Source organism: Carnobacterium gallinarum DSM 4847 (genome assembly GCF_000744375.1).
In the GTDB taxonomy this organism is placed as follows: domain Bacteria; phylum Bacillota; class Bacilli; order Lactobacillales; family Carnobacteriaceae; genus Carnobacterium; species Carnobacterium gallinarum.
The window spans coordinates 2,941,243-2,998,913 of sequence record NZ_JQLU01000005.1; the positions used below are offsets into that span (position 1 = coordinate 2,941,243).

At 34.1% G+C, this 57,671-nt stretch carries 67 protein-coding genes, 1 tRNA gene and 1 pseudogene (2 of these 69 only partly in view); 58 read left to right on the forward strand and 11 right to left on the reverse strand.

Going from position 1 to position 57,671, the window contains the following annotated elements; genetic code table 11:
• Together BR43_RS18330 and BR43_RS18335 are read left to right on the forward strand one after the other, a co-directional pair.
• On the forward strand, positions 1–242 hold the 3' portion of the coding sequence (locus BR43_RS18330) for a BlaI/MecI/CopY family transcriptional regulator (protein WP_051934074.1). 139 nt of this gene lie to the left of the window's left edge; only the last 242 of its 381 coding nucleotides appear in the window; the start codon falls outside the window, past its left edge; its stop codon occupies positions 240–242.
• Positions 235–1,245, forward strand: coding sequence for a M56 family metallopeptidase (locus BR43_RS18335; protein WP_034564648.1), 1,011 nt, complete (start codon positions 235–237; stop codon positions 1,243–1,245). Before BR43_RS18330 ends, BR43_RS18335 begins: the two co-directional genes overlap by 8 nt.
• 85 nt (positions 1,246–1,330) lie before the next feature.
• Here the strand turns inward: BR43_RS18335 and BR43_RS18340 are convergent, their stop codons facing one another.
• Complete coding sequence (locus BR43_RS18340) at positions 1,331–1,837, reverse strand: LURP-one-related/scramblase family protein (RefSeq protein ID WP_034564649.1); 507 nt, start codon at positions 1,835–1,837, stop codon at positions 1,331–1,333.
• A gap of 275 nt (positions 1,838–2,112) precedes the next feature.
• A complete protein-coding gene (locus tag BR43_RS18345; RefSeq protein ID WP_034564651.1) occupies positions 2,113–2,382 on the reverse strand; it encodes a hypothetical protein in 270 nt (89 codons plus the stop codon).
• A gap of 329 nt (positions 2,383–2,711) precedes the next feature.
• On the opposite strand from BR43_RS18345, the gene BR43_RS18350 reads away from it, so the two are divergent.
• The 14 genes from BR43_RS18350 to BR43_RS18415 all read left to right on the forward strand — a co-directional run bounded on the left by BR43_RS18350 (position 2,712) and on the right by BR43_RS18415 (position 20,356).
• On the forward strand, positions 2,712–3,458 hold the full coding sequence (locus BR43_RS18350) for an undecaprenyl pyrophosphate synthase (protein ID WP_245617915.1): 747 nt from the start codon (positions 2,712–2,714) through the stop codon (positions 3,456–3,458).
• A gap of 18 nt (positions 3,459–3,476) precedes the next feature.
• The gene (locus BR43_RS18355) at positions 3,477–4,262 is read left to right on the forward strand and encodes a phosphatidate cytidylyltransferase (protein WP_034564657.1); all 786 of its coding nucleotides are present in this window, start codon (positions 3,477–3,479) and stop codon (positions 4,260–4,262) included.
• 55 nt (positions 4,263–4,317) lie between these two features.
• On the forward strand, positions 4,318–5,463 hold the full coding sequence (locus tag BR43_RS18360; RefSeq protein WP_211252939.1) for a 1-deoxy-D-xylulose-5-phosphate reductoisomerase: 1,146 nt from the start codon (positions 4,318–4,320) through the stop codon (positions 5,461–5,463).
• A gap of 13 nt (positions 5,464–5,476) precedes the next feature.
• Positions 5,477–6,748 carry an RIP metalloprotease RseP gene (rseP, locus tag BR43_RS18365; RefSeq protein ID WP_034564659.1) on the forward strand — a complete coding sequence of 424 codons (1,272 nt, stop codon included), beginning with the start codon at positions 5,477–5,479 and terminating at the stop codon, positions 6,746–6,748.
• A 127-nt stretch (positions 6,749–6,875) separates the two neighbouring features.
• Positions 6,876–8,582, forward strand: a complete 1,707-nt coding sequence (locus BR43_RS18370; RefSeq protein WP_034564661.1) for a proline--tRNA ligase — start codon at positions 6,876–6,878, stop codon at positions 8,580–8,582.
• Positions 8,583–8,700: 118 nt separating this feature from the next.
• Positions 8,701–13,050, forward strand: coding sequence for a PolC-type DNA polymerase III (locus tag BR43_RS18375; protein WP_034564663.1), 4,350 nt, complete (start codon positions 8,701–8,703; stop codon positions 13,048–13,050).
• 143 nt (positions 13,051–13,193) lie between these two features.
• Complete coding sequence (locus BR43_RS18380; RefSeq protein ID WP_034564665.1) at positions 13,194–13,904, forward strand: Bax inhibitor-1/YccA family protein; 711 nt, start codon at positions 13,194–13,196, stop codon at positions 13,902–13,904.
• 217 nt (positions 13,905–14,121) lie between these two features.
• Positions 14,122–14,595 carry a ribosome maturation factor RimP gene (gene rimP / locus BR43_RS18385; RefSeq protein WP_034564667.1) on the forward strand — a complete coding sequence of 158 codons (474 nt, stop codon included), beginning with the start codon at positions 14,122–14,124 and terminating at the stop codon, positions 14,593–14,595.
• A 44-nt stretch (positions 14,596–14,639) separates the two neighbouring features.
• Complete coding sequence (nusA, locus tag BR43_RS18390; protein ID WP_034564668.1) at positions 14,640–15,926, forward strand: transcription termination factor NusA; 1,287 nt, start codon at positions 14,640–14,642, stop codon at positions 15,924–15,926.
• Between the two features lie 16 nt (positions 15,927–15,942).
• The gene (rnpM, locus tag BR43_RS18395; protein ID WP_034564670.1) at positions 15,943–16,227 is read left to right on the forward strand and encodes an RNase P modulator RnpM; all 285 of its coding nucleotides are present in this window, start codon (positions 15,943–15,945) and stop codon (positions 16,225–16,227) included.
• On the forward strand, positions 16,224–16,529 hold the full coding sequence (locus tag BR43_RS18400) for a YlxQ-related RNA-binding protein (RefSeq protein WP_034564673.1): 306 nt from the start codon (positions 16,224–16,226) through the stop codon (positions 16,527–16,529). The genes rnpM and BR43_RS18400 overlap by 4 nt, the downstream gene beginning before the upstream one ends.
• Positions 16,530–16,544: 15 nt before the next feature.
• Complete coding sequence (gene infB, locus BR43_RS18405) at positions 16,545–18,965, forward strand: translation initiation factor IF-2 (RefSeq protein ID WP_034564676.1); 2,421 nt, start codon at positions 16,545–16,547, stop codon at positions 18,963–18,965.
• Positions 18,966–19,034: 69 nt separating this feature from the next.
• Positions 19,035–19,382: a 30S ribosome-binding factor RbfA gene (gene rbfA, locus BR43_RS18410; protein WP_034564678.1), complete on the forward strand. Its 348-nt coding sequence runs from the start codon at positions 19,035–19,037 to the stop codon at positions 19,380–19,382.
• A 377-nt stretch (positions 19,383–19,759) separates the two neighbouring features.
• Positions 19,760–20,356: a hypothetical protein gene (locus tag BR43_RS18415; RefSeq protein WP_034564679.1), complete on the forward strand. Its 597-nt coding sequence runs from the start codon at positions 19,760–19,762 to the stop codon at positions 20,354–20,356.
• Positions 20,357–20,424: 68 nt separating this feature from the next.
• Here the strand turns inward: BR43_RS18415 and BR43_RS18420 are convergent, their stop codons facing one another.
• Positions 20,425–21,333: a diacylglycerol/lipid kinase family protein gene (locus BR43_RS18420; protein WP_034564681.1), complete on the reverse strand. Its 909-nt coding sequence runs from the start codon at positions 21,331–21,333 to the stop codon at positions 20,425–20,427.
• 35 nt (positions 21,334–21,368) lie between these two features.
• Complete coding sequence (locus BR43_RS18425) at positions 21,369–22,211, reverse strand: DegV family protein (protein ID WP_034564684.1); 843 nt, start codon at positions 22,209–22,211, stop codon at positions 21,369–21,371.
• A 281-nt stretch (positions 22,212–22,492) separates the two neighbouring features.
• On the opposite strand from BR43_RS18425, the gene truB reads away from it, so the two are divergent.
• The 14 genes from truB (at position 22,493) to lepA (ending at position 38,150) form a co-directional block, all read left to right on the forward strand.
• Positions 22,493–23,413, forward strand: coding sequence for a tRNA pseudouridine(55) synthase TruB (gene truB, locus BR43_RS18430; protein ID WP_084679981.1), 921 nt, complete (start codon positions 22,493–22,495; stop codon positions 23,411–23,413).
• 13 nt (positions 23,414–23,426) lie between these two features.
• Positions 23,427–24,368, forward strand: coding sequence for a riboflavin biosynthesis protein RibF (gene ribF, locus BR43_RS18435; RefSeq protein ID WP_034564686.1), 942 nt, complete (start codon positions 23,427–23,429; stop codon positions 24,366–24,368).
• Between the two features lie 209 nt (positions 24,369–24,577).
• Positions 24,578–25,762, forward strand: coding sequence for a radical SAM family heme chaperone HemW (hemW, locus tag BR43_RS18440; RefSeq protein ID WP_034564688.1), 1,185 nt, complete (start codon positions 24,578–24,580; stop codon positions 25,760–25,762).
• Between the two features lie 21 nt (positions 25,763–25,783).
• The gene (locus BR43_RS18445; protein WP_034564690.1) at positions 25,784–26,260 is read left to right on the forward strand and encodes a nucleoside deaminase; all 477 of its coding nucleotides are present in this window, start codon (positions 25,784–25,786) and stop codon (positions 26,258–26,260) included.
• 213 nt (positions 26,261–26,473) lie between these two features.
• A complete protein-coding gene (locus BR43_RS18450) occupies positions 26,474–27,673 on the forward strand; it encodes an argininosuccinate synthase (RefSeq protein ID WP_034564692.1) in 1,200 nt (399 codons plus the stop codon).
• A 15-nt stretch (positions 27,674–27,688) separates the two neighbouring features.
• Entirely contained in the window at positions 27,689–29,056 is a 1,368-nt protein-coding gene (argH, locus tag BR43_RS18455) for an argininosuccinate lyase (protein ID WP_034564694.1), read from the forward strand.
• Positions 29,057–29,158: 102 nt separating this feature from the next.
• Positions 29,159–29,560: a YbgA family protein gene (locus BR43_RS18460; RefSeq protein ID WP_034564696.1), complete on the forward strand. Its 402-nt coding sequence runs from the start codon at positions 29,159–29,161 to the stop codon at positions 29,558–29,560.
• 33 nt (positions 29,561–29,593) lie between these two features.
• Positions 29,594–30,070 (forward strand): NUDIX hydrolase, encoded by a 477-nt coding sequence (locus tag BR43_RS18465; RefSeq protein ID WP_034564699.1) that lies wholly within the window; start codon positions 29,594–29,596, stop codon positions 30,068–30,070.
• A gap of 106 nt (positions 30,071–30,176) precedes the next feature.
• A complete protein-coding gene (locus tag BR43_RS18470; RefSeq protein ID WP_034564701.1) occupies positions 30,177–31,034 on the forward strand; it encodes a GRP family sugar transporter in 858 nt (285 codons plus the stop codon).
• A 186-nt stretch (positions 31,035–31,220) separates the two neighbouring features.
• Positions 31,221–32,258 (forward strand): heat-inducible transcriptional repressor HrcA, encoded by a 1,038-nt coding sequence (hrcA, locus tag BR43_RS18475; RefSeq protein ID WP_034564703.1) that lies wholly within the window; start codon positions 31,221–31,223, stop codon positions 32,256–32,258.
• An 18-nt stretch (positions 32,259–32,276) separates the two neighbouring features.
• Positions 32,277–32,822, forward strand: a complete 546-nt coding sequence (gene grpE / locus BR43_RS18480; protein WP_034564705.1) for a nucleotide exchange factor GrpE — start codon at positions 32,277–32,279, stop codon at positions 32,820–32,822.
• A gap of 94 nt (positions 32,823–32,916) precedes the next feature.
• Positions 32,917–34,743 (forward strand): molecular chaperone DnaK, encoded by a 1,827-nt coding sequence (gene dnaK / locus BR43_RS18485; protein ID WP_034564706.1) that lies wholly within the window; start codon positions 32,917–32,919, stop codon positions 34,741–34,743.
• A gap of 145 nt (positions 34,744–34,888) precedes the next feature.
• Positions 34,889–36,061 carry a molecular chaperone DnaJ gene (dnaJ, locus tag BR43_RS18490; protein ID WP_034564708.1) on the forward strand — a complete coding sequence of 391 codons (1,173 nt, stop codon included), beginning with the start codon at positions 34,889–34,891 and terminating at the stop codon, positions 36,059–36,061.
• 253 nt (positions 36,062–36,314) lie between these two features.
• Positions 36,315–38,150: a translation elongation factor 4 gene (lepA, locus tag BR43_RS18495; RefSeq protein ID WP_034564710.1), complete on the forward strand. Its 1,836-nt coding sequence runs from the start codon at positions 36,315–36,317 to the stop codon at positions 38,148–38,150.
• A 99-nt stretch (positions 38,151–38,249) separates the two neighbouring features.
• Here lepA and BR43_RS18500 read toward each other — a convergent pair whose 3' ends face one another.
• The 5 genes and pseudogenes from BR43_RS18500 to BR43_RS18520 all read right to left on the reverse strand — a co-directional run bounded on the left by BR43_RS18500 (position 38,250) and on the right by BR43_RS18520 (position 42,688).
• Entirely contained in the window at positions 38,250–39,407 is a 1,158-nt protein-coding gene (locus BR43_RS18500; protein ID WP_034564712.1) for a tyrosine-type recombinase/integrase, read from the reverse strand.
• Between the two features lie 143 nt (positions 39,408–39,550).
• Positions 39,551–39,886, reverse strand: a pseudogene (locus BR43_RS20770) (Ltp family lipoprotein); the annotation flags it as partial.
• A 779-nt stretch (positions 39,887–40,665) separates the two neighbouring features.
• Complete coding sequence (locus BR43_RS18510; RefSeq protein WP_034564714.1) at positions 40,666–41,736, reverse strand: type I restriction endonuclease; 1,071 nt, start codon at positions 41,734–41,736, stop codon at positions 40,666–40,668.
• Between the two features lie 117 nt (positions 41,737–41,853).
• Positions 41,854–42,318, reverse strand: a complete 465-nt coding sequence (locus BR43_RS18515; protein WP_051934035.1) for an ImmA/IrrE family metallo-endopeptidase — start codon at positions 42,316–42,318, stop codon at positions 41,854–41,856.
• A gap of 10 nt (positions 42,319–42,328) precedes the next feature.
• The gene (locus BR43_RS18520; RefSeq protein ID WP_034564717.1) at positions 42,329–42,688 is read right to left on the reverse strand and encodes a helix-turn-helix domain-containing protein; all 360 of its coding nucleotides are present in this window, start codon (positions 42,686–42,688) and stop codon (positions 42,329–42,331) included.
• A 157-nt stretch (positions 42,689–42,845) separates the two neighbouring features.
• Between BR43_RS18520 and BR43_RS18525 the strand changes: the two genes are divergently transcribed.
• Positions 42,846–43,055: a helix-turn-helix transcriptional regulator gene (locus tag BR43_RS18525; protein ID WP_034564719.1), complete on the forward strand. Its 210-nt coding sequence runs from the start codon at positions 42,846–42,848 to the stop codon at positions 43,053–43,055.
• Positions 43,056–43,151: 96 nt separating this feature from the next.
• The gene (locus tag BR43_RS20060; RefSeq protein ID WP_157464101.1) at positions 43,152–43,313 is read left to right on the forward strand and encodes a hypothetical protein; all 162 of its coding nucleotides are present in this window, start codon (positions 43,152–43,154) and stop codon (positions 43,311–43,313) included.
• Here the strand turns inward: BR43_RS20060 and BR43_RS18530 are convergent.
• A complete protein-coding gene (locus tag BR43_RS18530; RefSeq protein ID WP_034564722.1) occupies positions 43,291–43,497 on the reverse strand; it encodes a hypothetical protein in 207 nt (68 codons plus the stop codon). The genes BR43_RS20060 and BR43_RS18530 overlap by 23 nt on opposite strands.
• 75 nt (positions 43,498–43,572) lie before the next feature.
• On the opposite strand from BR43_RS18530, the gene BR43_RS18535 reads away from it, so the two are divergent.
• Together BR43_RS18535 and BR43_RS20250 are read left to right on the forward strand one after the other, a co-directional pair.
• Positions 43,573–43,830 (forward strand): hypothetical protein, encoded by a 258-nt coding sequence (locus BR43_RS18535; protein ID WP_034564724.1) that lies wholly within the window; start codon positions 43,573–43,575, stop codon positions 43,828–43,830.
• A gap of 40 nt (positions 43,831–43,870) precedes the next feature.
• Positions 43,871–44,023 (forward strand): hypothetical protein, encoded by a 153-nt coding sequence (locus BR43_RS20250; protein WP_162922006.1) that lies wholly within the window; start codon positions 43,871–43,873, stop codon positions 44,021–44,023.
• Here the strand turns inward: BR43_RS20250 and BR43_RS20065 are convergent, their stop codons facing one another.
• Positions 44,024–44,200 carry a hypothetical protein gene (locus BR43_RS20065; protein ID WP_155520293.1) on the reverse strand — a complete coding sequence of 59 codons (177 nt, stop codon included), beginning with the start codon at positions 44,198–44,200 and terminating at the stop codon, positions 44,024–44,026.
• Positions 44,201–44,258: 58 nt separating this feature from the next.
• Here BR43_RS20065 and BR43_RS18540 point away from each other — a divergent pair, with 58 nt between their 5' ends.
• From BR43_RS18540 to terL, 24 genes are all read left to right on the forward strand, one after another.
• The gene (locus BR43_RS18540; protein ID WP_034564726.1) at positions 44,259–44,447 is read left to right on the forward strand and encodes a helix-turn-helix domain-containing protein; all 189 of its coding nucleotides are present in this window, start codon (positions 44,259–44,261) and stop codon (positions 44,445–44,447) included.
• 458 nt (positions 44,448–44,905) lie between these two features.
• Positions 44,906–45,151 (forward strand): DUF2913 family protein, encoded by a 246-nt coding sequence (locus BR43_RS18545; protein WP_034564728.1) that lies wholly within the window; start codon positions 44,906–44,908, stop codon positions 45,149–45,151.
• Positions 45,148–45,672: a hypothetical protein gene (locus BR43_RS18550; RefSeq protein ID WP_034564730.1), complete on the forward strand. Its 525-nt coding sequence runs from the start codon at positions 45,148–45,150 to the stop codon at positions 45,670–45,672. Before BR43_RS18545 ends, BR43_RS18550 begins: the two co-directional genes overlap by 4 nt.
• Before the next feature lie 5 nt (positions 45,673–45,677).
• On the forward strand, positions 45,678–45,905 hold the full coding sequence (locus tag BR43_RS18555) for a MerR family transcriptional regulator (protein WP_034564732.1): 228 nt from the start codon (positions 45,678–45,680) through the stop codon (positions 45,903–45,905).
• Entirely contained in the window at positions 45,902–46,066 is a 165-nt protein-coding gene (locus BR43_RS20255; protein ID WP_169741078.1) for a hypothetical protein, read from the forward strand. The genes BR43_RS18555 and BR43_RS20255 overlap by 4 nt, the downstream gene beginning before the upstream one ends.
• 105 nt (positions 46,067–46,171) lie before the next feature.
• Positions 46,172–46,426 carry a hypothetical protein gene (locus BR43_RS18560; protein WP_034564734.1) on the forward strand — a complete coding sequence of 85 codons (255 nt, stop codon included), beginning with the start codon at positions 46,172–46,174 and terminating at the stop codon, positions 46,424–46,426.
• Positions 46,427–46,483: 57 nt separating this feature from the next.
• On the forward strand, positions 46,484–46,693 hold the full coding sequence (locus BR43_RS18565; protein ID WP_034564736.1) for a hypothetical protein: 210 nt from the start codon (positions 46,484–46,486) through the stop codon (positions 46,691–46,693).
• Entirely contained in the window at positions 46,693–48,720 is a 2,028-nt protein-coding gene (locus tag BR43_RS18570; protein WP_034564738.1) for an AAA family ATPase, read from the forward strand. The genes BR43_RS18565 and BR43_RS18570 overlap by 1 nt, the downstream gene beginning before the upstream one ends.
• Complete coding sequence (locus tag BR43_RS18575; RefSeq protein ID WP_034564741.1) at positions 48,720–49,862, forward strand: hypothetical protein; 1,143 nt, start codon at positions 48,720–48,722, stop codon at positions 49,860–49,862. The genes BR43_RS18570 and BR43_RS18575 overlap by 1 nt, the downstream gene beginning before the upstream one ends.
• Positions 49,850–50,545: an MBL fold metallo-hydrolase gene (locus tag BR43_RS18580; protein ID WP_034564743.1), complete on the forward strand. Its 696-nt coding sequence runs from the start codon at positions 49,850–49,852 to the stop codon at positions 50,543–50,545. The genes BR43_RS18575 and BR43_RS18580 overlap by 13 nt, the downstream gene beginning before the upstream one ends.
• 16 nt (positions 50,546–50,561) lie before the next feature.
• Positions 50,562–51,395 (forward strand): DnaD domain protein, encoded by an 834-nt coding sequence (locus tag BR43_RS18585; protein WP_034564745.1) that lies wholly within the window; start codon positions 50,562–50,564, stop codon positions 51,393–51,395.
• The gene (locus BR43_RS18590; RefSeq protein WP_034564747.1) at positions 51,367–51,651 is read left to right on the forward strand and encodes a hypothetical protein; all 285 of its coding nucleotides are present in this window, start codon (positions 51,367–51,369) and stop codon (positions 51,649–51,651) included. Before BR43_RS18585 ends, BR43_RS18590 begins: the two co-directional genes overlap by 29 nt.
• Positions 51,641–51,811, forward strand: a complete 171-nt coding sequence (locus BR43_RS20070; protein WP_157464103.1) for a hypothetical protein — start codon at positions 51,641–51,643, stop codon at positions 51,809–51,811. The genes BR43_RS18590 and BR43_RS20070 overlap by 11 nt, the downstream gene beginning before the upstream one ends.
• Positions 51,798–51,995 carry a DUF6877 family protein gene (locus BR43_RS18595; RefSeq protein WP_034564751.1) on the forward strand — a complete coding sequence of 66 codons (198 nt, stop codon included), beginning with the start codon at positions 51,798–51,800 and terminating at the stop codon, positions 51,993–51,995. Before BR43_RS20070 ends, BR43_RS18595 begins: the two co-directional genes overlap by 14 nt.
• Positions 51,996–52,217: 222 nt before the next feature.
• Positions 52,218–52,358 carry a hypothetical protein gene (locus tag BR43_RS20075; RefSeq protein WP_157464105.1) on the forward strand — a complete coding sequence of 47 codons (141 nt, stop codon included), beginning with the start codon at positions 52,218–52,220 and terminating at the stop codon, positions 52,356–52,358.
• Entirely contained in the window at positions 52,355–52,582 is a 228-nt protein-coding gene (locus BR43_RS18605; protein WP_034564755.1) for a hypothetical protein, read from the forward strand. Before BR43_RS20075 ends, BR43_RS18605 begins: the two co-directional genes overlap by 4 nt.
• On the forward strand, positions 52,575–53,030 hold the full coding sequence (gene ssb / locus BR43_RS18610) for a single-stranded DNA-binding protein (RefSeq protein ID WP_034564757.1): 456 nt from the start codon (positions 52,575–52,577) through the stop codon (positions 53,028–53,030). The genes BR43_RS18605 and ssb overlap by 8 nt, the downstream gene beginning before the upstream one ends.
• A gap of 329 nt (positions 53,031–53,359) precedes the next feature.
• A complete protein-coding gene (locus BR43_RS18620) occupies positions 53,360–53,542 on the forward strand; it encodes an XtrA/YqaO family protein (protein ID WP_034564760.1) in 183 nt (60 codons plus the stop codon).
• A 94-nt stretch (positions 53,543–53,636) separates the two neighbouring features.
• Entirely contained in the window at positions 53,637–54,230 is a 594-nt protein-coding gene (locus BR43_RS18625) for a sigma factor-like helix-turn-helix DNA-binding protein (protein WP_034564762.1), read from the forward strand.
• A gap of 106 nt (positions 54,231–54,336) precedes the next feature.
• A tRNA-Lys gene (locus BR43_RS18630) sits at positions 54,337–54,409 on the forward strand.
• A gap of 191 nt (positions 54,410–54,600) precedes the next feature.
• Positions 54,601–55,332: a spr1630 family ClpXP-sensitive toxin gene (locus BR43_RS18635; protein ID WP_034564764.1), complete on the forward strand. Its 732-nt coding sequence runs from the start codon at positions 54,601–54,603 to the stop codon at positions 55,330–55,332.
• Between the two features lie 19 nt (positions 55,333–55,351).
• Positions 55,352–56,506, forward strand: coding sequence for a spr1629 family repressor/antitoxin (locus tag BR43_RS18640; protein ID WP_034564766.1), 1,155 nt, complete (start codon positions 55,352–55,354; stop codon positions 56,504–56,506).
• 72 nt (positions 56,507–56,578) lie between these two features.
• Positions 56,579–57,313 carry a terminase small subunit gene (locus tag BR43_RS18645; RefSeq protein WP_034564769.1) on the forward strand — a complete coding sequence of 245 codons (735 nt, stop codon included), beginning with the start codon at positions 56,579–56,581 and terminating at the stop codon, positions 57,311–57,313.
• Positions 57,297–57,671 carry the 5' portion of a phage terminase large subunit gene (gene terL / locus BR43_RS18650; RefSeq protein ID WP_034565426.1) on the forward strand. It continues 1,053 nt past the right edge of the window, so only the first 375 of its 1,428 coding nucleotides appear in the window; it begins with the start codon at positions 57,297–57,299; its stop codon lies off the right edge, out of view. The genes BR43_RS18645 and terL overlap by 17 nt, the downstream gene beginning before the upstream one ends.

The following is a 57,671-nucleotide window of genomic DNA, read 5'->3' on the forward strand; positions in this document are numbered from 1 at the left end:
TATCACGCCTAGCTGAAAAAAAGATGTTACATGTTCAAAAAGTGGGACGACTAAATAAATACATCACATCGATATCGGAAGAATCATATTTGACACAGCAAACAGAAGATTTTTTGGGGAAAGTTTATGAGGGAGATGTATCTGGTTTAATTTCTACTCTTTTTCAAAATGAAATGATTTCTGAATCAGAAATTAATCAATTAAAAACATTTTGGAAAATGGAGAAAGATAAAAATGATTGAGCCTATTAAACAATTTTTATCTCTTTCTTTATCAGGAACAGCTATATTTTTAATAGTATGGATACTTAGAAGATTTACTAAGAAATATTTCAGTAAAAAATGGGTTTATTATAGTTGGTTATTAGTTGCTTTTCGATTAATTTTACCAGTTTCTTTTGGCTATAATATAATGAATCAAGTATTTCGTTATATAATTGGTGGAAGACACGTAAGGCCAAATGGACCAGTTATTATTGGAGATAATGTGATTATTGGAAATAATGTGATCGTGGGAAATTCTAACAATTTAGTTGAATATGTCATTTTTGTCGTGTGGGTAGTCGTTTCAGGAACTCTTATTATTCGTAAAATAACTAAATACCAAAGCTTTTCAAAATATATAAGTGCAGGGTGGAAATTAGTTGATGAACCTGAGAAATTAGATATCCTAGGACAAGTTTGTGAAGATTTGAATGTGAACAGATTAGTAGAACTACATACGAATCCCTTAATTAGTTCACCTGTTTTGATGGGGATTCTAAAACCGACTATTGTTTTGCCACATGTACAAATGAATGATGAAGCACTTTATTATATTCTGTTACATGAAATGACCCATTATAAACGTAAAGATCTACTTTATAAGTGGTTTATTCAACTAGTTATTTGTCTTCATTGGTTTAATCCCATTCTTTATTTATTTGGAAGAGAAATGAATAAAGATTGTGAATTTTCTTGTGATGAAGCGATTATTATACGACGAACAACATCAGAGCGTATGGATTATGGCGAAACATTGCTAACTACGTTCACTTCTGCTGGAAAATATAAAGAAACATCCATAATAGTTCCATTCTATGAAGATTTAACTGAAATTAAACAACGTTTAGTAGCAATTTTAACTCCATGTCAACCATCTAGAGGATTAAGAGCTTTGGAAATTATTTTAAGTTTGCTTTTAATTAGTTTAGTAGTCATTTTAGGCGTTTATAGACAGGAACCATTTCCGGGTTTTAATCTATAGAAATTTAGCTAAGTAGATGGACTCCCAAAGTGAAAAATAAATTTTGGGAGTCTATACATAATGTATCCGAATGGATTAGTGGAATTTACGAACGTTGTGTATAATAAATTCGATCTAAGGCAATCGCAGTTAATAAGAAACCAAGTTGATTTTGTTTGTTATCGATTTCAATATGATATTCATCGCCACCAATTGTTAATTTGCGTTTATCAATATCACACAGAACTTCTCCATTTAAAGTAAATTGGTGACTTCCAGATATGCCGTAACCAAAATGAACATCACCAATTGGAGAATCAATTTTAAAGTTATAGGTGAAAAAATTTAAAGAACGAGCCATAGAAATAATTTTTTGATCTCCCACTTTAATATGATATTTTTTATAATTATACGCTAAAAATTGAGTTAGTATACTCATAAGGTTCACATCAGTCGAGCATTTTGCTAAGCTGACACCATTTAAATCAGTAATTTCAAAGTTTTCACGTCCGAAGAAACTACCTTTCACTTTATAAAGTGGTTCACCATCACCTGTAAAAATGTCATAGACTGGTTTTAAAGCAATAAGTTTTTGTTTAATAATATATTTCATATCCATACTCCTTTTTAATCAAATTGTTTATAAGTAAAATTTGTTCGATTTTCTCCTTTATTTTTTTATGTTCAAACACATTCGTTATTCTACCACGCCTACACGATGTGTGTCAAATGCGAATAAAAAATAATAGATAGGATTGAGTTTTTTTATCAAAAATACACCGGTAGGGCTTTAAATTAGTGGGATTCCTTTTTATTTTAATCACAAAAAAATAAGTCGAATTGATGTATATTTTCATCAATTCGGCTTATTTATAAGTTTTTTTATGTTTATTTTCCTGTTGGTGCAATAAAGGATTTGTATTCAGCTAAAAAAGTTGTGTATTCTTCTTGATTAAAATGTTCATAATGAGTAGCTGTATGAAGAATTTTTTTAATCTCATAAACGGCTTTTTTCTGTTCATACCAAGATTTAAGTTTGTTTTCGCTACCTTTCAATTCCTCTAAAGTTGAATCAAGTTCTGTGACAATATGTGCAATTTCTTGAAGTGCTGCAACCTTCTTTGTTTCCTCATCTTGAATTTCTGGAAAATCATCCATCATAATCCCTTCTTTCTTTGTTATTTAATTGAAGTGTACTAAATAATAAATAGGATTTCAAATGATACCCCTTACATTTCAGGCTTTGAAATGAACCACTTTTTATTTTTTCTAAAAACTAAAGAGAAACTTAATCATCTATTCGGGTTTTATACATAAATCCTTAATAAATGACGCGTAAGATTATTCTAAATAAAAATAAAACGGAAAAAAGTAGAATTTTTTACAAAATAAATAGGAATGTGTATCACTTTTTGCTACAATAGATTAAGTTGAGTACAGAAATTGGAGGGAACTACTTGAAACATTTATTTAGACGAAAAGGAACATTGGTTGAACAAGCAAATGAGTTTCCTTTTCAAGCAAATGAAGTAATCCCCAATCATATTGCCATCATTATGGATGGGAATGGACGCTGGGCACAAAGAAAATTTCTACCTCGAGTTGCTGGGCACAAAGAGGGGATGAATACGGTAAAAAAAATCACGAAGCATGCCAGTAGATTGGGCGTTAAAGTTTTGACGTTATATGCGTTTTCAACTGAGAATTGGAAGCGACCAACAGATGAAGTTAGTTTTTTAATGCAATTGCCAGTAGACTTCTTTGATACTTTTGTACCAGATTTAATTAAAGAGAATGTAAAAGTGAATGTGATGGGATTTGTGGATCAATTGCCAGTACACACAAAAAAAGCAGTTGAAAAAGCAATAGAGGATACAAAAAATAACACTGGTATGATTTTGAATTTTGCTTTAAACTATGGTAGTCGTAGTGAAATGTTGGAAGCTACGAAATTGATTGCCAAAAAGGTTCAAGAAAATCAATTAACGGTTGATGAAATAACTGAGGAAACCTATTCAGAAGCGTTAATGACTCATACTTTAGGAAAGTATCAAGATCCGGACTTACTGATTCGTACAAGTGGTGAAGAACGCATTAGTAATTTTTTGCTATGGCAGATTGCATATAGTGAATTTTATTTTACTCAGATTCTTTGGCCTGATTTTGATGAGAGTGTTCTTGAAATGGCAATCGGAGTCTATCAAAGTCGCCATAGAAGATTTGGCGGTTTATAATTTAAGGAGGATATACGTGTGAAACAAAGAGTGATTACGGCAGTTATTGCCTTGATTTTCTTTATCCCAGTGGTTTATTATGGATCGTGGGTATTGGAAATTGTTGTAGCTGCAATGGGATTGATTGGATTATTTGAACTATTTAAGATGAAAGGCAATTCTATTTTTTCCATAGAAGGTTTGATTGCTAGTATTGGAACGTTACTATTGATTGCTCCTACAAAGTGGTTAGCCTTTTTACCAGAAAATTATTCACAGCTGTACTTATTTTATGTATGTGGAATCCTACTATTGATTTGTACTGTTTTTTCAAAAAATTCTTTTACTTTTGATGATGCAGGAGTAGCGATTTTAGGTTCTTTATATATAGGTTATGGTTTCCATTATTTTATTGAAACTCGCGCAGCCGGATTTAGTTTATTAATGTATATTTTATTTGTCGTTTGGGCAACAGATATTGGAGCGTACATGTTTGGTCGCAAGATTGGGAAAAATAAACTAGCACCAGCCATTAGTCCAAATAAAACAATAGAAGGTTCATTGGGTGGAATTGCCTCAGCTTTAGTAGTTGCAGCAGTTTACTTATACTTTTATCCTCAAGGCTATTCAATGGGAACAATGCTAGCTTTAACTGTATTATTCTCGATTTCTGGTCAATTAGGAGATTTAGTTGAATCTGCCTTCAAACGTCATTATGACGTTAAAGACTCAGGAACTATTTTGCCAGGGCATGGTGGCATTTTAGATCGTTTTGATAGTTTATTATTTGTTTTACCTATTTTACATTTAGCAGCACTTATTTAATCGTTGAAAGGAAGTGAAAAAGTAGTTGTCGTCATTTGATAGCTACTTTTATTGTATGGTGAAAAAAATAAGCTTGTTGGGTGCCACGGGTTCAGTTGGAGAGAATACAATTGCGGTTGTAATGGCTCATCCAGATAAATTTAAAATAAATTCACTTTCTTTTTATCAAAATGTGAAGAAAGGACGAGAATTAATTCGACTATTGCAGCCAAAAATGGTAGCAGTTGGTACTCAAGCATTAGCAAATGAATTGAGCTTAGAATTTCCAAATGTAATCTTTACATATGGAGTGGAAGGATTATCTGAAATAGTGGCTTTGCCAGAGATTGATATAGTTTTAACGGCTGTAAGTGGCAGCGTAGGGTTATTACCTACTTTGACTGCAATCGAGTTAGGTAAGACCATTGCACTTGCCAATAAGGAAACGTTAGTGATGGCAGGCTCAATTGTTACGGATTTGGCTCGACGTAAGAATGTACAACTATTGCCAGTTGATAGTGAACATTCGGCTATTTTTCAATGCCTACAAGGGGAACGACTAGCAGAAGTAGACCAGTTGATGATAACGGCTTCAGGCGGTAGTTTTAGAGAAAAAAGCCGTCTTGAATTGGAAAACGTTACATTATCAGATGCATTGAAACATCCAAATTGGTCAATGGGACAAAAAATTACAATTGATTCAGCGACGATGATGAACAAAGGTTTAGAAGTAATCGAAGCTCATTGGTTATTTGGTTTAGATTATGATAAAATTAAAGTTGTTTTACACAAAGAAAGTATTGTTCATTCAATGGTTCATTTTGTTGATGGTGCAGTAATGGCACAAATGGGAGCCAGTGATATGCGAGAGCCAATTCAATATGCTCTTTCTTATCCCCGTAGAATTCCCATGAAACAACCAAAACCCTTTGATTTAACAACGATTGGTGCACTTCATTTTGAAAAAATGGATTTTCAACGATTTCCCTTATTGGCATTAGCCTACGAATCAGGTAAAATGGGAGGAACAGCCCCAACAATGATGAATGCGGCTAATGAAATTGCTACTGCTGCTTTTATTGCGGGTGAAATACCGTTTTTGGCGATTGAAACCTACGTAGAAAAAGCAATTAAGATGGAAAATTATGTGAAGCATCCAGATTTAACAACCATTCTTACAGTAGACACAGAAACAAGAAATTTGGTCAAAAGTTGGCTATAAAGGAGCGAATTATATGGTAACAACTATTATTACATTTTTGATAGTTTTTAGCATTTTAGTTGTTGTTCATGAATATGGACACTTTTATTTTGCAAAACGATCTGGAATCCTTGTTCGTGAATTCGCGATTGGATTTGGTCCTAAAATTTTTTCATATCGGAAAAATGGGACAACGTATACATTAAGAATTCTACCTATTGGCGGTTATGTACGTATGGCTGGGTATGGGGAAGAAGAGACTGAGATTAAACCAGGAATGCCAATTGGGCTAGTTATTAATTCAGAGGGCATTGTAACAACAATTAATACCTCAAAGAAAACCCAATTAATGGAAGCCGTTCCGATGGAAGTTGTTTCGATTGATTTAGAAAAAGAATTATTCGTTGAAGGCTATTTAGCTGGCAACGAAGATGAATTAGTTCGTTATCCTGTTTTTCATGATGCAACAATTATTGAAGAGGATGGAACAGAAGTACAGATTGCACCGATTGATGTTCAATTTCAATCAGCAAGTTTGCCTAATCGTATGATGACGAATTTTGCTGGACCAATGAACAACTTTATTCTGGCAATTATTGCTTTTACAATTTTGGCTTTTATTCAAGGTGGAGTGCTTAGTTCAGATAATCGTGTTGGTGAAGTGGAAGCTGACGGTATTGCTAAAAAATCTGGAATAGTTACTGGGGATAGAATTTTATCTGTAGCAGGAAAGAAAACGGATAAATGGGCGGATGTAGTAGCTGCTATTCAAGCAAATCCTGATAAAAAAATTGATCTTGAAATTGAAAATGCCGATGGTGGCGTAGTGAAAGTTATTCCTGTAACTCCAAAATCAAATAAAATTGATAAAGAAAAAACTGTTGGAATGATTGGGGTTAGCCCTTATGTTGAAAAGTCGTTTTTAGCTAAAATCACATTTGGTTTTACACATACGTGGTCAGTAATGGTTCAGATTTTTGTTGGGCTAGGTTCGATTTTTACTAAAGGGTTTAAAGTTTTCTCTGGACCAGTTGGTATTTATGCCGCAACCGATCAAGTTGTTAAATTAGGACCAATGTACGTCTTTAACTTTTTAGCAGTGTTAAGTATTAATCTAGGAATTGTCAATTTATTGCCAATTCCAGCTTTAGATGGTGGAAAATTAGTTCTGAATTTTATTGAAGGGATTCGTGGGAAACCATTAGATCCAGATAAAGAAGGAATTATTACCATGATTGGCTTTGGTTTAATGATGTTATTAATGATTTTTGTTACGTGGAATGATTTACAAAAATTCTTCTTTTAAACAGTTTGTATAGTTTTTAGAAGAGTGTTGGGTTATCATAAAAGGATATATTTTACACGATTAACAAAAAATGCTGATTCAGTAATGGAAGAAGCTGTATTGTTTTTCGATTAAAGGAGAAAAAAGAATGAAACAGTCAAAATTATTTGTCCCTACATTAAGGGAAGTCCCAAACGATGCTGAGGTTATTAGTCATCAAATGCTATTAAGAGCAGGTTATATTCGTCAAATCTCTAGTGGAGTATACAGCTACTTGCCATTGGCAAATTTAGTTTTAGAGAAATTAAAAATTATTATCCGTGAAGAATTTGAAAAAATTGATGCGGTTGAAATGTTGATGCCTTCTTTGTTACCAAAAGAATTATGGGAAGAATCTGGTCGTTATGAAACTTATGGACCAAATTTAATGCGTTTAAAAGATCGTAGCAACCGTGATTTCTTATTAGGACCAACTCATGAAGAAGCTTTTACGACGTTAATTCGTGATGAAATCAATTCTTACAAACGTTTGCCTTTGTCATTGTATCAGATTCAAACAAAATTCCGTGATGAGAAACGTCCTCGTTTTGGTTTATTACGTGGTCGCGAATTTATTATGAACGATGCTTATTCTTTCCATGATAGCGATGAGAGCTTAGATGTAGGATATCGTCAGTTTGAACAAGCTTATAATCGTATCTTTGAACGTTGTGGTTTGGAGTTCCGTAGTATTATCGGTGATGGTGGTGCAATGGGAGGAAAAGATTCTAAGGAATTTATGGCGATTTCAGATATTGGTGAAGATACGATTTGTTATTCGGATGCCAGTGATTACGCAGCAAACTTAGAAATGGCAACAAATTTCTATATGCGTAAGAAATCTCATGAAATTGAAAAAGAATTAGAAAAAGTAGCAACGCCTGATGCTAAAACAGTTGAAGAAGTTGCAGCCTTTTTAGAAGTTGAAACAAGCCGTGTGATTAAAAGTATGCTCTTTGTTGCGGATGAAAAACCTGTTTTAGTTGTTATTCGTGGAGACCATGAAGTCAATGATGTAAAATTGAAAAACTTCTTAGGCGCAGATTTCTTAGAGTTAGCGACAGATGAAGAGTCGGCTAAATGGTTAGGTGCTGGATTTGGTTCACTAGGACCAATTGGAGTGAATGAAGAAGTTAGAATTATTGGGGATCGTTATGTTCAGGACTTGGCGAATGCTAATTGTGGAGCAAATGAAGATGGTTTCCATTATATTAATGTAAATCCAGATCGTGATTTTAAAGTTGAAAGTTATGAAGACTTACGATTTGTTTTAGAAGGAGAATTATCTCCAGATGGGCAAGGAGTCATTAAATTTACTAAAGGAATTGAAATCGGACATATCTTCAAATTAGGTACACGATACAGTGAATCTATGAATGCAACGATTTTAGATCAAAATGGTCGTTCAATTCCAGTGATTATGGGTTGTTATGGGATTGGTGTTAGTCGATTGCTTTCTGCAATTGTGGAACAACAAGCAGATGATCGTGGCATTAATTGGCCAAGAAATATTGCACCATATGAAGTACATTTAATTCCAGTAAACATGAAAGCTGAAGATCAAACAACATTATCTGATAGCCTTTATGCTGAATTGCAAGCAGCTGGTTTGTCTGTTTTAATGGATGATCGAAATGAACGTGTGGGTGTTAAATTTGCTGATTCAGATTTAATTGGATTACCTGTTCGGATTACAGTTGGGAAAAAAGCGATTGAAGGAATTGTGGAAATTAAGCTACGTAAAACTGGTGAAACAATCGAAGTGAAAAAAGAAGAATTAATTGATACCTTAAATATTTTATTAAACGCAAACTAGTCAAAATATGATACAATAAAATAGTTAAAGAAAAAGGCACCTTTTTAGGAAGTGTGCCTTTTTCCAACGTCAATCTTTAACATATAGTAGCAAGGCAATCCAAAGGAAGGGGTATCCTATGAGTTTAAGTCAAGAAGAACTATTTCAAAAATTATTGGAGCAAATTGATTTGCACCAGGAAATAGAGTACCGTCCTTATTTTGAAAAGGCTAGTATCCAAAAAGTAACTGTGCATAAGCAATCGAAGATATGGCATTTCCATTTCTTTTTTCAAGAAATCCTGCCATTTGAAATTTATCAAAACCTTTCAGAACGACTACAGATTGCATTCCGGTCAATTGCCAATGTTTCGTTTTCTATTGAGACGGAGAATCCGCAAGTAACTCTTGAAAAATTAGAACATTATTGGCCAGAAGCAGTGAAGCGTAGTGGGGTTTCTTCGCCTATCATCAATCAACTTTTTCGAGAACAATTGCCGGTTTTAAATCTAAAAAAAATTCAATTATATGTTGAGAATGAAGTTGTCAAAGGACATTTGACGAATCAATATTTACCACCTGTTGAAGCAGAATATCAACGTTTAGGTTTTCCAAAATTCCGAATTGAACCAGTGATTGATGAAGAAGCGAACCAAGCTAAACTAACTGAATTTAAAGCGAAACGCGAAGAGGCAGAGAATCTTTTAGCAGAACGTGCTGCAGATAACTTACAAAAAGCCGATGAAGAACGTAAACGTAACGGTGGCGACAATAAAGTAGCTAATTTACCTAAAGGCAAGCTAACATTAGGACGTGCGATTAATGATAAAGAAGAAATTAAACCAATGTCCGAGATTATTGAAGAAGAACGTCGTGTAACAATTGAAGGATATGTTTTTGATGTGGAAGTTCGTGTCTTACGTTCCGAGCGTCAAATACTGATCTTAAAAATTACCGATTATACTTCCTCGTTCTCAGTTAAAAAATTCTCTAACTCACCAGAAGATGAAGCTGTTTTTGCTGCATTGAAAAAAGGGATGTGGGTTCGAGCGAGAGGCTCTGTTCAAGAAGATAACTTTATGCGTGATTTAGTGATGAATGCGCAAGATATCAGCGAAGTCAGTCATGAAACTCGTAAAGATACTGCTGAAGAAGGCAAAAAACGGTCTGAATTGCATTTGCATAGTAATATGAGTCAAATGGATGCTACGAATAATATTTCAGATTTAGTAGCACAAGCTGGCAAATGGGGGCATCCGGCTATTGCAATTACCGATCATGGTGGAGCACAATCCTTTCCAGATGCGTATCATGCTGGGAAAAAACATGGAGTAAAGATTTTATATGGAATTGAAGCGAATATTGTTGATGATGGTGTTCCAATTGCTTATAATCCTGAGCATCGATTATTAAATGAAGCGACTTATGTAGTTTTTGATGTGGAAACAACTGGACTTTCTGCAGTTTACGATACAATTATTGAGTTAGCTGCAGTGAAAATGTACAAAGGCAATATTATTGATACCTTTGAACAATTTATTGATCCAGGACACCCATTATCCCAGACAACTATTAATCTGACTGGAATTACCGATGATATGGTGCGAGGTTCTAAATCAGAAGAAGAAGTTTTACGTCTATTTAAGGAATTCTCTGGCAACGATATTTTAGTTGCTCATAATGCTAGCTTTGATATGGGGTTCTTAAATACCAGCTACGGTAAATATGCTATTCCAGAAGCGGAAAATCCCGTGATTGATACATTGGAAATGTCACGTTTCTTACATCCACAATTAAAAAGTCATCGTCTAAACACGTTGGCAAAGCGTTATGGCGTTAATCTGGAACAACATCACCGAGCTATTTATGATTCGGAATCTACCGGTCAGTTATGCTGGATATTTATTAAAGAAGCGAAAGAAGAACATGATATGGAATATCATGATGATTTAAATAAGCATATTGGTGAAGGGGATTCTTACAAACGAGCGCGTCCATTTCATGCGACAATTCTGGCGACTAGTCAAGATGGTCTGAAAAATCTATTTAAATTAGTTTCGATGTCGATGGTCAATTATTTTTATCGTATTCCACGAATTCCACGATCAAAATTAAGTGAACTACGTGAAGGTTTAATAGTAGGTTCAGCCTGTAGTTCAGGCGAGATTTTTGAAGCCATGATGCAGAAGGGTTATGAAGAAGCAAAAAATCGAGCAAAATTTTATGATTATTTAGAAGTTATGCCAAAACCTGTTTATGCACCTCTAATTGAACGGGAATTAGTAAAAAATGTTAAAGATTTAGAAGAAATTATGCGAAATATTGTGCGGATGGGAAATGAACTAGACAAACCAGTTGTTGCAACCGGAAATGTTCATTACCTGAATCCAGAAGATTCGACTTATCGTAAGATTTTGATTCATTCTCAAGGTGGAGCGAATCCGCTGAATCGAAGTAGTTTACCAGAAGTTCATTTTAGAACGACTGATGAAATGTTGAAGGAATTTAGTTTTCTAGGTAAAGAAGTAGCTGAGCAAATTGTTGTCGAGAATGCACAAAAAGTAGTGGATATGGTAGATGATGATATTACGCCAGTCAAAACGGATTTGTATACACCTAAAATTGAAGGGTCAGAAGATGAAATCCGCAAGTTAAGTTACGATGAAGCACATCGCTTATACGGAGAAGAATTACCTGACATCGTTGAAAAAAGAATTGAAAAAGAACTGAAAAGTATTATCGGAAATGGATTCTCAGTTATTTATTTAATCTCGCAAAAATTGGTGCATAAAAGTGTTAATGATGGCTATTTAGTTGGTTCTCGTGGTTCCGTTGGTTCTAGCTTTGTTGCAACCATGACGGGGATTACCGAAGTAAATCCAATGCCACCACATTATCGTTGCCCAGAGTGTCAATACTCAGAATTCTTTGAAGATGGCTCTGTTGGTTCAGGGTATGATTTGCCCGAAAAGGCTTGTCCTAAGTGTGGCGCTCGCTTATTTAAAGATGGTCATGATATTCCTTTTGAAACGTTCTTAGGGTTCCATGGGGATAAAGTACCCGATATTGATTTAAACTTTTCTGGTGATTATCAATCAGAAGCTCATAATTATACTAAAGTTCTTTTTGGTGAAGAATATGTGTATCGTGCTGGAACTATTGGTACAGTAGCCGATCGAACTGCCTATGGTTTTGTGAAAGGTTATGAACGAGATTTAAATCTAAACTTCCGTGCAGCTGAAATTGATCGTTTAGCTAAAGGATCAACTGGTGTAAAACGGACAACTGGTCAGCATCCTGGGGGGATTATTGTTATTCCTGATTATATGGATGTCTATGATTTTACACCTATTCAATTCCCTGCAGATGCGCAAGACTCTGAATGGAAGACCACCCATTTTGATTTCCATTCGATTCACGATAATGTGCTAAAACTCGACATACTGGGACACGATGATCCCACTGTCATTCGGATGCTACAAGATTTATCTGGAATTGATCCTAAAACGATTCCTACAGATGATCCGGATGTCATGCAGATTTTTGGTGGAACAGATATTCTAGGTGTGACAGCTAAGCAAATTGAATCAAACACTGGAACATTAGGAATTCCTGAATTTGGGACTCGTTTTGTGCGTGGAATGTTAGAACAAACAAAACCAACGACCTTTGCTGAGCTACTACAAATTTCTGGATTATCTCATGGGACTGATGTTTGGTTAGGCAATGCCGAAGAGCTCATTCGCTTAAAAGATATACCGTTGTCACAAGTTATTGGTTGTCGGGATGATATCATGGTTTATTTGATTCATAATGGTCTAGATGATGGCTTGGCCTTTAAAATTATGGAAAGTGTGCGTAAAGGAAAAGGGATTCCTGATGATTGGCAAAAGTCAATGCGAGATGAAAAAATTCCTACATGGTATATTGATTCGTGTTTGAAAATTAAGTATATGTTCCCAAAAGCCCATGCGGCAGCCTATGTATTGATGGCATTACGGGTAGCATATTACAAAGTTCATTTCCCAATTCTGTACTATGCAGCCTATTTTTCTGTTCGGGCTAGTGATTTTGATTTAGTCGCTATGAGTCAAGGAAAAGAAGCAATTAAAGCAAAAATGAAAGAAATTAATGACAAAGGTTTAGATGCTTCAACTAAAGAAAAAAATCTATTGACAGTTTTAGAATTGTGTAATGAAATGGTTGAACGTGGTTTTGAATTTAAAATGATTGATTTATACAAATCTGATGCAAATGATTTTGTTATTGAAGGCAACTCTTTAATTGCACCATTTAGAGCGGTTCCTAGTTTAGGAGCCAACGTTGCGAATCAAATTTGTATCGCTCGTGAAGAGAAAAAATTCTTATCTAAGGAAGATTTGGCAACTCGCGGGAAAGTTTCTAAAACATTAATTGAATATATGACTGAAAATAATGTCTTAAAAGATTTACCTGATGAAAATCAATTATCTTTATTTGATATGATGTAAGTAAAGAAATTTAGGTTCCATTGTTGTTACTAATTGTAACAACAATGGGCTTTTTTATTTAATAATAGTCTTTATTTAAATTGGAATTGATGATATTATTTAAAGGTAAGAAAAATAAAAAGTATCTTAAGGAGGATATTTTAATGAATAATGAGTATCAAGTAGCCAGTCAAACAGGGCTAGGGAGATTTTTTGCAAAAGTATACGCTTGGGTTGCTGCAGGACTGTTTTTAAGCGCAGCCACTTCTTTTGTATTGTTGTATACTAATAGTTTTATTTCTCAATTTTTTTGGACATTAGTTTATAATACGAATGGATTAATTATTTGGGGATTTGTGATTTTAGAATTTATTTTAGTTTTTTCATTAAGAATAAAAAATGGAAAACTAAAAAGTACTCCTGTAACAATTAGTGGTTATATATTGTATTCAGTTGTTAGTGGAATCACATTGTCGGTTATCTTGTTAGCATATACAGATTCAAGCATTTTAAATGCATTTCTATCTACCGTAGTTACATTTGGTGGAATGAGTTTACTTGGCTTTGTGACAAAAAAAGATTTGTCAGGTATAGGTGGGGCTTTATTGAGTGCTTTGCTTGGATTAATTATTGCTTCAGTAGTTAATTTAGTTTTATTACAAAGTGAAACAGGTGACTTTATTTTATCAATTATTACCGTGATTATTTTTTCTGGTTTAACAGCTTATGATACACAAAAATGTAAAGTTTTGTATGCACATTATGGTGAAACAGAGATGGCCAATAGCATTGCAATCAATTGTGCGTTAGAATTATACTTAGATTTTATTAACATTTTCATTGCGTTGTTACGTATTTTTGGGAAACGTCGCTAAAAGCAAGAACTACTTAGTCAAATTCATAGAAGATACAAAAGTTTATTCTATAAATAAAAGCAACGATTAAAATCCAATAAGAACCGTGACTTTAGTTGCAAATACTATGAAAACATGCTATTATAGTTAGTGTATTTAGATATCCTGTAGAGAGTGAGCGGCGACGCTCACTCTTTTTCGGCAGTCGGGTGAAAAGTGTCTAAAGGAGGCGATGAGATTGAGTAATGTGGTTGATACGGTCAAGAATATTGTTCAACCAATCGTTGACGAATTCAATTTTGAATTAGTTGACGTGGAATTTGTAAAAGAAGGTAAAAACTGGTTTTTAAGAACCTATATTGATAAACCAGGTGGAATTGACATTGAAGAGTGTGCATTAATCAGTGAGAAAATCAGTGAAAAGATGGATAGTATTCAACCAGATCCAATTCCTCAAATGTATTTCTTGGAAGTATCTTCTCCAGGAGCAGAAAGACCATTAAAAAAAGAAAAAGATTATCAAAATGCAATTGGCTCATATGTGAATATTTCATTGTATGAACCAGTCAACGGTGAAAAGATGTACGAAGGAACGTTAAAAGAAGTAACTGAAGATAGTCTAACAGTAACAATTCGTATTAAAACTAGAGAAAAAGACATGGAATTCAATCGTAAGAAAATTGCAAAAGCAAGATTAGCAATTAAATTTTAACGATGACTAGAATTAAATTACTGTAGACAGGAGAGAAGAAAATAATGAGCAAAGAAATGTTAAATGCTCTTGATGCTTTAGAAACTGAAAAAGGGATTGCTAAAGAAATTGTGATTGAAGCCCTAGAAGCTGCTTTAGTTTCTGCTTATAAAAGAAATTATAGCCAAGCACAAAATGTTGAAGTTGAATTTGACATGAAAAAAGGCAATATTCATGTTTATGCAGTAAAAGAAGTTGTAGAGGTGGTCTTTGATTCTCGTTTAGAAGTGAGTATTGAAGATGCAATGGACATCAATAAAGCGTACGAAATCGGTGATAAGATTCGCTTTGAAGTGACACCAAAAGATTTTGGTCGGATTGCTGCTCAAACAGCAAAACAAGTGATTATGCAACGTGTTCGTGAAGCAGAGCGCAGTATTATTTATAATGAGTTTGTTGCTTACGAAAACGATATTATGCAAGGAATCGTAGAACGCCAAGATAATCGTTATATCTATGTGAATTTAGGGAAAATCGAAGCGGTGCTATCGAAGCAAGAACAAATTCCAAATGAAACATATAAAGCTCATGACCGAATCAAAGTTTATGTGACGAAAGTAGAAAATACATCAAAAGGTCCACAAATTTTTGTAAGTCGTAGTCATCCAGATTTATTAAAACGTCTATTTGAACAAGAAGTTCCTGAGATTTATGATGGAACAGTTGAAATTGTTTCGATTGCTCGTGAAGCTGGTGATCGTGCTAAAGTAGCGGTTATGTCAAGAGATGCTAATATTGATCCAGTTGGAACTTGTGTTGGGCCAAAGGGGCAACGTGTTCAAGCAATTGTGAATGAGTTAAAAGGCGAAAATATGGATATTGTAGAATGGAACGAAGATCCAGCAGTTTATATTGCGAATGCTTTAAATCCTGCACAAGTTGTCAATGTTACATTTAACGAAGCACAAGGAAGCTGTGTCGTTGTGGTTCCAGATTATCAATTGTCATTAGCTATCGGAAAACGTGGTCAAAATGCCCGTTTAGCTGCTAAGTTAACTGGATATAAAATTGATATTAAATCTGAATCAGATATGGCAGCTTTATTAGATGCTCAAGAAGAAGCAGGAATGGAAGAAGCAGTGGATTATGCTGAAGCAGTTGAAGAAACGTTAGCAATTGAGTCAGAAATGAATGCTGAGGAAGTCATTGAAAACTTTGAAGATTTAGAAGATAGTGCAGAATTAGATGAAGCGGAAGAATTAAATTCTGAAGTAGAAGAAAATATCCTAAATCCTGAAGATGCAGAAAATATGATTGAACTAGCCGAAGAGCGTGACGGAATCGAAGAATAATTGGAGGGATAAATAGATGCAAAAGCGAAAAGTTCCAATGCGCAAATGTGTTGTCACTAACGAGATGAGACCGAAGAAAGAAATGATTCGGATTGTTAGAAACAAAGAAGGCGTTGTAGCCCTTGATCCAACAGGAAAACTACCTGGACGTGGAGCTTATGTTTCTATTGAGCCAGAAGTTGTTCAAGCCGCTTGGGATAAACATATATTAGATCGTCATTTAGAGGCAACAATTTCTGATGAATTTTATCAAGAATTGTTGGATTATGTGACTCGTCAGAAAGCACGGATGAGTTTATGACCAATGAACAAAAAGTCTTAAATCTGCTTGGAATGGCTCAGCGTGCTGGTAAATTAGTTACAGGTGAGGATTTAAGTATTAAAGAGATTAGAAACGGGAATGCGAAGCTAGTCATTGTTGCATTAGATGCAAGTGAGAATACCCGGAAAAAATTGTCAGATAAAGGTCAGCACTATGAAGTGCCAGTCACTGTTCGTTTTACCAAATTGGAATTGAGTCAAGCGATTGGAAAGGAACGAACCATTTGCACAATTATCGATAAAGGCTTCGCAAAGAAATTTCGAGAGTTATTATCAATATAATTGGAGGGTGATTACATGGTAAAAAAACGTGTTCATGAATATGCAAAAGAGCATGATATGTCTAGTAAGCGTGTAATTGAAAAAGCAAAAGAATTGGGAATTGAACTTGGAAATCATATGGCATCAATGGATGATAAACAAGTTCAACAATTAGATCAAGTTTTTACTAAAACGAAACAACCAGCAACACCACAAAATAAAAAATCAGACCGTCCACACTCAAGTGGACAAGGGGGTAACACTACGAACTCTAAAGAGAATAATCAGAAGCGTCCAACTCAAGGTAGTGGACAAAATGCAAGTAAATCAACACCGAATAAAACAACGAATACTCGTCCAGCAGCGAAACCAGCTCAAGGGCAAAATAATAGTGCTACAAAGAATACACAAGGGCAAAAACCTGCAACAACGAATAACCGTCCAGCAGCGAAATCAACAACTGCACGTCCAGCTAGTCAAGGACAAGGCACGAATACAAACACCAATTCTAATACTCAAGGTGGAAACCGTAATAGTAGTGGTGGACAAGGTGGTTATCAAGGTAATCGTGGCGGTCAAGGTGGAAATCGTGGTGGCTATCAAGGTGGTTATAACAACCGTAACAATTTTAGAAAGAAAAAACGTCGTAGTGGCGAAACAAAACCAGTGGCTCCACCAGTACCACGTAAGTTTAAAGAATTACCAGAAGTGTTAGTTTACTCTGATGGTATGACTGTTGCAGATATTTCTAAAAAAATCTATCGTGAGCCAGCAGAGATTATTAAAAAATTATTCCTACTTGGTGTAATGGCAACATTAAATCAAGCATTAGGTAAAGATGCAATTGAATTATTAGCAACAGATTATGGAATTGAAGCTGAAGAAAAAATCAATCTAGATGTTTCAGATTTAGATGTTTACTTTGATCAAGAAGTAAATGAAGATGCTTTAGTTACTCGTCCACCAGTTGTGACAATTATGGGACACGTCGATCATGGTAAAACGACGTTACTTGACTCATTGCGCAACACTAAAGTTAGTCTTGGTGAAGCCGGTGGGATTACACAACATATCGGTGCATACCAAATAGATGTTAATGGCAAACCAATTACTTTCTTAGATACACCAGGACATGCGGCCTTTACAACAATGCGTGCTCGTGGTGCTGGAATTACAGATATCACGGTTTTAGTTGTTGCAGCTGATGATGGTGTAATGCCACAAACAGTTGAAGCAATCAACCATGCAAAAGCGGCAGATGTTCCAATTATTGTAGCCGTAAATAAAGTTGATAAACCTGGCGCAAATCCAGAACGTGTGATGCAAGAATTAACCGAGCATGGTTTAGTTCCTGAATCATGGGGTGGTGAAACGATTTTTGTTGAGATTTCAGCTAAATTCCAACAAAACTTAGATGAGCTATTAGAAATGATTTTATTAGTTTCAGAAGTTCAAGAATTAAAAGCAGATCCAACTCGTTTAGCATTAGGTACTGTGATTGAAGCTCGTTTAGACAAGAGCAAAGGTCCAGTTGCAACTCTGTTAGTACAAGAAGGAACATTACATGTTGGTGATCCAATTGTAGTTGGAAATACTTTTGGTCGTGTTCGTGTAATGGCGAATGAAATCGGTCGCCGTGTGAAAGTAGCTGGCCCAGCAACTCCAGTTGAAATCACAGGTTTAAATAATGCTCCACAAGCTGGAGATCGTTTTGTTGTCTTTGAAGATGAAAAGACAGCACGTTCTGCTGGTGAAGAGCGTGCAAAACGTGCCGCTGTTGAACAACGTTCAGTAACAAACCGTGTAACGCTTGACAATTTATTTGATAGCTTACAAGAGGGTGAGTTAAAAGAAGTTAACGTTATTATTAAAGCTGATGTACAAGGTTCTGTTGAAGCGTTAGCTGCTAGTTTACAAAAAATTGAAGTGGAAGGCGTTCGTGTGAAGATTATTCATACAGCTGTTGGAGCAATCAATGAAAGTGATATTACGTTAGCTGCAGCAAGTAATGCCATCGTTATTGGGTTTAACGTTCGTCCGACACCACAAGCTAGAATTCAAGCAGAACAAGAAGCTGTTGATATCCGTCTACACCGCATTATCTATAATGCAATTGATGAGATTGAAACTGCAATGAAAGGGATGCTTGATCCTGAATTTGAAGAAAAGATTACTGGTCAAGTTCTTATTCGCGAAACCTTTAAAGTTTCTAAAGTTGGAACGATTGCTGGTGGTTATGTAACAGAAGGCGTGATTAAACGTAGCAGTAGTATTCGTTTAATTCGTGATAGCATTGTTATTTTTGAAGGCGAATTAGCTAGTTTGAAACGTTTTAAAGATGATGCGAAAGAAGTTAAACTTGGATTTGAATGTGGAATCATGATTAAAGATTTCAATGATGTCCAAATGGATGATGTTGTTGAAGCTTATGAAATGGTTGAAATTAAACGTAAATAAATGTAAGAAAAGTTACCTAGTATGTAAAAGCTAGGCAACAACTATTAGAATGAAATGAGGGATTGAATCATGGCAAATCATAGACTTGGTCGTGTTACTCAAGAAGTTCAAAGAGAAGTAAATGATATTTTGAAAAAACGCGTTCGTGATCCGCGCGTACAAGATGTAAATATTACTGATGTACGAGTAACGGGAGATTTACAACAAGCGACAATTTATTATAGTATTTTATCGGATAAAGCTAGTGATGCTGAAAAAGCTCAGGCAGGACTTGAAAAAGCAGCTGGGTTAATTCGTAAAGAGTTAGGTCAACGCTTAACGTTGTATAAAACACCTGAACTTAGCTTCCAACGTGATGAGTCAGTTGCTTATGGCAATCGAATAGATGAATTATTACGTGATTTGAATAAAGAGTAGATAAAAATAAAGTGAGTTACTAATTTTTTGTGATTTAGACAGAAATTAGTAACTCATTTTTTTATTATTTATAAGCTAGAAACTATATTAAGTTAGCTAAAAGTATAGATTTTACTTCCTTTGGCTAAGGAAATAGCAAAAGGTGATTGATATTTTTGATGATGTTAAAAGTAAATGCAAATTATTAATTTGAATACTTCCTTCATCTTTGTGGAGTATCTTCTTTATTAAACTGATTTTCTAATTGATTTAAATCATTTAGTAGAAATTTTATCTGATGTATCAATTAATAGAAAATTATTTTAATTAGAACTAGGTAGTGGCGTCACAATTTGTTATAATAAGTTTGAATTGAAATTTGAAGGAGTTGCAAAAAAATGAGTTTATATGCTTATATTGGAACAGAAAAGGAATTAACCGTAGCTACACCTCAAAATGAAGCAATTGTAGCAATGATTGCTAGAGATACGTTAGATAAGGGTGTCACTGATGATATGGTGTTAAGCTATTTACAAGCTCAATTAGATGATGAAACGATTACATTAGATCAGATTGCTTTTTATGATACTGAAAAAGAAATTGTAGGTGGATTTGAGTTGCTAAATTTGGCCGAATCATCTTTAATAAAAAAACATTTTACAACAAATTATGTATACGAATGTTCAGATTTTCCAGTTTGGGAGCCGATTGAAAATGATACAGAGTCCGCTAGTGAATATAGCGTTCAACAAGTTGAACAATACGAGCAAATGATGGATGAAGCGAGAATGGTGAATCAAGTTCAGCAAGAAGGATTGATGGCCATTTTAGAAACATGTTTTGCAACTACAGATAAGGTTGAATTATACGCTTGTTGGGCTGGAGATGAAGAGGAAAGAGAAGCAAATCGTCGGATTGAAAAATGGGCTATTGTTCAAACAAATCCACTTTTGTTAGATTTGGCCGAAAAAGAATTTTTAGTAATTGAAAAATAGGCTACTTAAAAAGCTAAAGAACAGACAAAGAAGTTAAATTCTTTGAGATTCTTTAGCTTTTTCGTTAGTTAATTTTCTTTTGTAGGAGCGAGAACTTGAATATGACCTTCTAAAACTCTCATCTTTAAAGGCACTTTTTCAGAAGGATCTCCGTCTATTCGAGAACGAACTTCTTTTTTTGTTTTTGGTCCAGTAATTGTTAGTTTTTTTGATTTAATATACGTTAAATTTGGAATTTTTTTAGCATTTCCACTGATAAAGTAAGGGAAGAACTTTAATGAATTTATAAATGAAAGTTCTGGTACAATAAATACGTGAAAATAACCATCATCAATCCGGGCATCTGGGTCTAAAAAAGGAAAACCGCCAGCTGAATTAGTCATAGTAATCAAAACTAATTGGGCAGCACCATTCCATTCATCTGTATCTTCTTGAATTCTTAATGAATAATGTTTATGACGCAATAAAATTTTTCCACCTTTGAATAAAAAGGCAAAAGGACCAAATTTTTGTTTTTCCTTTTGACTAACGGAGAGCGCCGCATCAGCTAAAACACCAATAGTTAATGTGCTAATCATATAAGCCTCATTGACTTGTCCAACATCCATTGGTGTTTTTCCACCCGTTATCAGATTTTTAATAGCATCTTCAATTTTTAGTGGAATTTTTAAAACACGAGCTAAATTATTGACGGTTCCAGCCGGAATGATGCCTAATTTTGGACGCTGTTCATAGGGTGATAGACCACTAACAATGTCGCTAATAGTACCATCCCCACCAATAGAAACAACCAAATCAAACTTCTGTTCAGCAGCCTCCTTGGCAAATTTAGTTGCATCGCTTTCATTTTGTGTACCCATTAGTTTAACTTCGCACTGGGTGTCTTCCTTTTCTAAAAAAATTTTTACTTGCTTTGCAATATTTTCAGATTGGCTTTTACCAGAAGCAGGATTAAATATGAGCATGACATTTTTCATTAAGTCCATCTTCTTTCTACATAAGCGTTAAGTTTTTAATTCGTTAAATACATTATAGAAAAGGCATCTCTTCCAGCATGAGTCATAATACTTGGACTAGCATAGGCAATAAAAAACTCAGCTCCAGGGAAGTTTTTCTTAAAATTAGCAACAATTTCTTCATTAAAAGGAGTTAGACCAATATGTGTAATACCAATTGCTTTAATACCAGCGGTTTTCTTCATATCTTCAATCATTTTATCCACACGTTTTTGCATAGAACGCATGCCACGACCTTTAGTATCAGGTTCTAAACCATTTGGTGTTAAGCGAAGCATTAATTTAATATTTAAGAAGTTTGAGATTTTTCCCATGGTATGACCAATCCGCCCCCCTTTAATTAGATTATCTAAATTAACCACACAAATATAAAGATCTGTTTTATTACGAATAGTATCTAATTTTGCTAAAATTTCAGCTAAGTCAGCGCCAGCCTGCGCCATTTTAGCAGCAGCAATTACTTGAAAAGCCATTGCTCGATCAATGAATTTTGAATCAATAACGGTAATTTTTCCTTTAGTTAAATTAGAAGCTTGGTGAGCCGCTTGTACGGTTCCGCTTAATTTTTCAGTTACATGAATAGATAAAACTTGACTACCATCTGCACTTAATTTTTGATAGGCATCTACAAATGAACCAATCGCTGGTTGTGATGTTTTTGGTAATTCTGTACTAGCATTCATTTTTTCTAAAAATTCTTCTTTAGTAATCGTTTCTTCATCAACGTACACAACACTATCAATCATTGCGTTTAAAGGTACTACGGTAATTTGATATTTTTCAATCTCAGCTTTTGACAACTGAACTGTGGAATCCGTTACAATTTTAATATTCGACATAAGTTACCTCCTTAGATAAATAGACAATGTTAGTGAATTATTCTGAATAAGCTACTCTTGTTAATTCGTTATGGTTTGTTACTATGTGTCATTATTGATTAGTGAGTAATTATTCAGTCAGCTAACTGCCTACTTTCTAAGAATAACAAATTTTCCATTAAAAAGACATCAAAATTATTTAAAACAAGGATACTTTAGCCAAAATTTAAGAATCGAAAGTTTAATGATTTTCAGAACTATGTTATAATTGTATGGTTATGAAAAGAAAGTAGGGGTGTATCGTGGAAGGAATTCTCCCACTGTGGAAAGAGCGTGGCATGACAAGTCATGATTGCGTCTTTAAATTAAGAAAAATTTTGCAAACTAAAAAAATTGGACATACTGGTACCTTAGATCCAGATGTGGATGGCGTATTGCCTATTTGTGTAGGTCGAGCTACTAAAGTTGTTGAATATATGATGGAGACTGGAAAAGCGTATATTGGTGAAATTACGCTGGGCTATTCTACTACGACAGAAGACAAAAGTGGTGAAGTTGTAGCGACTAAACGTGTTTTAGTTCCGCCAACACTGTCAGCTATCGATCAAATGATGTTAAATATGGAAGGGATTATTACTCAAATTCCACCGATGTACTCAGCTGTAAAGGTAAATGGCAAACGATTGTATGAATATGCTCGGAATGGTGAGACAGTGGAACGTCCTAAACGTCAAGCTAACATAAAAAAATTCATTAGAACAACTGAACCAGTTTTTAATGAAATTGAAGGAACAGTGAGTTGGCGTTTTGAAGTAGAATGTGGCAAAGGAACTTATGTCCGGACACTTGCTGTTGATTTAGGTGAAGCGTTAGGCTATCCAGCACATATGTCAGACTTAACACGAATTTTAAGCGGTTCGTTTAAAGCGGGAGATTGTGTGACCTTAGCGCAAGTTCAGGAAGCTGTAGATCAACAAACCATGGATACAAAATTATTTCCTTTAGAATATGGTTTAAAAGAATTGCCGTCTATTGAAATTTCTTTTGCAGTCTGGCAAAAAGTGAAAGATGGAGCGGTTTTATTGAAAAATGATTACGCTGAAATTCCATCTATGCCGTTTGTTGTAACCTACGAAGGTCAAGCATGTAGTATTTATAATGAGCATCCTAGCAAACCAGAACTTTTAAAACCTGTTAAAGTTTTAAGAAATGAAATTGGATAAGGAGTATCAGAATATGAAAGTTATTGAAATTCATCATCCCTATGACATGAATCAAATTCCTCAAGAAGATATTGTTTTAGCAATGGGCTTTTTTGATGGGGTTCATTTAGGTCATCAGAAAGTCATTAAAACAGCAAAAAAAATTGCCAATGAAAAAAAATTGAAATTAGCCGTTATGACATTTAATCAACATCCATCAATTGTGTTTCAAAAAATTGATCCGGATAAAATGAATTATTTGTCAACTCTTGAACGTAAAGAGGAATTGATGGCTGATTTAGAAGTAGATATTTTTTATATTATTGAGTTCACATCAAGTTTTGCTAGTTTACCGCCAGTCGATTTTGTCAATCAGTATATGGTTGATTTACATGCTAAAGTAGTGGTAGCAGGTTTTGATTACACTTATGGACCTAAAGAAATTGCAGATATGGATCATTTGCCTAAATATGCAGACAATCGTTTTGAAGTAGTTGTGATTGAAAAACAAACAACTGAAGATCAAAAGATTAGTTCTACTCGTATTCGTAAAGAGTTAGCTGAAGGCAATATGGAAACGACCAATGCGTTATTAGGTTATGCTTATCAAGTGCCAGGACGAGTAGTTCATGGAGATGCTAGAGGTCGTTTATTAGGTTTTCCAACTGCAAATATTCAAGTAGTGAGTGGTGTTCGTTTACCAAAAGCAGGAATCTATGCTGTTAAAATTAAACTTGGTCATCAATGGCATATTGGAATGGCATCAATTGGATATAATATTACATTTGGCGATAATCGTCCAATGACAGTTGAAGTCTATATTTTAGACTTTAATGAAGATATTTATGGAGAACAGGTGGAAGTTGCGTGGTATCACCATTTACGTGATGAATTAAAATTTGATTCTGTTGAGGATTTAATCAAACAGCTAAAACAAGATGAGTTAGATACAGCAAACTATTTTAAAGGAAAATAATAAAATAGAGAATCCTTGAAAAAGGATTCTTTTTCTTTATCAATCATTGATGTTGATTAAGCTGACATAATTAAAATTACAAATACATTTAAGTGAGATAGGATCTTCAAATAAGCGAATATAAGATTATACAAAAATATGTTACACTATTAAGTAGTGAACATAGCTTGTAAAAGTGTTAGATAGATTTTAATTTTGGAGGCTATAAAATGTTAGATCAGAGAAAAGTGAAGGATAATAGTACGGCAGCGTACATCCATATACCATTTTGTGAACATATTTGTTTTTACTGTGACTTTAATAAAGTTTTCTTAGAAGGCCAACCAGTAGATGAATATGTTGATTTATTGCTAAGAGAAATGCAGTTAACAATGGCACAACAAAAAAACGAAAAGATTGAAACTATTTATGTTGGAGGAGGAACTCCTACAACGTTAAATGAGCAACAATTAGACCGACTTTTAACAGGAATGAAGGAAATATTACCTTTTCAATTAGGCAATGAATTTACCTTTGAAGCGAATCCAGGTGATTTATCTGTTGAAAAATTAAAGGTTTTGCATGATCATGGTGTCAATCGGTTAAGTATGGGAGTTCAATCATTTAACGATGATTTATTGAAAAAAATTGGGCGCATTCACCGCGTTTCAGACGTGTATCAATCTATCGCCAACGCGCGACAAGTTGGTTTTGAAAATATTAGTATTGATCTAATTTATCGTTTGCCTGGTCAAACAGAAGCGGATTTTCAAGATAGTTTGGAAAAAGCCTTAGCCTTAGATTTGCCACATTATTCAACGTATTCATTGATCTTAGAAAATAAAACAATTTTTTATAATTTAATGCGTCAAGGGAAATTACCTTTGCCTACGGAGGATGCGGAAGCGAATATGTACCAGATGGCGATTGACCAAATGGCTGCCAAAGGACGTAAACAATATGAGATTAGCAATTATGCGTTACCAGGTTTTGAATCACAACATAATTTGATCTATTGGAAAAATGAAAAATATTATGGATTTGGTGCTGGAGCCCATGGCTATCTTGAAGGACATCGTTATCAAAATAATGGTCCAATTCAACATTATTTAAAACCATTAAGAGAAAATAAATTGCCAATTTTAAGAAGCCAAGAACTTTCTCTTGAAGAAAAAGTTGAAGAGGAGCTATTTTTAGGTTTGCGTAAATTGCAAGGGGTCAATATTGCTCACTTTTTTGATAAATTTCAACAATCTATTTTTTCAATTTATGGTGAAATCATTAATGAGCTAGTGGCCGATGGACTAGTAGAAGTTACAGAAGAATGGCTACGTTTAACACCTAGAGGGAAATTTTTAGGAAATGAAGTTTTTCAAGCCTTTTTATTGAGTGATGGAGATCAGAAAAATAAGTAAAAAGATGGAGTTGATTGTCAAATGGAGAGTCATGAATTTTATTTGAAACGCTGTATTGAAGTTTCGAGAAATGCACGTCAACATGGAAATACACCTTTTGGAGCATTATTAATTGATGCTCAGGGTACTATTTTGATGGAACAAGAAAATATTGAAATTACTGAAAATATTTGTACTGGACATGCAGAAACCTCTTTAGCAGCAAGAGCTTCTCAGGAATACTCAAAGGAATTTCTGTGGGAGTGTACTTTGTACACCACGGCTGAGCCTTGTGCGATGTGTACTGGAACTATTTATTGGGGAAACATTGGAAAAATTGTGTTTGCCATGACTGAAAAACGTTTATTGGAATTAACTGGGGATGATGATCAAAATCCAACGTTAAATTTACCAAGTAGTGAGATTATTGCTCGCGGTCAAAAGGCGATTGAAGTCGTTGGTCCATTTCCAAGTTTGGAAGAAGAGGCGGCAGCAGTTCATCAAGGATATTGGAATTAAAGGAAAGATTTGTTAGCAGATGATGCTAATGAGTCTTTTTTATTTTTCGTTAAAAATGCATAAAAGTAATAAATATACATAAAAAAAGCTTATAAAGCTTAAAAAATTCAATAAATAGTATAAAAAACCATTTTTAATCTTGTTTTAATCTTTTGTTAGTGCTATGATACAGTCATATTTAAATGAGTATGAAAATGAGGAGTGGAAAAGTATATGACAAAAGAAAAAATTGTATTAGCTTATTCAGGTGGATTAGATACTTCAGTTGCAATTAAATGGTTACTAGAAGAAGGATACGATGTTATTGCATGTTGCTTAGACGTTGGTGAAAGAAAGAACTTAGATTTTATTAAAGAAAAAGCTTTAGCAATGGGAGCTTCCGCGTCATATACAATTGATGCAAAAGAAGAGTTTGCTATGGATTTTGCTTTAGTCGCTTTACAAGCTCATACTTACTATGAAGGGAAGTATCCGTTGATTTCCGCTTTATCTCGTCCCTTGATTGCTAAAAAATTAGTAGAAATTGCTGAAAAAGAGCAAGCAACAGCTATTGCTCATGGTTGTACTGGAAAAGGCAATGACCAAGTTCGATTTGAAGTGGCGATTCACTCATTGGCACCAAGCATCAAAGTGATTGCTCCAGTTCGTGAGTGGAAATGGTCAAGAGAAGAAGAGATTAAGTATGCACAAAAGCATGAAATACCAGTACCGATTGATTTAGATAATCCGTTTTCAATTGACCAAAATCTTTGGGGGAGAAGCAATGAATGTGGTGTTTTAGAAAATCCATGGATTGCACCACCAGAAGAAGCTTATGAACTAACAGCTAGTTTGGAAACAACACCTGATACACCTGATATTATTGAGCTTGAATTTGCTGAGGGAGTTCCAATTGCAATTGACGGCAAAACCTACTCACTATCAGACTTAATTATTGAATTAAATCAAGTTGCTGGAAAGCACGGTGTGGGTCGGATTGATCATATTGAGAATCGGTTGGTTGGAATTAAATCTCGTGAAGTTTACGAAGCACCAGGGGCAGTTACATTAATGACAGCTCATAAGGAATTAGAAGATTTAACTTTTGTTCGTGATATTGCTCATTTTAAACCATTAATTGAACAAAAAATCACTGAGATGATCTACAACGGATTGTGGTTTAATCCTTTAACAGAAGCCTTATTAGCTTTTTTAAAAACTACACAAAAATATGTAAATGGTACAGTTCGGGTAAAATTATTCAAGGGACATGCCATTGTTGAAGGGAGAAAATCAGCTAATTCATTGTATAATGAAGAGCTAGCGACATATACATCAGCAGATACATTTGATCAAGATGCCGCAGTTGGCTTTATTAAGTTGTGGGGGTTGCCTACACAAGTTAGTGCGGAGGTTTTGAATAAAATTAAGTGAAAATGAGGTGAGTAAATGAGCAATAAATTATGGGGTGGTCGTTTTGAAGAACAAAGTGAAGCGTGGGTGGATCAATTTGGCGCATCAATAGAGTTTGACCAAAAATTAGCTAAAGAAGATCTGTTAGGTAGCTTGGCTCATGTAAAAATGCTTGGGAAATGTCAGATTATTCAAGCAGAGGAAGCAGAGGAAATTCGCAAAGGTTTGGAAAGACTATTCACAAAACTTGAGAATAATCAATTAACTTTTACAGTATCCAATGAAGATATTCATTTAAATATGGAGAAATTATTGTATGAGGAAATTGGGGAAGTTGCGGGGAAATTGCATACAGCCAGAAGTCGAAATGATCAAGTTGCGACGGATATGCATTTGTATCTGAAATATCAAGTAATTGCGATCAATGAAGTGTTAAGTGAATTATTAACCACTTTGGTGAATAAAGCCGAAGCCAATATTAACGTAATTATGCCTGGTTATACTCATTTACAACATGCACAACCAATTTCGCTAGGTCATCATTTAATGGCGTATCATAGTATGTTCCAGCGAGATCTTGAGCGACTTGAGGAAAGTTTAAAACGAATTGATCTTTCACCTCTTGGTTCTGCGGCATTAGCAGGCACAACCTTTCCTATTGACCGTTACTATACAGCAGAATTATTAGGCTTTTCTGATATTTATGCAAATAGTTTGGATGGTGTAAGTGATCGTGATTTTATTCTCGAATTTCTGAGTAATAGTAGTATTTTAATGATGCACTTATCGCGTTTTTGTGAAGAGATTATTTTATGGACAAGTCATGAATTTCAATTTGCAACGCTAACGGATGCATTTTCAACAGGAAGTTCGATTATGCCACAAAAGAAAAATCCAGATATGGCGGAATTGATTCGTGGCAAAACAGGGCGTGTTTACGGCAATTTATTTAGCTTGTTAACGGTTTTAAAAGGACTTCCATTAGCTTATAATAAAGATTTACAAGAAGATAAGGAAGGGATGTTTGATACAGTTTCAACGGTGTTGCAAAGTCTTAAGATTTTTAATGGAATGTTAGCAACTATGACTTTTAATGAAGAGATTATGAAAGATGCAACGCAAAAAGATTTCTCTAATGCGACAGAGTTAGCCGATTATTTAGCGACAAAAGGGATTCCGTTTAGACAAGCTCATGAAATTGTCGGGAAATTAGTCTTAGATTGCACGAAAAAAGGCATTTATCTGCAAGATGTATCTTTGGCAGAATATCAAGCAGTGGCTTCTGTTATTGAAGCTGATATTTATAAATTTTTAGCTTCGGAAACTGCTGTGGCTAGACGGAATTCAGCAGGTGGTACAGGGTTTGCTGAAGTGGAAAAAGCGATAGCAGCAGCTAAAAAATAGTTGAATAAAAGGTCACTTGGCTAAATCAGCAAGTGGCATTTTTTTGTTGCTTTTGTTAAGGTTGTAGGAGTAAGATGATTGAATGAAAAGGAATGATACAATATGGATAAACAAGAAATTCAAATAGACTGGGCCCGCTCTAAATACTTAGTTATGGCTCATTCTCAAACACACTATAATCAAATGCGCCAACTTTTTAAAGAACAAAAGACAATTTATGAATTTGAGGAAAAGTATATCAAATTACGAGCAGAGGCTTTAAAACATGAAATAACAACAGGTGCATTTACTAACACGGCGCAACATATGTGGGGCTATTTTAAAAAAATGGCTAGTTTAGAAGAAAAAGAAACCGTTCAGGAAAATATCCAAGATGTTGAATTTAATCGAATTGAACAAGAGATTGTTCTGCAAAATTTACGAATGTTAGCTATGAAATATCAAGTCGATTACTTATTAAATTCCTACTTTTTATTTAATGAAAATCCATTAAAAACTAACTAAACTATACCTATTTATATGAAAGAGGTTATCACTATGAGAATGTATACATTATGTTTTTTAAAAAGAAATGATGAGATATTGTTGCTAAATCGTCAAAAAAATCCTTGGATGGGACGCTGGAATGGCGTAGGTGGCAAAATAGAAATAGGAGAAACACCTTTAGAATGTGCAGTTCGTGAGATATATGAAGAAACAGAGATTAAACTTGCTGATAATGATATTTTTTATGGGGGACAAATGACCTGGTTTGAAGATGGTAAGTTAACTGGTGGGTTGGAATTGTACGGTGCAGAACTTGATTTTGACTTTATTTATACAGTTCCTCAGGCAACACGGGAAGGAATTCTAGATTTCAAGAAAATTGATTGGATTTTTACTACTGGAAATAAAGGAATGCCAGATAATATTCCGTTTATCTTAAATGAATTGTTGAAAAAAGATGAAAAACAACGTTTTATCTGTTATTTTGAAGCGGGCATCTTTCAATCTATTGAAAAAGCACCATGGTAGAATGTTAATTAAGTAGCTAGAGAAATCTTTGTTTTAAGGGATATCATTTGTTTGAGTATTCAACCATTGTTATACTTTAGCTAAATCAACTGGAGGTGGATACTGAATGAATTTTATAATAGCTTTAATCCCTGCCTTAATGTGGGGAATCCAGCCATTAGTTGTTGCTAAAACCGATGGAAATGCTAAACAGCAATTATTAGGTTCCTCAATGGGAACACTTGTGTTGGCAACCGGTGCTTTATTTATTCAAGCTCCACATTATACACCGACTATTTTAATTGCTAGCTTCTTTTCAGGTGTTTTTTGCGGTATTGGTCAGATGAATCAATTTAGCTCTTATGAGAAGGTTGGGGTTTCATTTGCGCAACCAATTTTAACAGCTATTCAATTGATAGGAACAACTCTTTTTGGATTTTTAATCTTTCATGAATGGACTCATGCATGGCAGATTATTTTAGGTACCTCCGCATTGGGCTGTATTATTGTTGGTGCAACCTTTACTTCTAAAAAAGAGAATCCTATAAAAGTATCAGAGAAAAGCAAATTAAGTGCCGCAGTCACCATGTTGTTATCAGGTGGAAGTCTTGTTTTGTATGTTGTGATTACGAAGTTTTTTGGTATTAGTGGTTGGGATGCAATTCTGCCACAAGCAGTTGGTATTTTTGTGACAGCCTTATTCTTGACCCGTAAAGATAAAGCACAGCAATTTACAAAGGCAACATACTTAAATATTCTTCCAGGTGTGATCTGGTCACTAGGAAATTTAGCTTTACTATTTTCAAATCAGTTAGTTGGCGTGACAACTGGGTTTACATTTTCCCAGATGGGTGTTGTGATTTCAACATTAGGTGGTTTAGTCTTATTTAAGGAAAAGAAAACTAAAAAAGAGTTAAAATTTATTTATCTTGGTGTCTGTTTAGTCGTTCTTGGAGGCGTCTTAATTGGAGTAGCTAAAGGTTAAATGGACGTAAACTAAAAAATCCGACTAAGTATGTAGAAATGGCTACATACTTAGTTGTATTTTTTAAAATTAAGCAAAAAAAGTAAAAAAAATGATGGTATTTCATTGACAATGTTTAGGTTATTTGGTAAATTAATACTTGTATTAGCACTCATTGATGTTAAGTGCTAAAAAGAGGTGATATGCATGCTAACAGAAAGACAGATTTTAATACTAAGTTCAATCATTCGATTGTATACAGACTATGGAAATCCTGTTGGTTCCAAAACATTGATGAATGAAGCTGGCTTAAACTTCAGTTCTGCTACTATTCGGAATGAGATGGGACATCTGGAAGAGTTAGGTTTTATTCAAAAAACACATTCTTCATCTGGACGTATTCCATCAATAAAAGGGTACCGTTTTTATGTAGACTATCTTGTACATCCTGATCAAGTAACTGCTAAAGATATTGCGATTATCAAGTCTTCCTTTGGAAATGATTTTCATGAGCTAGACGAGATTGTTGCTGAATCAGCAGAAGTCTTATCGCAATTAACAAGTTATACAGCAATTACTTTAGGACCTGAATTAAAGGACAGTAAGCTAACCGGTTTTCGTTTGGTCCCTTTAAGCGACGTTCAAGTAATGGCGATCTTAGTAACAGACAAAGGTCATGTTGAAAATCAGATTTTTAACTTGCCGAAGAATATTGACGGATATGAATTGGAAAAGATTGTTCGTATTTTCAATGATCAGTTAGTGGGACATCCGCTAGTTGAAGTTTATCAAAAATTGAAAACAGACATTCCTTTTCTACTTCAAAAATACATTCGAACTCCAGTCGGAATTATCGATGTAGTGGACAATATCATTACCCGTGCAGCTCAAGATCGTGTATTTGTTAGAGGACGGATGAATATTCTAGACTTTAATGAAACGATGGATGTAGAAAAATTTAAATCAATTTATACCTTAATGGATGGTAGTCCTGATTTAGCTAGTTTAATCAGTCAAAGTCAGCAAGGAATTGAAGTTAGGATTGGACAAGAAATGCAAAATGACTTGTTTCAAGATTTTAGCTTGATTACAGCAAGTTACGATGTATTAGGTCATGGTTCCGGAACTATTGCATTATTGGGACCAACTAGTATGCCTTACTCTAGAATGATTGGTTTAGTAGATGTTTTCCGCAACGAGCTTTCACAAAAAATGATCGATTACTATCGCTCGATGGAAGAATAACGAAAAGGGGAATTTAATGTGACTAAAGAAAACAACAACGAAGAAGTAGTAGAAGAACTTCAAAATGAGACGGATTCACAAGAAATACTTGAAAATGAAGAGCTAGTTGAGGTGGATGAATTAGCTGAAACTAAAGTTGCTTTGGATGAAATGGAAGATCGGTACTTACGTTTACAGGCTGAATTAGCAAATATGCGTAAACGTGGTCAAAAAGAGCGAGAAGATGCAGCTAAGTATCGTTCGCAAAGTTTAGCTACGGAATTACTGCCAGTGATTGATAACTTAGAACGCGCAATGGCTACTGATATTGACGATGCACAAGCTGAAGGATTGAAAAAAGGGCTAGAAATGGTCATGACAACTTTCAGAACGGCATTGAAAAATGAAGGAATCGAAGAAATCAATCCGGTAAACGAGGCTTTTGATCCAAATTATCATCAAGCTGTTCAAACCCAACCAGTAGAAGAGGGACAAGCATCAGATACGATTGTCACTGTTTTACAAAAGGGATATGTTTTAAAAGATCGTGTACTACGACCAGCAATGGTTATTGTTGCACAATAATAGTAATGTAGTGTATTCACTGAGAAATCAGTTAGAATCAATAAAATTGTTTATAATCGAAGTAAAAAAATAAATAGTAAAGAGGGAATTTAAAATGAGTAAAATTATTGGTATTGACTTAGGAACAACAAACTCTGCAGTTGCAGTCTTAGAAGGCGGAGAAGCAAAAATTATTGCAAATCCAGAAGGTAACCGTACAACTCCTTCAGTAGTTTCATTTAAAAATGGTGAAATTCAAGTTGGGGAAGTTGCAAAACGTCAAGCAGTTACCAACCCAAATACAATTAGTTCAGTAAAACGCCATATTGGTGAAGCTGGTTATTCAATTGAAATGGAAGGCAAAAAATATACAGCTCAAGAAATTTCAGCGATGATTCTACAATACCTAAAAGGTTTTGCTGAAGATTATCTTGGTGAAAAAGTAGAAAAAGCTGTTATTACAGTTCCTGCTTATTTCAATGATGCACAACGTCAAGCAACAAAAGATGCTGGTAAAATTGCTGGTTTAGAAGTAGAACGTATCGTTAACGAACCAACTGCAGCAGCATTAGCATATGGTTTAGATAAAACAGATAAAGACGAAAAAGTTTTAGTATTTGACTTAGGTGGTGGTACATTTGACGTATCTATCCTTGAATTAGGCGATGGTGTCTTTGATGTATTAGCAACTGCTGGTGATAACAAACTTGGTGGAGATGACTTTGATAACAAAATCATTGACCACATGGTTGCAGAATTCAAAAAAGAAAATGCTATTGACTTATCTAAAGACAAGATGGCTGTTCAACGTCTGAAAGACGCTGCTGAAAAAGCGAAAAAAGACTTATCAGGCGTAACGTCAACTCAAATCAGCTTACCATTTATTACTGCTGGTGATGCAGGTCCATTACACTTAGAAATGACTTTAACTCGTGCTAAATTTGATGAGTTAACTCATGATTTAGTTGATCGTACAAAAGTTCCGGTTCGTCAAGCACTTAAAGATGCTGGTTTAACTGCAAGTGATATTGATGAAGTGATCTTAGTTGGTGGTTCAACACGTATTCCTGCTGTTGTTGAAGCAGTTAAAAAAGAAACAAACCAAGAACCTAACAAATCAGTGAATCCAGATGAAGTAGTAGCAATGGGTGCTGCGATTCAAGGTGGAGTTATTACTGGTGATGTTAAAGATATCGTGTTACTTGATGTAACGCCTTTATCATTAGGAATTGAAACAATGGGTGGCGTGTTCACTAAATTAATCGACCGCAACACAACAATTCCAACAAGTAAATCACAAGTATTCTCTACAGCGGCAGACAATCAACCAGCAGTAGATGTACACGTGTTACAAGGTGAACGTCCAATGGCAGCAGATAACAAAACTTTAGGTCGCTTCCAATTAACGGATATCCCTGCAGCTCCACGTGGTGTTCCACAAATCGAAGTATCATTTGATATCGATAAAAACGGGATTGTAAATGTACGTGCAAAAGATTTAGGAACTCAAAAAGAACAAACTATTACAATCAAATCTTCATCAGGTTTATCAGACGACGAAATCGAACGTATGGTAAAAGACGCTGAAGCAAATGCTGAAGCTGATAAAGCTCGTAAAGAAGAAGTAGATTTACGCAATGATGTAGATCAATTGCTATTCTCAGTTGATAAAACATTGACTGAATTAGAAGGAAAAGTTGATGCTGACGAAGTGAAAAAAGCAGAAGAAGCTCGTGATGAATTAAAAGCAGCTGTTGAAGCAAATGACATCGAAGGTATGAAAACTAAACGTGATGCATTGAATGAAATCGTTCAAGCATTAACTGTTAAATTATATGAACAAGCTGCACAACAACAAGCTGAAGAAAATCCAGAAGCTGCACAAGGCGGAGCAGATGATGTTGTAGATGCTGATTTTGAAGAAATCGACGAAGAAAAATAAGCTCAACTAATTAAATGCTCCAAGAAGGAAAGCCAAGGCAAAACGCTTTTGGCTTTTTCTTCTAGGATGTGGTATGCTTTTAAAGAATAATCGACAAACAAGCGAAATTAAATGAAATTTGCATGTGTACGATGGAGGGAAATAAATGGCAAAAAGAGATTATTATGAAGTTCTTGGTGTTTCTAAAGGTGCAGGCGACGATGAGATCAAAAAAGCTTATCGTAAATTATCAAAGAAATACCATCCAGATATTAATAAAGAAGCTGGAGCAGAAGATCAATTTAAAGAAATTGCTGAAGCTTATGAAGTTCTTAGTGATGCACAAAAACGTGCAGCTTACGATCAATATGGTCATGCAAGTACAGACCCTAACTTTGGCGGTGGAGGCTTTGGTGGCGGAGGCTTTGGTGGTTTTGGCGGAAGTAGCGCAGGCTTCGGAGGCGGATTTGAAGATATTTTTGAATCTTTCTTCGGAGGCGGTGGGCGTTCACAAAATCCAAATGCTCCTCGTCAAGGAGATGATTTACAATATACGCTAAATCTTAAATTTGAAGAAGCGATTTTTGGAAAAGAAGTGCCGATCACGTATAACCGTGAAGACGTTTGTGAAACGTGTCATGGGAATGGTGCTAAACCAGGAACTGATCCAGTTACCTGTTCAAAATGTCATGGTGCGGGTTCCTTAAACGTTGAACGTAATACACCGCTTGGCCGTGTAATGACGCGTCAAACTTGTGATGTTTGTCATGGTACTGGTCAAGAAATTAAAGAAAAATGTCCAACGTGTCATGGTTCAGGTCATGTAAAAGAACGTCATAATGTTAAAGTTACCGTTCCTGCTGGAGTGGAAGATGGCCAACAAATGCGTTTACAAGGACAAGGAGAAGCTGGTATTAACGGCGGACCGCATGGTGATTTATTTGTTGTCTTCCGAGTTGAAGAAAGTGATATCTTCGATCGTGATGGCTCAGAAATTTATTATGATTTACCAATTAGCTTTGTTCAAGCAGCTTTAGGTGATGAAATCGAAGTTCCAACGGTTCATGGAAAGATTAAGTTAAAAGTCCCAGCTGGTACACAAACTGGAACAAATTTCCGTCTAAAAGGCAAAGGTGCACCTAAGTTACGTGGTACAGGTAATGGTGATCAACATGTCAAAGTTCAGTTGATTACACCTAAAAATCTTTCTGAAAAACAAATGAAGGCAATGCGTGATTTTGCTGAAGCTAGTGGTATTGAAGTTGAGGAACAAGAAGGCAATATTTTTGAAAAAGTCAAAGATGCCTTTAAGTCAGATAATAAAAAGAAACGTAAATAAAAATTAAAGTTATGAAGCTTAAGAAATATTTTAGGCTTCATAGCTTTTTTATTTGCAAAAATAGTGTGAATTAGATTTGCTGAAACAGCGAACTTTTCTTGTATTTAAGGCGTTTCATTGGTATAATTTACAATGACACTTTTTACTAATTAACCGAGCTTTTATTTGTTAGTAAAAATAGAAATTTAAAAATGATAAAAACTAAAAATTCTTAGTTTTTTTGACTTAATAAAGAAAGTAGGCAACTTACTCAATGAATAAAGAGGAAATGAAAATTCGCCAATCGAGAATTAGAAACTTTTCGATTATCGCGCATATCGATCATGGTAAATCAACATTAGCCGATCGAATTTTAGAAAAAACCGATACGGTGGCTAATCGTGATATGCAAGCACAACTTTTGGATTCAATGGATTTAGAAAGAGAACGTGGTATTACAATTAAATTAAATGCTGTTGAGCTAACCTATACAGCTCAAGACGGGTTAGATTATACCTTCCATCTAATTGATACACCAGGACATGTGGATTTTACTTATGAGGTTTCTCGTAGTTTAGCGGCATGTGAAGGGGCAATTTTAGTTGTCGATGCAGCACAAGGAATTGAAGCTCAGACGTTAGCCAATGTTTATTTGGCATTAGATAATGAGTTAGAAATTATTCCAGTAATTAACAAAATTGATTTACCAGCGGCTGATCCAGAACGTGTTCGTGGCGAGATTGAGGACGTAATTGGTATTGATGCTAGCGAAGCAGTTTTGGCTAGTGCAAAAGCGGGAATCGGTATTGAAGATATTCTAGAACAGATTGTAGCCAAAGTTCCTGCACCAACTGGTGATTTAGATGCACCATTGAAGGCATTAATCTTTGATTCAGTTTATGATTCTTATCGTGGTGTCATTTTAAATGTTCGAGTAATGGATGGGACCGTGAAACCAGGCGATAAAATTAAAATGATGAGTAACGGTGCAATCTTTGAAGTGGCAGAAGTAGGAATTTTCTCACCGAAAACGATTAAACGTGACTTTTTAATGGTAGGAGATGTTGGGTACGTCACTGCCAGTATTAAAACAGTTCAAGATACACGAGTTGGGGATACGATTACATTAGCCGAAAACCCGGCAAGTGAAGCTTTACCAGGTTATCGGAAAATGAATCCAATGGTTTATTGTGGTCTTTATCCAATTGATTCTTCTCGCTATATAGAATTACGTGAAGCATTAGAACGTTTACAATTAAATGATGCGGCATTGCAATTTGAACCAGAAACATCACAAGCATTAGGCTTTGGTTTCCGTTGCGGATTCTTAGGATTATTGCATATGGATGTTATTCAGGAGCGTTTAGAGCGTGAATTTGATTTAGATTTAATCACAACTGCACCATCTGTAATTTACCATGTAAACTTAACCGATGGCTCACAAATAATCGTAGATAATCCAGCAGAAATGCCAGAGCAAGGTGTGATTGACTCAGTAGAAGAGCCTTATGTAAAAGCAAGTATTATGGTGCCTAATGATTATGTTGGGGCAGTTATGGAAATTGCTCAGCGTAAACGTGGTGAATTTATTACAATGGACTATTTAGATGAGTTCCGTGTAAATGTTGTTTATGAAATTCCTCTATCAGAAATTGTCTATGATTTCTTTGATAAATTGAAATCTAGTACTAAAGGGTATGCTTCATTAGACTATGATTTAATTGGATACCGTGTGAGCAAGCTTGTGAAGATGGAAATTATGTTAAATAGTGAAAAAGTCGATGCTCTTAGTTTTATTGTCCATCGTGATTTTGCTTATGAACGTGGGAAAATAATTGTTGAAAAATTAAGAGCTTTAATTCCACGTCAACAATTTGAAGTGCCAATTCAAGCAGCGATTGGAAATAAAATTCTTTCCCGTTCAACCATTAAAGCCTTACGTAAAAATGTATTGGCTAAATGTTACGGTGGAGATATTTCACGTAAACGTAAATTATTAGAAAAGCAAAAAGAAGGTAAAAAACGAATGAAACAAATCGGTTCCGTTGAAGTTCCTCAGGAAGCCTTCATGGCCGTTCTGAAAATGGATGACGAACAACCTAAGAAGTAGCAAGGGTTTGTTTGGAAATGAATTGAAAATAAACGTAGAATTCTGTATTTTGCCAACATTTTGCCAACATGAGTTTAAGATGTTGGCAATTTTTATTTTTTAAACATCGATTTGTCTTCTTCTTTTTCTCATTTTTTCTTCAAGTAAATTAACTGTTTCACTTTCAATTTTCTTTGTAATATGAGAATAGGTATCCATAGTTGTAGAGATACGGGAATGTCCTAATCTTTCTTGAACTGCTTTATCTTTTGCTCCTTCTTCCATTAACATAGTTGCATGAGTGTGACGAAGAGAATGGAAGTTAAAGATTATCCCTAATTTTTTTTTAATGTTGGTACAAGACCATTTGATACTATTTGGAGTAACAGGTTCACCATTTTCTTTAGTACATACATAGTTTGATTCATGATAAAATTGACCAAATTTGAGTTTATTTTCACTTTGTCTTTTTCGTTGCTCTTTTAAATCATGTACTAAAATGTCTCCGATTTGAATTGTACGATATGAGGATTGTGTTTTAGGAGTTCCAATTTGATAACTATTTGGACCATTAATCATTATTTTTTCTATTGTAATAGTAGATTCATTTAAGTCGATACAGTCCCACGTCAAACCACAGACTTCTCCACGGCGCATCCCAGTATAGAAGCCCAACTGCAAAGGTATATAAAAGGAATTAGTAGGGGGAATAAAGTCTAAAATTTTAAAGTATTCCTCAAGTGTAATTATTTTTAGCATATCCCGATCTTTCTTTTCTCGATTATCAAATTTTGGCATTTCAACATAATTCATTGGATTTTCTTTTATTAATTGCCATGGAAAGACAGCTTTTTTTAAAGCGTTTTTTAAAACAGTCACAACAATCGAAAGCGTTCTTTGAGAGTAATTTTTGTCAAATTCTAAATTAAGCAACTCTTGAAGTTTTTCAGGACCAATTGTTTTTAATCTATATTTTCCAATGTAAGGGTTAATGTGTTTATCAATAATATTTCTGTAATTAAGTTGGGTATTGTATTTTAAGTTTTTCTCTACATAATTTTTAAACCAGTAATCAAAATAATCTGCTACACTCATTGCTGTTAGTTCTTTTCTTATGCCAGCTGTTTCATAATCTTTTAGGGCTTCACGTAAAGCTTTGTTTGCTTCTGCAAAAGTTTTTCCTCCAACACGTTCAATCCGTTTTCTTTTTCCATCAATTGATGCAGCCTCAAAGGAATAGTACCAGTTATTTCCGCGTTTTCTTATATTTCCTTCCATGCCGAATCTCTCCTTTCAAAGTACGATAATTTAAATTTATATAGCTGAAGCTAGTTAAATAATGCTTGAATTCCGTATTTATTTAGCTAAAATGCGAATGTATGTTCTTTATTGCTTTTAAAGAAAAGCCCGAAGGCTAGTCTTTATTTATTTAGATTTGTAATTGCATAGTCAGCTTCTTCTGGAGTAAATCTTGAACCATACTCAGAAGTTAATTGATCCCTAATTGCCTCAGGAGACATAGCCATTGTATCCTGATAATATTTAGCAGTTTTAAGAGCATTTGCATTCCAATCTGCTTGAATATTATCAATAGCATATTGTCCAGCTTCAGGAGAAAATTGTCCGCCATATTCAGAAGTTAACTGGTCATATATCCCCATACGGGACATGTTCATTGAATTAGCGTAATATTCAGCTGATTTTAAAGCAGACTTGTATTCAGCTGGAGCATTTGCGACTGCTTCTTCAGCTCTTTTTTCCGCTTCTTTTTGTTCGGATTCAGCTTGTGCTTTAGCTTGAGATTCTGCAGCAAGTTTATCGTCAGCTTCTTTTTTTATCCTATCTTGTTCAGCTTTAGCTTCGGCTGCAAGTTTATCGTCAGCTTCTTTTTTTATTCGGTTTTCTTCTTGGGTTTGCCTAACTTGTTCGCCAATTAGTCTATTTTTTTCAGCCTCAGCCGTTTTCTTTTCTTCAAAATCTTTGTCTAAAGGAAGAATTGTAATTTTAGCTTTTTTTGTCCCAGCTTTAATTATTAATGATTGTTCCTTCAAAGTACCATTTACTTTTAAATTAAAATTACCATCAGAATCAACTTCCGATAGTTCTATATCATTACCATCTTCATCTTCAACAGCCACTGAACCTTTACCAGTAAACTTTCCAGTAATATAGACATAACCTTGGAAATCTTCGTTAGGATCCATTTCTTTTTCATTAACTGTTAATGTTTCTGTAACCGCTTTTTGTTTCTCGTGGTAACTAGCACTTTTTTTGTCATCAGAAGTTTTTGGCAATGCAATGAAACCTACTATGATAAATGCAAACGATATACCAAGTATTATAGAGTTCCGTTTTGTTTTTGAATTCTTTTTAAACGCTCCAATAATAAATAAAACAATACTAGCTAAAAAACTAATAAAACCTACTAGAATCATTAACACTCCTAAAATAACCATCGTACAAATAATCTCCTTTTATTATAAGTTTATAAACTGTAAAAATTAGTTTTACTTAAAAAAATCATTTTGCTTCAATTTTAGTTAATAAAATTATTTACAATAGCAATTAATTCCTTTTCGTGTGAAGAAATCTCAAATGGACCTTCCAAATCGTAAGTGGATTTATTTGTATCATTTAGGACGATTTTAATTCTAGTGGTAGTGGAGTATACATATACCCGAACAATCCACTTTCTTATATTATCGTCTAATAAAATGTTAAAGTAACTCCGGTTATCTCGATAAGTAATTCTTTCTAGAGTAACAGTATCTTTTAACATTAGCTTAACAATAGTATAAGCTTCAAGTTCTTCAGCAGTAGTAACAATTCCATCATCTTCAATTTTAATTTCTTCTTTCACTTCAGAAATATCCTCCTGAATAGAAGTAGAAGTATTTAACGCAGCACTTAGTTTAGCATTAACTTTTTCAGTAATAAACTGATTGAATCCTTTTTTTATAATAGGAGTAAACTTATCAATAGTTGCTTTAGTTTTGAGTCCATCAAATATTTCACTAACAAAATATTTGATAAATTCATCTGAAGGAGAATCAAGTTGTTCATTTAAAAAAGATTTTAAATTGTTCAAATACTTCAGCTCAGAAGCACTACTGGTAATTGTTTCAATATTAAAGTTATCTTTATGGAACTTCGCAATTTCAGGTATTTGATTTTCTTTTAAGTCTGTTAAATTAATTGTTAAAAAAGGAGTAGAATCCATTTTATTTGGTTCATCAAGATCAGTGAAAAATTTATATTCTTCTCCATTTGTTAAAATCCCGAATCTAGAAGTAGTAGTACCAAAGTATCTAAATAGTTGTGAATCATGTTTCGTTAATTTCTCAGTAATAGATTTAGCTTCTACTAAAATTACTGGAATAGCGTCGAGAACAACTGCATAATCAACTTTTTCCCCTTTTTTGATACCTACATCAGCAGTGAATTCTGGTACAAATTCTGTTGGATTAAATACATCATATCCTAGCAATTGAAAAAATGGCATTATTAAAGAAGTTTTAGTTGCTTCTTCAGTTGCAATATTCCCTTTTAAATTAGTGACCCTAGTGCTTAAAATTTTCAAATCTTCTTTGAATTTTGAAATATCCATTATGTCTCCTTTTTAAACTGTATTTTATTAACATGTTTGTGATATAATATATTTGTAATAGTACTATTTGCTCTAACTAGTCCCCACGACAGGTTAGGGCTTTTTTTATATTCAAAATTAGTTTGGAAAAATTATTTTAAGACTGTCTGCAATTCCAAAAACAAATCTACACCCTTTGTGGTCAAAAATTAAACCATGTGCATCTTTATAATAATTAATTGAACTCCACAAATATTTGGGCGTTATTTCAAGGAATTCAGCTATTTCCCAATATTCCGTTAATCCTAGTTTATAACAAGTAATTAGTTCATCAAGAGAAACCAAGTAACGATATCCGTACTGTCTAGCTCGTTTCTCTTGTTGTTTTTTTTCAATTGTATCTAATATTGATAAGTCGCCTACAGAAGTTTCGTAATGCCCTAATTCTTCAGCAATATGGCCTATTATGTTTTCATATGAATTATTTTTATTAATGTAAATGTCTGTGTCAATTATAAAAGCACCATGTTTATTATGCATATCTTTTTTAAAATTGAACTTTAATTCAGAATAGTCATTCATCATTTCTTCTAATCTATTCATTAGACACCTTCTATTTTTTAGATTTCTTAATTAATTCAATATACTTTAAAATATCTTCCATATCTTTTTCTGTTACATCATCATCAATATGCGAAGCTATTAATTTTACATTGTCATCTTTCACGTCATTTTCACTTAGTCCAGAGTATTTTTTTGAAGAGTTGTCACCATTTAAAAGGTAGTCTACTGTTACTCCGTACATAGAAGCTAAATCTACTAATGCTTTAGTATCAGGTTCTCTAGTTCCATACTCCCAATTGGCGTAAGTAGCCATATTTTTCAGGCCTAATTTATTAGCTACTAAAGTCTTTGTCCAACCATTCAGCTCTCTTAATTCTTCAAGTCTTTTAGCTAGTTCAGATTTTTCCAATGTATTCACCTCGTTTAAGTAATTATACTATAGTTAAACATATTATTTAGAAAGTTAAACAAAAAGTGTAAATAAATATTGACTTAAACAAAATGTTTAGTTATACTGACGATATAAAGTTAAACAAAATGTTTAACTATGAATAAGGAGGTAAGTCATGGATCTTGGTAAAGAAGCATACAAAAAAATGAGAGACATCCGCATTGAAAAAGGAATCACTCAAAAATTCGTTTCAGAGCAATTAGGTTTCCAATCATCTCAAACATACGCCAATATAGAGTATGGCAATACTGAATTGAAATTGAGTATAGCTCTACAAGTTGCAACTATTTTAGGTGTATCAGTTTATGATTTTTTATCTAAATAAATTAAACAAAATGTTTATGTTTTAGTCGTTAAGTAAATTCTATCACCAAAATCCCCGAACTAAAAGCTAGTCAAGTACGAAAAGGAGGGAAAGAAAATGGAAAATAAAGAATTCAATGAACTTTATAAAGAAGCGATTAATTCTAGTTTGGTTCTTGTTAAACAAATTTGCGAATTACAAGAAACAGAAACAAACCCAGCAATGGTTGCATCCATCGCTGAGCTTATAAAGGTAATTACTGAATGTCAATATAACTAATTTCTACTGCATTCATCGCAACTTTATTAGTACCTATAAAGTTGTAGGTTAAAGATTCATTTAATGGTATTTCAGAAAAATCAGAATTAATAGCCGTCCAAGTTCCTCTGTGAAGGTATTTGATTTCTTTTAAGCCTGGTACAGAAATTATTTTACCACTTTTTAAATATATAGTTAATTCCATTTTTATCACCTCACTTTCAATTTAATTATATCAATTGAATTAGAGAACAAACAGCGAACAGGAGGAAACGCATCTATGAAAAACAATGAAGGATATTTTAAAAAGGGTGATTGCATTGAGATTAGTGGTAAAAAAACTTATATCGTAGTTGCAGCTAATGAAGATGAAGTTCAAGTAAGAAGTATCATGTGGTATAAAAATCCACCAATATTAGAAAATAGAATTGATATATATAGTAACAGTACCGAAAACTATTCATCTAAGTATTGGATAAAAATAGTTCCGGCACCGCTAGAATATGGATCAGAAATTCTTAATGTTTTAGCCAACTAACTAAAGGGTGAGTAAGTACTGAAAAGAGAGGAGTGAAAAAATGAACGAAGGAAAAGTAGTTTTAGATGTAGAAATTACTGATATGGATGAAAATTTAGAAAAAGCTAAAAAATTAGTAAACCTACTAAAAGAAGCCAAATCCCTATCAGAAGAATTGGCTTCAATCGAGTTTGAATTTTCGGTAAAAAAATAATTAGAATTTAAGTTCTAGCTTAACATCTTTATTGCAGTAAGGACATTTGCTAGTACCAACTTTAACCTTAATCATTTTTTTACAGTGTTCACAGTTGATTTCATAGGTACTTTTTAAAGCATCATCTTTTGCAAATTGTTTACCTTGTTTTTCTAAATCACGCATCAATTTATCCATATTTATCACCTCACTTTCATTATAAGTATAGCAAAGTGAGTAGGGAAAGGAGAGAGGGATGGATTATTTAAAAATGTTTAGAAGGCAAAAAAAAATAACTCAAAAGGAAATGGCAAAGATTTTGGAGTATTCGTATTCACATTATGTAAAAGTAGAAAATGGTTTTACAAATCCTAGCTATGACTTCTTGTTAAAAATTAAAAATATTTATGTTGATTTTGATTTAAATAAGTTAATAAAAAAATGACCTGCTAGTTTACTGACGAAAATTAACTAGCAGGAATGAATTTTAAAATCGTATAGATTAGTCGTCAGGGCCAATCTTCTAACATTAACTGGTACATTTCCCAGTCGCTGATGTTAGATACTAATAGTTTCTGAATAGCGCCGAGAAAGGTTCCATCTATCTAAGGGTTGTACTACCGTCTTGATTTTGCCAAATATCTGAATAATTTGTACGCACAAAATTCAGTAAGTACAACATTGTTCAATGATAGCAGATCTCGTCTAACGCTAAACTTTTTAAATCTCTAATTTATTAAAAGAAGTGGATGTTCTTTTAATTTTTCAAGGAAAAAATTAGTAGTCAGATACAGCGTTGTTCAAAAGTTTTGTCATAAGACATCACTCCTTCAATAAAGATTAAACAACACAATAATTATACCAAATAATTCCTTTAAAAGGAATATATAAAGGAGAAAACACATGAACATTGAAGAGTTACCCAATTTAATTAAAGAAAAGAAGCAAGGATATCAATTGAAAAAAATGTTTGAAAAAATAGCTGAGGCAATCATAACAGGAATTGAAAATGGTCAAACACAAACAACTATTCCTTTTAAACATGATGATTTAGAACAATTTATTAACGAATTGGAAGAGCAACACATTTTAGTATTCATTGACCCAGAGAGCGAAAAAGTAACAATCGATTGGGGGTTAATCAGTTGACCTCTAAAGTAATTAGTAAAATTTTGAATGAAGCTACTGAAAGAAATCATATCCAACAAACACACTTAGCACGAGAAACACATCGAGCGAAATCAACAATTAATGGTTACTTTAACAACGTTCCAACACCAATTGAAGCGATGACAGAATTAGCTAACGTTATTCATGATTCACAGTTGAGTCAGGAACTTGCTCATGAAGTGTTTGGATCGATTCCATCTATGAAGCCAACAATCTATCAAGATAATGAATTTTCTCTTGATGTGTTACAGAAAAAAGAATCAAATGAACGTAAATTTTTGAAGGAAGAAGTATTGCTATTACTTGCAAAGCAAAACAATTGGCTTGCTGATTCTGATAAAGTTTTTCTTCAAAAATATGTCAATGAATTCTTAGATGAAGTATTGGTTGAGATAAAACTGATTACTAAAATAGCATTAAGAGCAGATGTAGAATTACTTGATTTAATTTCAAAAAGAAAGCCTTATTGGCAACAAATAGGCTATTTAGAAAAGAGGTGATAACTATGAAAGAGAAGGAAATCGAAAGACAAACGTATACAGTTAAGCAAGCAGCTCTAGCTTTGCAAACATCAACTGATAACGTGTATAAGCTAATTAAATTAGGCTATATTCAAGGTTTAAAATTAGGTAGTTTGAAGATTCCAAAGTTTGAAGTATCAAGGTTTTTAGTGGATAACTTAGGTCGAGATTTTGACGATATTTTAAAACCAAAGGAGGAAATGGCTGTATGAATGAACTCATTGGAATTGTTTTAGGATTACTAATCGGAGTATCGACTATTGTAAGTTTGCATCTATCTGAAAATAGAAGTATTTCAGTTAGTGATAGTAAAAAAATAATGAGTGGAGGATTAATCTATGGAGAGAAAAACATTAATCAGCAAAGTAAATGAGTACTTCGGATTTGATGACCGAGAAACAGCATTATGGTACACGGCGTTCTTAAGTTTCGCAGGACTTTGCGGAGTAGTTATTGTGATTGTGGAGGTGTTGAAGTAATGAGTGCGCCAAAGCGAGGAATAAACGGCGAAATTTATTACGCAATTTATAATGTAGTAGCTAAAAAATATCAATTCGGAATATGTGCATATTCAAAAAGAGCTGCAATAAAAAAATTATTTTCTGAAATAGGCTCGGATGCATATAAGTATAGATTTCAAGCTAGACGTGTGGGCATAAAACATCCTTACGCACAGCATTTTGAACGATTAAATAGTCAAAAAAAGACCAACAAGGATTGCACTCCTAGTTAGTCAGCTTAGAAAAAATATTGTACTAAAATTATACCACGAAAAGGAGCAAACACACAAATGAATGAAAACACAGCAAAAATAACTATCGAATTAAACGCTAAAGGTGGACTTAATGCCAAAATGGAAGGAACTACAGAAGATTTGTTGGCTATGTTAGAACTCGGTATAAGTGAAACCTTGCAAGCCGGTTACTGTTGTGAGGGACATTATGAATTAAGAAAAATTGCTCTTCTAACATCGATTATGGGCATGGAGGTAAAAAAATAATGAAAAAAATTAAATTAATCAAACTAACGATTCAAAATTTTAAAGGTTTAACGGATTTAGAACTGGATCTTAACGGTGAGAATATGCAGATATTTGCTGATAACGAAGTAGGTAAAACAACTATTTACGACTCATTTTTATGGGTATTATTCAACAAAGATAGCTTAGGTAAAACGGATTTCCAGTGGAAGCCAACTAACATCAAAGAAGATGAAAACGAAGGTAAACAAACTAAAGTATCTGTTTTATTAAGTGTTGACGGTTCGGAAATCGAATTTTCAAAAACTAGATACGATGCAAAAACTACTAAACGAGGCACAACTGATATTAGCTACACAACCAAAACAAGCTATTCTATTGATGGAATTGAATTGAAAACAGAAAAACAATTCAATGAACGAGTTGCAGAAATCATTGATGAAGCGACATTTAGACGACTTACCAGCAGTAATCATGTTATGGAAGTTATGAAAATGGGTGATAGACGTGCAATGTTGTTCGATTTATTCGGTAATTTATCGGATGAAGAGATTATTAATAGTAAGAAAGAACTCGCTCCATTAATTGGAATTATCGGGAATCATTCAGCTGATGAGGCTACCACTAAAATAAAACAAGAAATTAAAAACCTACAAAAAACGCTTAAAGAAATACCTTCTCAAATTAAAGGGATTCAAAGCATTAAGCCAGATATTGAGGATCTCGATAAGGAAATATTAACTGCTAGAAAAATGACTGCAGAATCAGATGTTAAGAATGCAGAAGATATTTTAATGTCCATTCGTAACGGCTCAGCAGTAACTGAAATAAGAGCTTCACTACAGTTAAAAGTTGCTGAAATTGAAGAGGAAAGAGCAAAGTTCAATGCTCGTCAGAACGTTAAATTAGAAGGAATTAGACAAGGTAAGGAAGAGTTAATCAGTAATTATCATACTGCACAAGATGCGGTTAGAAATGAAGAAACTAGATTGTATGAGCTTAAACAAAATGCAAGCAAAGAACAATACACTTTAGATCAATTAAACAAGGAACTTGATTCAGTTTCAGTGGAATGGAAAACAATTAATAGTGAAGTTTTCCCTACATTTGATGAACATCAGCTTACTTGTGAATCATGCGGTCAAGAGTTGCAACCAGATAAAATTAAAGAGCACAAAGCGAATTATAAGGCGAAATTAGAAGCATTCAACATTAAAAAAGCTCAACAATTAGAAGCAAATAACGCTAAAGGGTCTGAATTATTTAAAAATGTTGAACAGCAACAAGAAATTGTCACTGATTTAATGAATCGTGCTGAAGATAATAAAGTGTTAGAAAACTTGTTAAATAAGGCTTTTGAAGAAAAGACAAAAGTTTCTGATGTGACTAAGACAATTGAGGAACTTCAAGCAGCGACACCAGATTTTGAAACAACAAAAGATTACGAAAAATTAGTTTCAGAAAAAGAAGCTATTACGGTTGAACTTAAAAAGCTTCAAGAATCTGCTGACATTAAAATGGCAGAGCAAGCAAGTTTTGTAAGTGAACTAAAACAGAAATTGAATACGATCAATGAAGAAATCGCTAAATTTGGTGAAGTTGAACGTCAAGACAACCAAATACAAGCTTTAGCTGATGAAGAAAAGCTTCTAGCAAGTCAAAAAGGAGCATTGGAGCAACAATTATTTTTACTTGAAGAATTTACTAGAACCAAGGTAGCACTGCTAGAGGATTCAATTAATAAGCATTTCGGGTTTGTTAAATGGAAATTATTCGAAGACCAAAAAAATGATGGGCTTAAAGAAATATGCGAGCCGGTAAATGATTTAGGCGTTTACTACTCTAAAGGTTTCAGTACTTCAAGACGTATTAAGGCAGGTTTGGACATTGTGAATACACTTATGAAAAAAGAAGGCCTTTGCGTGCCAGTATTCGTTGATAATGCTGAATCAGTAACAGATATGTATGCCGTAGATACTCAAATTATTGAGTTAATCGTCAGCAAAGGGGATAAAAAATTAAGAATCGAAAAGGATGGTGCAGAATAATGACAACCGAAGTTACTAAGCAAGAACATTTTAAAACAGCATTAGCAAAAATTAACGATGCTTACACACCGATGATTACGGAACAACTGGAAGGAAACGGTCTTCAAATGTCTGATTATAAAAAGCAATGTGTACTGAATGCTATTTCAGCTATTAATACAACCGTTCAAAATGCAGGTCTAGAAATCGGAAGTATTGATCAAAGTAATCTAACTCAAATTTTACTAAATGTTGCTTCTTTAGAATTAAACGCAGCTGCTACACCTCGAGAATGCTATTTCATTACTAGAAATGTGAAACAAGGCAAGGGAGATTTACAGAAAACAGTTAAACAAATAGAGCTTGGAATCGAAGGCGATGGAAACGACGCTATTCTTTCTAGGTTCGGACGTAATGTTAAGAAAGTTTATCCATTCTGGTTAGTCCGAGAGCATGACACGTTTATCTACCCTCGTTATAAAGGGATTGAGTTTACACCGCCGGAATGGGAACCGACTGGTGAGGGACGAGTTGAACGAATTGTTTATCCGATTGAAATGAATGATGGTTCAGTAGAATTCCATATTACTGAACGAAATGACGTTAAGAAGAACTTATTAGCTCATATGTACAACAATTTAATGTGGGATAAAGATAAATTTAAGAAAAAACAAGAAATTAAAACAAAAGCATCCACTAAGACTCTAAATGAAATGCTTGAAGATGAATCGCTATTAACACTGGGACAGGTAAGCCCAGCGTGGAAAGACCCTCAAAGTTCAGAATCAATGATTATCCGGAAGATGAGAAATAATATTGTTAAAAAAATCCCTAAAGATTTCTCTAATGCATTCGTAGCAATGACTTATCAAGAACAAACAGATGAAGACTTAAAGGCAGTTCGTCGAGAAGTTGCAGAGGAAGCAAATAAAGAGATCCTAGATTTTGCCGATGTAGAATCAAATCCTGTACAAGCTATTGATGAAAAATCAGATGTGCCGGTACATGAAGTTATTATTGAAGACAAAAAAGAAGTTGTCGAAGTTGTTCCTACTGAAACAATTGAAGAAAATTCTAAAGAATTAGAACAAAACGAATTAGATTTAGACATGATGCCACCACATATTCCTGCTAAAGAAGATACTCCACCATGGTTACGATAAAAAGTTATGGATCATCATCGGCTGGTAATTCTTATATTATCAGCTGTGGTGATACAGCACTTATGTTAGAAGCTGGAGTTCATCCTAAAAAAATGATTGGTGTTAATTGGTCCATAATAAAAGGCTGCCTAATCACTCATGAACATGGAGATCATTCGAAATTCGCTGATAAGCTAGTTCAAAGTGTTGGTTTTGATATCTATTCGAGCACTGGAACGCTTGAAGCTTTACCAGTAGCAAGTTATCGCACGAAACGATTAGGAGCCGAGAAAGTGGCTCAAATTGGAGATTGGAAAGTACTTCCTTTCCTAGTTGAACACGATGTATCTGAACCGTTTGGGTTTCTTATATTAGCGCCAGATGGAAGTAAGATTGTTTTTGCAACAGACACGTATTTTGTTAGAAAGAAATTTATCGGAGTTACTCATTTCATGATTGAATGCAACTATGCGTTAGATATTTTAGATCAGAATGTATCAGCTGGTTATATAGATAACGGTCGAAGAAAACGCCTTTTAACAAGCCATTTCGAACTAGAAAATGTTAAAACATTCTTGAAATTGAATGATTTAAGTCAAGTGAAAGAAACCTGGTTGCTTCATTTAAGCAATCAGAACAGTGATGAGAAAAGATTTAAGCAAGAAATACAATCAATTACAGGTACACCAGTTTATATAGCATAAGGAAGGAGGTAGCCAATTGAATTATTTATCACAGTTACAAGCGTTTAGAGATTACAAGATGTATGAAACTAAATTATCCAGTGGACAAATTGCTTTATGGTACGCATTGATGGAAATAAACAATAAATGTGCATGGATTGAATGGTTTACAGCTGCTAATCAAACGCTTGAAACACTTTCGGGATTATCTAGAGCTGGCATAAATAAAAACAGAAATGTTTTAAAACAGTTAGGTCTAATTGATTTTAAAAGTAATGGTAAAAAAGCTACTTCTTATAAGGTATGTGTACTTTATACGCAAGATAGTATACAAGGGAGTAAACAACAGAGTATACAACACAGTGTACAAGGGAGTATACAAGACAGTAAACAACAGAGTAGTACATTAATTAAACAGAAACTAAACAAAACAGAAACTAAACAGAAACAAGACCAGACGACGACAGCGGATGCGTATTGGCTTCAATTTGTTGAAAATACCGAAAGTCCTTTTATTCTCGAAAATTTAAAAATGTGGGTAGAAGATTTTAAAGGAAACGACGATATTGTTATTCATGGCATTGAAACCATGCTTGCTAACAACGTTCGTAGCTATAAGTATCTGGAAACGATTTTGAAAAATTGGGAATCGAAAGGCTTTAGCATTAGGGCGGATGTTCTTACTTTTGAGGAACAGCGCAAGCAAAAGAAACAGCCAAACCAAGGTGTTAACCGTAAAGAAACCCTTCCAGATTGGGCCAGAGATGATTTTATAAAGCCAGTTAAGATTTATGACGACAGTGAAGAAGCTAGAAAAAAAGCACTAGAGGAGTTGTTGAGCATTGGAGATAATGTGGAACAAACAAATTAGACTCATACCTTTGATTGAGGAATTTCCTTCTTGGCTAGTGAAGGGTTTTTCGGATGATTTTGCGAAGGTCACGAAAAAGGGTTTTTCAATGACATCTGAAAAGGCTGAGAGAGCATTTAAAAATTGTGTAAGACAAGCGCAATTATTTTTGTATCAGCAGGGAAAAGCTAAAAATGGAGAAATTGACTGGGAAAAAACGGGTCAAGAATACCTCGAAGATTTTAAAAAGTGGAATAAGAATAGTTATGAATACTGAAAGAATAAATTCAGAAGAATTAGTTGATATCCTTGATTTTCTTTCAAACTACTGCAGTTCTAAAAACGTTGATGATATCAAAGAGATGGTGACAGATATGGATTTAGCATACTTTCATCATGCAAAAAAGAAAAGAGGTCAAGATCGTGGGATTGGATGAAATTATGGCTGAAATTGACACATTAGTATCGATGTATGATTTTCCGATTAGTGTCCTTCAAGATGTTGAAAAAAGGCTTCTGGATTACCGTGAAGTCAATTATGCAAAACAACAGTTGAGATATTTAACTAATTTAATAAGCGCCGGACTAGTAGAGAGGAGTGGAAAACATGGGGTTAACTGAGTCGCACATGAACTATTACGATGCAAGCGGGCTGGACTTGCCGATAAAAAATCCTAAGCCGTCTACAAATGACAGATATATCAAAGTCGGTGATAAAGTTAGCTGTTTGCTTAAAGACAATAGCACGTTCACCGCGACTGTAGTTAAGTTGATGCAGAAAAGTGCTATCGTTGAGACAGACGAGTTTAAGACAGTAATCAGTTACAAGTCGATGTGGAAGCTATGAACAATCTTAAATGGCAACTCAAACAGTTAGAATTAACCGCTGATTATTTGCTAGATACCAAGAATTTGGCAGCTATCTGGGCGAATATGCATGAGATTGAGAAACCTAAAAAAATTTGGTGGGAGGAATCAAAATGAAATTTAAGTGTATAAGAACATTTGAAATAGACTGCTATGAACTAGATGATGAAGAGTCGTCTTGGATGTTTGAAATAAAAAAAGATAGTTTATGGGAATTGCGAAATAGCTCAGGAGATTACGAAGTCATGTTAGATGATTGTGAAGATGACCGGTGGGTTGGTTTAGATCGTGGGACTTTTAAAAATAATTTTATTAGAATTTTGGAGGAATTAAATGATTAACAGAGTCGTTTTAGTTGGAAGATTAACAAAAGACGCAGACTTAAAATATACACCCAGTGGTGCAGCAGTCGCATCTTTTACAGTAGCTGTTAATAGACAGTTCAAGAACCAAGAGGGTGAACGTGAAGCTGATTTTATCAACTGTGTAGCATGGAGAAAAACTGCGGAAACACTTGCTAATTTTACACGTAAAGGCTCATTAATTGGAGTTGAAGGACGTCTGCAAACTCGTTCTTATGAGAACCAACAAGGTCAGCGTGTTTACGTTACTGAGGTGGTGGTTGATACGTTTTCAATGTTGGAAAAGAAGGCAGATAATGAACAACGTCAAGATTCAGTTAAGCCAGAAACTCAGATTAAACGACCAACTACGAATTATAAACAGAATGATGATCCGTTTGCTGGCAGTCGACCAATCGATATACAAGATGATGATTTACCATTCTAAAATAATAGCTCTGCCGTGTGGGCTACCAGTTTACCTACAGTTCCAAAAAAAAGAACTGGTTGGAGTCGAACCAACAAACCTTGTTAAGTTGATTAGAAAATCTAGTATTGCTACTACGTTTACTATATTTTGCATGTTTATCAATCCCCTTACGTATGTTAGATTCTTTTGGATTGCTAGGAATGTAGTAACACTTAAAACTGCTAGTAAAGCTAAAGCTAGCGCGGAACAAGGTAGCCACGACCATACGGCACAACTATTATTTAGTTAAAAAAAAGACAGGTTCCCCTGCCTAACTCATAAGTATTATAACACGAGGGGGACCATCTTTGGAAATACAAAAAGTGATCGAATTTGAGGATATCGAAAAATTGCTAGGTAGTAATACTGTGGTGATATTTTCTAATGGAGTTATTAAAAAAGTTGAGCTTCCGAGTCATGGAATTATAGAGGTTGTGATACATGACAAGAAGGTCAAACGAGTTAAAGCACACTTAGACGAATTATTTTAAATATAGGTCCCACTGGACATACCAGAGGACACTTTAACAGCGCTTAGGCGTTTGTTGAGGTGTCCTTTTTCTTATTTTGAGGAGGAAAATACACATGAAAAATAATTATAGTGATTTAATTGCAGAATACAAAAATGATTTAAAGCCTATTCGAAAGCTCCATAGTGAAATTGCACAGAAACACTATAAAATTAAGGATAGCAAGGGTAATGTTACAGAAACAGTTGATAATCGCACAGATAAGGAAAAAGCGGACCAAACTATATTGGCTGGAATCATTTCCAGTACCACTTATACCATTGACTGGTTAGAACAGGGATTTGAAAAGAAATTCGGTACGTTAGAAGATATATCGAAGTTATCTAGGAAGCAACGAGAGCAATTGTGGGGCGATATGAACATAGTGGGTATAGATTTAGCTAATAATGTCCCAACTGTAACTATTGAGCCAGAAAACAGCCCCAAAATAGACGAGGATAAGCTCCAAATATTAAATCATATCTTAGAATCGTTAAGTCCAAGAGAAAAAGAGCTATTCTATATATTAAATACTGACTTCCAAACACATGAAGAGGCAGCCGAAACTATGGGTATAACAATTGGATCAGTAAAGCAAATGAGCCAAAGAATTAGTAACAAAATTGATTTTTATTTCAAGTTTGGCAAGCAGACATCATTAGATATTTAAAAAACGGAATTCTTGTCAACCAAAACCCACTAATAAGTGAAGGGTAAATTATTCTTCACATTCGTGTGTTTTTCCTCCTTTTTATCATGGTTGTGCGTGATAGGGTTGTCCTATAGCTCAATTGGTAGAGCAACTGATTTTTAATCAGAAGGTTGGTGGTTCGGGTCCGCCTAGGATAGTATCTTCTAGTCATCATCGACGTTGGGGAAGAAGTTTGAACCTCATAGCCTTTACACGGAGGTTGTGAGTGTTTTTGCAATAAATATCATCGACTTTAAAAAAAAGAAGTAATTTAACAAATAACTTTAAAGTTTAGCCTTAATGTGATATTATTTAGCTATTCTAAATAAATGCATAAGGGGAGAAGTCTATGAATTATAAAATTGACGAAAAATCGAATAAATTAATTGTAAAAGGTATTATGAATGGGTTTGAAGCTTATTTAAATGAAAGAAAACTTAAGAATGAAGAACTAGAAATAAGTGGAGCGTTTGCTTGGACACGTGGGAATTTTATTGATGATGCAATAGCAAAAGAATGTAAATTAAATGGAATGAAGTTCAATAAAAGAACAGCTGGTTATTCTTGGGAATATCTAGACTACGAAGTTGAAGATACAAACGAAAAATATCTAGTAGTAGTAAAAAGTCCGGCTTTTAAAAAGGAATATCAAAAGGAAAATAAAAGTTTTCCAAAAAACTATATAAATCAAATGTCTGAAAGTATCAATGGAGACTTAGTTGAATCAGAAGATTTTAAAAAGTTCGTTGGGAAATCTGAGAATTATACCTTAGAAGTTGGATTACCTTTTAAACAAAGTAAATTAAATTTAGCCCAGAATGAGTATTCTAGATTTTATATAATCGTTTACGATTTTAATGTTGAAAAAAACATTAGTGAAATAGCTTCTTATATTCCAAGTAGTGATGGTACATTATATAAAATAGAAGATTTAACAAGGCATATTGAAGATAGTGGTGTAATTATTACAGATGATTTGTTGGATGCATTGAATAAAGATGAGAACATCAACTATCCAAAAGAAAAAGGTTTACCAGGAGAAGATATTTTCGGATTCAATATTGAAGCTGATAAAAAATAAATAATTGTGAGGTGATATTTTGTTTGTTGGAAGTAAGTTAAAAGACACCAGAATATTACATGGTTTTTCAAGAAATGAACTAGCGCTCTCTGTAGGAGTTACAGAGCAAGCTATATGGCAATATGAACAAAACTCGATACAACCCAAATTTGAAACGTTAATGAAGTTGAGCGAACTATTTTCGGTAGAATCGAAATATTACTATAAAAAAAATTTATTGGACCATGTGACAGATGAAAACAAAATTGCATATAGGAATGTAGATCGTCAACAAAAGAACAAAACTGTATCTGAAGCTTACTATTTAGATTTTGTACACATGATTCTTTCTGATTTAAATAATAACGTACAATTATTCAACAACCAGATGATAATGATAAGAAATATTGTGATGAATAAAAGAAAAAGCGGTTCAAGTATTGAAGAATGTGCAGATATTGCTAGGTCTCAATTAAAAATAATATCGAATCGAGAGTTAATGCTAACTTTGGAAAAAAATGGAATTATCATATTGGAAAGAGAATTATTTAGTACAAAAACAGATGCGTACAGTACATGGGTACAGGAAGTTCCGTACATTGTTTTAAGTAGCAAGAGTAAGTCTTTTGTTAGAAGGAATTTTGATTTAGCTCATGAACTAGGGCATTTATTACTTCATTATGATGAAGACATTACCAGTCTTGATAAAGATGATTTTAAACTAATTGAAAGTGAAGCAAATGATTTTGCAAGTAGTTTCTTGATGCCTAGAGAAGAGTTCCTAGCAGATTTATCAATTATAAAAGGACGAATATCTAACCCTGAATATTATATTGAAATGAAGAAAAAGTATTTTGTATCTATTCAAGCAATGGGGTATAACGCATATAAGTTAGGAGAAATGAGTTATAGACAAAACAGTTATTTCTTTTCTCAAATAAATAAGTTAGACATGCAGAAAGTTGAACCGTTGGATATGGATTTTTTAGTAAAAAAGCCCAAAAAAATAGTGACATTGCTTGATTATCTTGATAAAAATAAACTTTATTCAATCAAAGAAATGTTAATACAGTATGATGTTAAAGTGGAATTTTTCTCTAAGGTTTTTGGAATTTATCCTGAGTTTTTCTATGAACGTATTTCTAAAGAAGTAAGCGTCACTGAACTGTTTGATTTTAAAAAACAAAAAACTTAGCTAATTAATGGCACTCAATCGAGTGTCTTTTTATTTTGCTCTAAATACATAAATTTTAAGGGGGTGGTGTTTATGGCAAAGGAGTTGTCAGAAGCTACAAGACAAAAGTATGATCTATTTGTTGCTGCTTATATTCGTTGTTTCAATGCCACTAAGGCAGCCGTTGAAGCTGGTTATAAGGCAAGTAATGCTAAAAATCAGGGAAGCAATATGCTTACTTATCCCTACATTAAAGAAAAAATCAACGTTGAACTTGGAAGGTTGCGCCAACGCTTTGCTGACGAGGGTAACAGGGCTTTTGCTGACCTATTGAATATTCTATCAGATTTAGATTTAAAACTCCGTAGGCACGACGAGGCGGAGCTGAAGATCAATAAATATGAGAATGAGCTTATTAAAGATAATAATTCGTTTAGCATTTTAAATAGGCAAATAGAAAAGCTAGCTCGTAAACTAAAAGCGATTGATGGTCGTAAGAAAGATAGTAAAGAAGAGAAAAAGATTTTGCTTATTGAAATGGAAGAAAAGCAAGATGAATCATTTCAAATGGGCTTAGATTTACGTGAAAAACGAACGCTGGTTGAAATAGAACATAGCAATATTTTGAAGCCGGCTCAGTGGGAGAAAATGCTCTCTCTTAAAGCTGACGTACTTCAAGATATACTTGATAGAGGTGGATTTAAACCGCCTGACAAGGTAGAACATAGTGGTCATTTAGGCATACCTGTTAATCCAGAACTAACTAAATTAACGAAAAAGGAGCTAGAAGTCATTGCTAAGCAATTTAGAGATGGAAACACTAGCTAAGCAAGCGGAAAGCGTGCTAAATCAAAACTATTTTGACCACTATGTCAAATTTGCACACAACGGACAATACGAACATTTTAGACACACGAAACTTGTATGTAAATACTTGCAACGCATTGCAGATGGGGAACAGCTCGCACTTATGATTGAAATGCCACCTCGGCATGGAAAGTCAATGACAGTGACAGAGTCGTTTCCTTCTTTTTATTTAGGTAAGAATCCTGAGAAGCGAGTTATTACTGCTTCTTATTCAGATAGTTTAGCTAAAAAGTTTGGTAGAAAGAATAAAGATAAGTTTAAAGAATTTGCTGGACCACTAAATAATTTAGAGTTATCTAAAACTAATGCTGCCGTTAAA

Coding starts and splice junctions, on each gene's coding strand:
- BR43_RS18335 (WP_034564648.1), top strand. CDS start 235: ATGATTGAGCCTATTAAACAATTTTTATCTCTTTCTTTATCAGGAACA.
- BR43_RS18340 (WP_034564649.1), bottom strand. CDS start 1,837: ATGAAATATATTATTAAACAAAAACTTATTGCTTTAAAACCAGTCTAT.
- BR43_RS18345 (WP_034564651.1), bottom strand. CDS start 2,382: ATGGATGATTTTCCAGAAATTCAAGATGAGGAAACAAAGAAGGTTGCA.
- BR43_RS18360 (WP_211252939.1), top strand. CDS start 4,318: ATGGTGAAAAAAATAAGCTTGTTGGGTGCCACGGGTTCAGTTGGAGAG.
- rseP (WP_034564659.1), top strand. CDS start 5,477: ATGGTAACAACTATTATTACATTTTTGATAGTTTTTAGCATTTTAGTT.
- BR43_RS18370 (WP_034564661.1), top strand. CDS start 6,876: ATGAAACAGTCAAAATTATTTGTCCCTACATTAAGGGAAGTCCCAAAC.
- BR43_RS18375 (WP_034564663.1), top strand. CDS start 8,701: ATGAGTTTAAGTCAAGAAGAACTATTTCAAAAATTATTGGAGCAAATT.
- BR43_RS18380 (WP_034564665.1), top strand. CDS start 13,194: ATGAATAATGAGTATCAAGTAGCCAGTCAAACAGGGCTAGGGAGATTT.
- nusA (WP_034564668.1), top strand. CDS start 14,640: ATGAGCAAAGAAATGTTAAATGCTCTTGATGCTTTAGAAACTGAAAAA.
- rnpM (WP_034564670.1), top strand. CDS start 15,943: ATGCAAAAGCGAAAAGTTCCAATGCGCAAATGTGTTGTCACTAACGAG.
- BR43_RS18400 (WP_034564673.1), top strand. CDS start 16,224: ATGACCAATGAACAAAAAGTCTTAAATCTGCTTGGAATGGCTCAGCGT.
- infB (WP_034564676.1), top strand. CDS start 16,545: ATGGTAAAAAAACGTGTTCATGAATATGCAAAAGAGCATGATATGTCT.
- rbfA (WP_034564678.1), top strand. CDS start 19,035: ATGGCAAATCATAGACTTGGTCGTGTTACTCAAGAAGTTCAAAGAGAA.
- BR43_RS18415 (WP_034564679.1), top strand. CDS start 19,760: ATGAGTTTATATGCTTATATTGGAACAGAAAAGGAATTAACCGTAGCT.
- BR43_RS18420 (WP_034564681.1), bottom strand. CDS start 21,333: ATGAAAAATGTCATGCTCATATTTAATCCTGCTTCTGGTAAAAGCCAA.
- BR43_RS18425 (WP_034564684.1), bottom strand. CDS start 22,211: ATGTCGAATATTAAAATTGTAACGGATTCCACAGTTCAGTTGTCAAAA.
- ribF (WP_034564686.1), top strand. CDS start 23,427: ATGAAAGTTATTGAAATTCATCATCCCTATGACATGAATCAAATTCCT.
- hemW (WP_034564688.1), top strand. CDS start 24,578: ATGTTAGATCAGAGAAAAGTGAAGGATAATAGTACGGCAGCGTACATC.
- BR43_RS18445 (WP_034564690.1), top strand. CDS start 25,784: ATGGAGAGTCATGAATTTTATTTGAAACGCTGTATTGAAGTTTCGAGA.
- BR43_RS18450 (WP_034564692.1), top strand. CDS start 26,474: ATGACAAAAGAAAAAATTGTATTAGCTTATTCAGGTGGATTAGATACT.
- argH (WP_034564694.1), top strand. CDS start 27,689: ATGAGCAATAAATTATGGGGTGGTCGTTTTGAAGAACAAAGTGAAGCG.
- BR43_RS18460 (WP_034564696.1), top strand. CDS start 29,159: ATGGATAAACAAGAAATTCAAATAGACTGGGCCCGCTCTAAATACTTA.
- BR43_RS18465 (WP_034564699.1), top strand. CDS start 29,594: ATGAGAATGTATACATTATGTTTTTTAAAAAGAAATGATGAGATATTG.
- BR43_RS18470 (WP_034564701.1), top strand. CDS start 30,177: ATGAATTTTATAATAGCTTTAATCCCTGCCTTAATGTGGGGAATCCAG.
- hrcA (WP_034564703.1), top strand. CDS start 31,221: ATGCTAACAGAAAGACAGATTTTAATACTAAGTTCAATCATTCGATTG.
- dnaK (WP_034564706.1), top strand. CDS start 32,917: ATGAGTAAAATTATTGGTATTGACTTAGGAACAACAAACTCTGCAGTT.
- dnaJ (WP_034564708.1), top strand. CDS start 34,889: ATGGCAAAAAGAGATTATTATGAAGTTCTTGGTGTTTCTAAAGGTGCA.
- lepA (WP_034564710.1), top strand. CDS start 36,315: ATGAATAAAGAGGAAATGAAAATTCGCCAATCGAGAATTAGAAACTTT.
- BR43_RS18500 (WP_034564712.1), bottom strand. CDS start 39,407: ATGGAAGGAAATATAAGAAAACGCGGAAATAACTGGTACTATTCCTTT.
- BR43_RS18510 (WP_034564714.1), bottom strand. CDS start 41,736: ATGGATATTTCAAAATTCAAAGAAGATTTGAAAATTTTAAGCACTAGG.
- BR43_RS18515 (WP_051934035.1), bottom strand. CDS start 42,318: ATGAATAGATTAGAAGAAATGATGAATGACTATTCTGAATTAAAGTTC.
- BR43_RS18525 (WP_034564719.1), top strand. CDS start 42,846: ATGGATCTTGGTAAAGAAGCATACAAAAAAATGAGAGACATCCGCATT.
- BR43_RS20060 (WP_157464101.1), top strand. CDS start 43,152: ATGGAAAATAAAGAATTCAATGAACTTTATAAAGAAGCGATTAATTCT.
- BR43_RS18530 (WP_034564722.1), bottom strand. CDS start 43,497: ATGGAATTAACTATATATTTAAAAAGTGGTAAAATAATTTCTGTACCA.
- BR43_RS18535 (WP_034564724.1), top strand. CDS start 43,573: ATGAAAAACAATGAAGGATATTTTAAAAAGGGTGATTGCATTGAGATT.
- BR43_RS20250 (WP_162922006.1), top strand. CDS start 43,871: ATGAACGAAGGAAAAGTAGTTTTAGATGTAGAAATTACTGATATGGAT.
- BR43_RS20065 (WP_155520293.1), bottom strand. CDS start 44,200: ATGGATAAATTGATGCGTGATTTAGAAAAACAAGGTAAACAATTTGCA.
- BR43_RS18540 (WP_034564726.1), top strand. CDS start 44,259: ATGGATTATTTAAAAATGTTTAGAAGGCAAAAAAAAATAACTCAAAAG.
- BR43_RS18545 (WP_034564728.1), top strand. CDS start 44,906: ATGAACATTGAAGAGTTACCCAATTTAATTAAAGAAAAGAAGCAAGGA.
- BR43_RS18555 (WP_034564732.1), top strand. CDS start 45,678: ATGAAAGAGAAGGAAATCGAAAGACAAACGTATACAGTTAAGCAAGCA.
- BR43_RS20255 (WP_169741078.1), top strand. CDS start 45,902: ATGAATGAACTCATTGGAATTGTTTTAGGATTACTAATCGGAGTATCG.
- BR43_RS18560 (WP_034564734.1), top strand. CDS start 46,172: ATGAGTGCGCCAAAGCGAGGAATAAACGGCGAAATTTATTACGCAATT.
- BR43_RS18565 (WP_034564736.1), top strand. CDS start 46,484: ATGAATGAAAACACAGCAAAAATAACTATCGAATTAAACGCTAAAGGT.
- BR43_RS18570 (WP_034564738.1), top strand. CDS start 46,693: ATGAAAAAAATTAAATTAATCAAACTAACGATTCAAAATTTTAAAGGT.
- BR43_RS18575 (WP_034564741.1), top strand. CDS start 48,720: ATGACAACCGAAGTTACTAAGCAAGAACATTTTAAAACAGCATTAGCA.
- BR43_RS18580 (WP_034564743.1), top strand. CDS start 49,850: ATGGTTACGATAAAAAGTTATGGATCATCATCGGCTGGTAATTCTTAT.
- BR43_RS20070 (WP_157464103.1), top strand. CDS start 51,641: ATGAATACTGAAAGAATAAATTCAGAAGAATTAGTTGATATCCTTGAT.
- BR43_RS20075 (WP_157464105.1), top strand. CDS start 52,218: ATGAACAATCTTAAATGGCAACTCAAACAGTTAGAATTAACCGCTGAT.
- BR43_RS18605 (WP_034564755.1), top strand. CDS start 52,355: ATGAAATTTAAGTGTATAAGAACATTTGAAATAGACTGCTATGAACTA.
- ssb (WP_034564757.1), top strand. CDS start 52,575: ATGATTAACAGAGTCGTTTTAGTTGGAAGATTAACAAAAGACGCAGAC.
- BR43_RS18625 (WP_034564762.1), top strand. CDS start 53,637: ATGAAAAATAATTATAGTGATTTAATTGCAGAATACAAAAATGATTTA.
- BR43_RS18635 (WP_034564764.1), top strand. CDS start 54,601: ATGAATTATAAAATTGACGAAAAATCGAATAAATTAATTGTAAAAGGT.
- BR43_RS18645 (WP_034564769.1), top strand. CDS start 56,579: ATGGCAAAGGAGTTGTCAGAAGCTACAAGACAAAAGTATGATCTATTT.